Origin of the sequence: Pseudoalteromonas sp. NFXS39 (assembly GCF_040148775.1) — a bacterium.
Lineage (GTDB): Bacteria > Pseudomonadota > Gammaproteobacteria > Enterobacterales > Alteromonadaceae > Pseudoalteromonas > Pseudoalteromonas apostichopi.
On the sequence record NZ_JAGDEC010000007.1, the window covers coordinates 230,686 to 275,051 of the forward strand.

Here is a 44,366-nt window from a genome sequence, read left to right on the forward strand (position 1 = left end):
ATGATTTACGGTTTACCTTTGCAAACGCCTGAGAGCTTCAAAGAGACGATTGCACAGCTTATTGAACTAAACCCCGATCGCGTTTCGGTATTTAACTATGCTCACTTACCAGATAGGTTCGCAGCACAGCGCAAGATTAAAGACGCTGACTTACCATCTGCTGGCGATAAGCTCACTATGTTCAAAAATACACTTGAGCAGATGTTAGCGGCGGGTTATCAGTTTATCGGTATGGACCACTTTGCCCGTAAAGACAATGAACTGGCAATTGCGCAAAACGCAGGTCAATTACATCGTAATTTCCAAGGTTACACAACGCATGGACAGTGTGACTTATTAGGTTTAGGCGTGTCGTCTATTTCGCAAATTGGCAATGCTATTTTACAAAACGAAAAAGAGTTAAAGCACTATTACAAAGCTGTGCAAGAAGGGTTTGGCAGTGCAGTATGTAAAGGTGTCGCTCTAACTGATGACGATACTTTACGTGCCGCAGTAATCAAACAATTGATCTGCCAGTTTGAGCTTGATATTCCAGCAATCGAAGAACAATTTAATATCAACTTCGCTAGCTACTTCTGTGAGGCACTAAAAGCACTCGACCCACTGCTTGCTGATGGCTTGGTGACTGTTAGCCAAGATAAGATCACAGTAACAGCCCGCGGTAATTTATTTATTCGTATTATTTGTATGTGCTTTGATGCGCACCTACAACAACAAATCAAGCAAACTCGTTTCTCACGAGTTATCTAGCCCAACAAAAAGCAGAGCCTAGGCTCTGCTTTTTATTTTGCTTAAATCACAACTTCTGCTTAATTGAATACTACGTTTTCGCTGCCTGGCGCGGCTTTAAACTCTTCAATTATGCGGGCGCAATCTGCTTTAATCTCATCGCTATGCTGCTCTTCAGCACGCCAGCGAACGGTGTCCATTTTGAAAACCTCTTTTTTAGAGTATTTCTTTCGAGCATCGTGCGTTGGCATATCTTTTACGACTTCGTACATTTTAAAGATGCCGGGGTAACGCTCACTTAACTCAAACTCTTCTGCAAAGCTGTATTGAGAGATCAGCACCCAAATGCGTAAGCAGCCTTCAGAGAACTCACATTGCTCTTCATTCATTGCACGGGCAATTAAATGAATGCTATCGGCTAACTTTGCATTACGTTTTGCTTTTGATGCTGCAAGCTTTTGCTCATGTTCAGCTTGCTTCTTGGCGATAAGCTTATTTTGCTCTTTTAGTTTATAAAGAAGTTGTCCTGCATAAAACGCAAGCCCTGCGATAATTGCCGCACCAATTACTATGGCAATAATCAAGGTTGTGCTCATCGCTCATCCTCATCTTCGTCATCAAACCATTCGTTGGCTAAGTCATCTGATAAGTACTTATCGAAGTCAGACTCACCTTCATCGAATGAATCATCTTCAAAGTCATCTTCGTACTCGTCTTCATCTTCAATACCTAATAGCTCGCATAAAGCCTGATGACGAGCAATACGACTATTAAAGTACTTAGCATCTTTACCAGTTAATAACTCGCCACGCTCATGACGTTCAACCAACTTCAGTAGACGCTCGTCATTTTCTAGCGCTTCTAACTCTTGCTCTGGCGTTAATTCAGGCTCAGCCACTTTTTTAAGCTCAACCATTGGTTTCAAGTTGCGTTTCATTTCAACTTTCGGCTCGGCCTTAGGGGCAACTAAAGAAATAGGCTTTTTACTACCAACACGCTTATCTTTCGGTTGATTGTTCGCTGCTGCGTTTTCTGCGCTTAGTGCATCAGGTGCATTTCGAGACCCTGGTTTAGCGCCTTTGGTCTTTTTAACTCGCTGCTCTTTTAACGCGCGCATTTCTTTAAGCTTTTCTTTGCTTAAACGTACAGGACCATTTGATGGAATTTTACGCGACTTTTTCTTTCTACTCATATCTTGATCATCTCACTTAAGAGGTTGTGTACAACGCCTTTGTGGCATTGTAATGCTGGCATAACCAGAAGAATTCGATGTGCGGATGTGGTTGGTCAACTTGACGAACTGCGCACTTTTTATACTTTTAGTACAAACGGTGGCTATTGTAACAGGACAAATAAAAAGGCGGTAGAGAAAACATCTCTACCGCCTACTAATCTGAGCGCCAATTATCTGGACACTTCTCCCTTCGACTTTTTAGTCTTTATTATTTTTATTATTATTGTTTATCCATTTTGTTATTTTTTTAACCTTCCGTGTAGCATTCCATTTTGTTTTTATTATTAAACTTCCATGAGCTTTTATTATTCTCGGTCAATCCTGACGCTTTTTTGTTATTTCCTTTAGGACACCTAACCAGTGTCAACCCCTAAAGACTTGCCGCAATCACTTTCCTTATTACATTGTCCATGTTGTTTTTGATGTCTCAGCGACAGTGGTTAATTTACTCATTAATAATTTTGTTACAACTAATTTATATAATTTTTCTTACAGATAAGATATTGCAACAAGTGCAATCCATTCAATAACAAAGAGTTATGCTAAAAATAGAAATAAAAATAGGATTTAGCTTACAGCTCACTATGGACAATGTCTCACACGAGAGTAGGAGATTTCGACATGTGTTAAATACAAAAAAAGCAGCTTGCGCTGCTTTTTTCACACTAATCACATATTAATACGGAGTATTTCTATCCGCAATCAGACTTTAGTGTAAGCCACCTAAGTATTTTGAAAGTACTTCGATGTCTTTATCTGTTAGCTTTTTAGCGATATCTTGCATCATACCGTTTAAGTCGTTATTACGCGTACCATCACGGAACTTTTCAAGTTGTGACTTGATGTATTCTGGATGTTGGAACGAAACTTTCGGAAATTTTGCTAGTGATGTACCGTTGCCACGTGGACCGTGACACGCAGCACATGCTGGAATACCGCGCTCAGCATCACCGGCTTTATAAAGCTGTTGACCCACTTCCACTACATCTTTAGGTGTTGTACCTTCAGACATATTTAAAGAAGAGAAGTAAGCAGCTAGGTCTTTCATGTCTTGATCGCTAAGCGGCATAGCCATACCACTCATTACTGGATCCATACGACCTTCTTTGCCTCCAGATGTCATACCTAATTTAAACTCTTGTAATTGTTTATAGATATAATCTGCGTGTTGGCCTGCAATTTTAGGGTAGATATTAACCGGTGCATTACCGTCTGGGCCGTGACAAGCCGCACACGTTGCCGATTTCTCTTTACCTGCGTTTACATCGCCATCAAATGCTGTTGCGTTGCTTGCTGACAACGTACCAAGCAATATAGTTAAAGATAGTGCTATTTTTTTCATGGTGAATTCTCTGTTTCCGACCCTGTATCATCTACAATATGGATGTTGTGATTTCTATATTCTACACGATAATAAATTCTCTGGCACGTTTTCTGCCCACATTAAGCTCATAATTTATAGGGATTTGACTTAGATTAAGTTTCTACTTAGTAATTTTCCTAATTTAAAGCCAATTTAGCACGCTTAAATACGCTTTTGAATGCTGCTTTAATAGTATAAAATACGTGCCTTAAGTGGAAATTAGCCACTGCTTGTTATTTTTTATAAAAGACTAGGAGAGCCTGTGCTCAAATCTCGTATCAAATACAACACTGCGTCCTTTGTTACCAGCGCACCTGATATCTCACGCTTACCTGCTGATACGGGGATTGAAGTCGCGTTTGCTGGTCGCTCTAATGCTGGTAAATCAAGTGCTCTAAACACTTTGACTGATCAAAAGTTAGCTCGAACTTCTAAAACACCAGGTCGTACTCAGCTGATCAATACCTTTGAACTTGATGCCGATAAACGCCTTATCGACTTACCGGGTTACGGTTTCGCTAAAGTACCTATCGAAATGAAGAAAAAATGGCAAAAGTCGCTAGGTGAATACTTACAAAAGCGTCAAAGCTTAAAAGGTATCGTTGTTTTAATGGATATTCGCCACCCGTTAAAAGATTTAGACCGTGACTTAATCGACTGGGCCGTTGGTAGTGAAATTCCAGTGCTGGCACTATTAACGAAAGCCGACAAACTCAAACAAGGCGCACGTAAAGCGCAAGTTTTACAAGTTCGCCGTGAGTTAAGTAGCTTAGATGGTGATATTACAGTTCATGCCTTCTCTTCATTAAAAGGCACAGGCTTACCTGAAGTTGCTAAAAAGCTCGATGAGTGGTTTTTAGGACCAATTGAAGTTGAAGCACCTGAGTCTGACGAACAACCAGAAGCTTAATCGCTTAGGCCAAGTAATAACGCTTGGCTAATGATTCTAAGTAATAGCCCTGCTCGTCTGAGCAGGCTATTTCGGCCCACTGATAATAAACATTTCTCGATACCCGCGCAGCCAAGCCATGTGCTAATTGAAGATAAGGCACGCTGACACCTTCAAATTCACGTAATACCAATGGTTGCTTTGCTGATACGAGCCATGCACGCTGCAAATTATCGACACAACAAAGCGCAGGACCTTGCTCTGTGTCTTCAAAACGCCAATCAATAATAACAAAAGGCACATCATCGACTGTAATGGCCATTTTCTCGACCGGCGTTTTTAAAAAATAAGTATCAACTTCTTTGCAAAGAACTGAGGCAAAGAGCTTAATCATTGCCTCGCGTTTTATTTCACTGCCGGCATAAAACCACCGCCCTTGCGCATCAATCGTCATTGGCAATTGCCCACAATTTTGTGGCTGCCATTGATCAAAGGGTTTATCGGGAGCCTGAAGAGCGGCTTCTAATTCGGCAAGTGATTGCATTATTTATCTTTATCAAGCGTCAAAGAGAATGTCACAGGTATAGCTGTTGCAATAGATGGTAGACCTGCAAGCTTTTGCAGTTCGCTAATACCTTCTGTTACTTTGAAATCACTCGCATTAATAATAACGGGTGTAAAAGATGATACGGTTACATCGCCTTTCGGTGACATATTAGCAAGCACATCAATTGTTAGGTCTTTTTTATTACCATGAAAGTCTAACTCAGCCTTTAAACCTTTAAGTACATGTTGGCCAGGCTCAAGTTTTAACAATGTTTTGCTTAAATCAGCAGTTAACACAGCATTAGGAAATTTAGCCGTTTCAAATAATAGCTTAGTCATGCGCTCATTGCGGATAGGGATCAGTGTTTCAACCGATGCCAGGTCGATCATCAACTTAAATTGACCTTGCTCATCTAGTGTTCCAGATACTTTTTTGAAATGATGCGCTTCTGCAACTGAGTTCTTTTTGATAGACACAAAGCTCACGTTGCTTTGCTCATTATTAACTTGCCAGTTTGCGCTGGCTAAAGGGGCAACTAAAATACTCGATAATGAAAAGGCAGCAATTGCCATAGATTTAAACATAACGCATTCCTTCGAAAAGTAAATAAGAATCACTTTGATGGTATCACTTGCGTTGATTTGTGCAATGAATTGTATGATAAGAGAAAGAAAAAGCGACTCACTCAACAAGGAGTGAGTCGTTATAGCAAACTGGGGAGAAGCTATCAATACGTTGCATCCTTTCAGATGCATCATCAACAGGATGTCCTACAGGATGAGGACGGCGCGGACTTTAGCAAATACCAGATTAAAAATAAATTGCACAACCGCAGAAACAACACAAATTGATAAAGATATAACGAAACACTAAAACCATCTTTTCTTGTTTACCTTAAATTAACATTACAGCGAGCCGTAATTTAGGGTAAAGTGAATTTAAAGCACGCTAAAATCAGACTTTTTTAAGGCTTGTTAGTGATAAAAATTGCAGTAGAAGAGTAAAAGGTATGAAGAAAATCCCCCTATTTTTATTTGTTACCTTACTTTTTTTCATGAATCCTTGCTGTCATGCAAAAAAAACAACGACACAATATCCTGTTGTTTTAGTTCACGGGCTAATGGGTTTTGATAATTTACTCGGCCTCGATTATTTTTATAATGTTGCAACCAGTCTCAACCAAGATGGTACCTTGGTGTTCACACCAGCGGTCTCTGCTATAAATAGCTCTGAGATACGAGGCGAACAATTACTCACTCAAGTCGAAACAATTTTAGCACTGACTGGCGCCAAAAAAGTAAACTTGATTGGCCACAGTCAAGGAGCGCAAACTGTGCGCTACGTTGCATCAACTAGACCTGATCTTATTGCCTCCGTAACCAGTATCGGAGGGGCAAATTATGGTAGTGAAATTATTGATCTTATTAATCAAAAACTGCCAGCAAACTCTCAAGCACAACATGCAGCCCAGTTAATATTTGATGCGCTTGGTGGTGTTATTTCACTACTATCAGGTAACAGTGAATTACCACAAAACACACTTGGTGCATTAAATAGCTTAAGTACTCAGGGTGCGAACACATTTAATCAAAAATACCCTGAAGGCTTACCGGTAAATAAATGCGAGCAAGGTCAGATAGTTGCCGAAAATGGTGTGTACTATTTTTCGTGGAGTGGTACAGCAGCACTCACTAATATACTGGATCTAACTGATTTGCCCATGCTACTTGGCTCATTACTCATTTTAGGAAAAGATGATGGCCTTATATCACGCTGTAGTAGTCATTTAGGCCAGGTAATTAAAGATAATTATGAAATGAACCACTTAGATGAGATTAATCAGTTTATTGGTTTACACAATTTTCGTGAAGTTGACCCTATTGAGCTTTATCGCCAACACGTAAAGAGATTGCGGGAGTTGGGGTTATAGTTAAAGAGTAATGATTTATTTTTGGCTAAATCGGGTCGCACGAAGCGATGCTCTATATACAGAAGCGATCAGCTTTCAGCGGTCAGACGCGCGAAACAAGTTTCACGCCGACTTGTAGCAGCGGCTTTATGCCGCGACCCTTACATTGGAAGCTAGATTCGAGATAAAAGGCGATATAACGGTCAAGCAAATCGCTAACTTTTAGTCTGAAAGCTGACGGCTGATAGCTGACAGCTCTCATTTATTACGACTATTAGTGAGCTTGCTGCCAGTTGTCACCACTGTCGGCTTCAACAATCAATGGCACATCGAGAGTAGCAGCTTCTGACATTAACTTACAAATTTCAGCTTTATACTCATCAACACACTCTTCTTTAATTTCAAAAACTAATTCATCGTGCACTTGCATTAGAAGCTTCACTGAACCTTCAGCTTGTGCATTCACCCATTGATGAACTTTAAGCATCGCTTTTTTGATAATATCTGCGGCCGTACCTTGCATGGGTGCATTGATAGCAGCACGTTCTGCAGCTTTACGACGAGCACCGTTACGTGCATTGATTTCTGGTAAATGTAAGCGACGACCAAAAATCGTCTCTACATAACCTTTCTCTGCTGCTTTTTCACGAGTTGTTTCCATGTACTCAAGTACGCCTGGGAAACGCTCAAAATATTTATCAATATAATGTTGTGCTTCATGGCGTGGCACATCTAATTGACGTGATAAACCAAATGCCGACATGCCATAAATTAAGCCAAAGTTAACCGCTTTTGCTTTACGGCGCATATCGCTGGTAACCTCTTCAAGACTTACCCCGAAAACTTCTGCTGCTGTTGCACTATGAACATCTAAGCCATTTGCAAATGCAGTGAGTAGGCCTTTATCTTGTGATAAATGCGCCATGATACGTAATTCAATTTGGCTGTAGTCGGCCGCCACAATTTTATGGCTAGGAGCAGCAATAAAGGCTTCACGAATACGACGTCCCTCTTCTGAACGAATTGGAATATTCTGTAAGTTAGGATCAGTTGAGCTTAAACGCCCTGTTGCTGTTACTGCTTGATGATACGAAGTATGCACTCGCTTAGTGCGCTCATTAACCATTAGCGGTAGTTTATCTGTGTACGTTGATTTCAGTTTTGACAAACCACGATGCTCAATAATCACCTTAGGTAATGGGTAATCATGAGCTAATTCTTGCAGCACTTCTTCTGCAGTTGAAGGTGCACCCTTTGGTGTTTTCTTGATAACAGGAAGCTCTAACTTTTCAAACAAAATCGCTTGTAGCTGCTTAGGCGAGCCTAAGTTAAATTTTTCACCTGCAATATCATAGGCTTCTTGCTCAAGTTCTAATAAGCGTTCACCCAAACGTTGGCTATGAGCTGCCAGCATGTTGCTATCAATTGCAACACCTGTACGTTCAATATCAGAAAGCACAGAAACGAGAGGTAATTCTATGTCTTCAAATACCGACTTTAGCTGATTATCTGCATCAATTTTTGGCCATAAAACTTGGTGAAGACGAAGTGTTATATCTGCATCTTCAGCGGCATACGGTGCCGCTTTTTCAAGCTCAATTTGGTTAAATGTTAACTGCTTTTTACCTTTGCCAGCGATATCTTCGAAGCTAATATTTTTGTGGCCTAAGTATTTAAGTGCCAGTGAGTCCATATCATGACGGCTACCTACACTATTAAATACATACGACTCCAGCATAGTGTCATACTTAATGCCTTTTAGCTCGTAGCCAGCATTCGCTAACACACTTTTATCGTATTTTAAGTTTTGTCCAACTTTCGCTTTGTTTTCGTCAGCTAAGATTGGGCCAATTTTTGCCATTACAGTTTCTAAACTTAATTGATCTGGCGCATCTGGATAATCATGTGCTACCGGTAAATACGCTGCTTCTCCTGCTTTAACCGCAAAGCTCATACCGACCAATTGCGCTTGCATATAATCGAGGCTGGTTGTTTCAGTATCAAAAGCAAAAAGTTCGGCATCATTTAACTGCGTCACTAAGGTATCAAGCTGTTCTTCAGTTAAAATTGTTTCATAATGCGCATCAGCAACTTTTGGTAATTCGTTAGCTTCTGTTGGTACATCTAAATGAGTGTCAGCATCTTTAGGGTTATCAAGTAGTTCAGCTAACCAGCGGCGGAACTCACACTCACCATAGAGTGCGATAAGTTCGTCACGATTAGGTTCTTGCAGCTTAAAGCTTTCTAGATCCGACTCAACGTCAACATCACACTTAATTGTTGCTAATTCATAGCTAAGTGGCAGATGATCAAGTGCTGCAGCAAGCTTTTCACCAATTTTGCCTTTAATTTCACCAGCATGATCAATTACACCTTGCAATGATCCATATTTTTGCAGCCATTTCACCGCTGTTTTTGGACCACAGCCATCAACACCTGGAATGTTATCTACTTTGTCGCCCATCAAGGCAAGATAATCAATGATCAGCTCAGGGCCAACACCAAACTTCTCAACCACAGTGTCTGGATCTGAAATGCTATCAGTCATCGTATTAATAAGCGTGACATGCTCATTAACAAGCTGCGCCATATCTTTATCGCCGGTAGAGATCAGTACATGACGTTGCTGCTCTGAAGCAATACGCGCAAACGTACCAATGACATCATCAGCCTCAACACCTTCAATACTAATAAGCGGAAAACCCATTGCTTTAATAATGTTATGCAATGGTGCGATCTGAGTGCGTAAGTCATCCGGCATTGGTGGGCGATTAGCTTTATATTCGCTATACATGTCATTTCTGAAGGTTTTACCTTTGGCATCAAATACCACCACCATGTGTGATGGATCATATTGCTTGATCAAACTCTTAAGCATATTAACTACGCCATAGATTGCGCCTGTCGCTTCACCTTTTGAGTTAGTAAGGTGTGGTGGCGAATGATATGCACGGAATAAATAAGAAGAACCATCAACAAGAATAAGTGGATTTTCAGGGATCTGAGCCATGGTGAAATTGGATCCTAATTGAATAACATTAAATTGTTTGTAAGCATGCCATAAGGCCATCAAGAAAACGACTGTGAATTATTAACCAATAGAGGTTTATTAAAGAGCAAGCTGTGGATAACTTTGTAGATAACAGACAGAGTTAATTCTCCCAAAATGAAAAAACATTTAGGAAATTTTAGTAAGTTCATGTTTTGATTTAAAAAAGATATTACGACGTTCTTTTTTTATTATTTTAGTCCGATGTGGAAAACGGTTTTAGTAGCGATAACCTTTTGCTTATTCGATACCGAATTAACATCCCTTTTCATAACCGGGGGAGTATTCTAGCATAATGGATCAAAGATCATAGCGATCCTTTATACTTTTTTTTTCGTTAGTAATTTATAAAAAGGCATAAACAGCTATTCATAACGCTTTGCGAGTTATCGAGCTACAAAAATTTTTTATTTTGTCGGCTGACTCGTATCCTTGTTAAACTAAAGCTAATCGCATTAAGGAGAGTTCAAAAATGAAAAAAGTGGCAGTTATTTTAGCAGGTTGCGGCGTTTACGACGGCGCAGAGATCAATGAGTCAGTATTAACTTTATTACATATAGCCAAAGCAGGCGCGAGCTATGAGTGCTTCGCACCTGATATTGAACAAATGCATACCATTAATCACCTAACAGGTGAAGAAATGGCACCTAACCGTAATGTGTTAGTTGAAGCTGCTCGCATTGCACGTGGTGAAATTAAAGCCCTTACAGAGCTAAATGTAAATGAATTCGACGCTTTGATTGTACCAGGTGGTTTTGGTGCCGCGAAAAACTTATCAGATTTTGCAGTCAAGGGCGTAGATGCCCAAGTTCAAAGTGATGTACTTACAACTGCGAAAGCCTTTGTCGAGGCCAATAAAGCGGCTGGGTATATTTGCATTGCCCCTGCGATGCTTCCACTTATATATGGCAAGGGTGTCAAAACCACCATTGGTAACGACGCTGATACAGCAGCAGCTATCGAGCAGCTTGGCGGTGCACATCAGAACTGTGCAGTTAATGAGATCGTTGTTGATCAGCAGCATAAAGTGGTCACAACCCCTGCTTATATGTTGGCACAAAGCATTTTAGATGCTGACGCAGGTATCGAAAAATTAGTAAAAAAAGTATTAGAACTCGCTTAATAATCGGGCAAATAGCCAGCATCTAATGCAGGCTTTTCTTGCGCTAACGCAAAAAATGAAGGTTTTTCTATAGAAAAAGCCTTTTAGATCATTTTATAAATTGTGGCTTAGCGTTATAATCGTTCTAATTTCCGTCAGATATCGTGATTGATCACGTTCAAATCGAAGTGAGCAAGGCAAAATGAAAAAACTATCAGCTGCATTATTACTGCTAGCAACAACGGCATATGCACAAGCGTATGACAACTCTTTGACTGAAGATGCAATTAAAAAGCGTCTAGCGCCAATTGGTTCTGTATATCTAGAAGGTGATAAAGCTGCGGCCGCTGCTGAGCCTACAGGTCCTCGTTCTGGTGAGCAAGTTTACCAAGCAGCTTGTTTTGCTTGTCATGGTACTGGCGCACTAGGTGCTCCTAAATCAGCTGATGATTGGGCTCCTCGTATCGCTAAAGGTAAAGATACACTTTTAGATCACGCGCTTAACGGTTTCAACGCAATGCCTCCTAAAGGTACGTGTATGGATTGTTCTGAAGATGAAATCAGCGCTGCTATCGATTTCATGACTAGCAAGTAATAGTTTTAAAACTAATACTAAGGGCTTAATTTTATTAGGCCCTTTTTTTATGTCTATTTTAAAGCGCTAAGCTAGCTCTGTAGCCAATTCAGACCCATAATAAATTACCATTTTGTTAACATCTGTTACTTGACGATCTAATAAAAAAGTGGAACTATATAGGACGAAATTTAAACAACAATAAGATCTGGTTCTAAATCATTGGAAGATTCAGCAACACACATTGATAAGCTAGCCCGTAAGAATGCTCGCTTAAAATCGCTTTTACAAAAGTATAAGCAATCACATCACTTGCAAAATGCTCTTTTACAATTATCAGAGCAAGCAAGTACTGTTGCCGAATTAACCCTGCTCTATCCCGCTATTCATAATATTTTACAAGACTATATTCCGAGTAAAAACTTCTTCGTTGTATTGCATAACCCGGTTTACGATACTCTTGAGTTGTCTTATTTCGCTGATGAAAAAGATGGTCTTTCTGTACCATTAAAGTATGAGCAGTACTTCAAAGAAGGCTTAACGGGTTACGTATTCAAGCAAGGTAAAACCAGCTACTTTACCAAACAACAGACTGAGCAAGCTGTTGAACAAGGCTTACTTAAATGTTTTGGTACACCTGCAGAGCACTGGGTGGGCGTACCCGTCTACCGTGAAAAAGTCATTATTGGCGTAATGGTTACGCAAAGCTACGACATAAACCAATGCTATTCAGAGCAACAAATTGAATTGCTAGAAGCTATGTCACTGTACTTAGCAACAGCAATTGAACGAGTGAAAAAGCGTGAACTACTAGAGTCTGAAGTTAAAATTCGAACCCGTGCATTAACTCAAAGTAACCAAGCACTTAACGACGAAATTCAACAGCGCAAAAATGCTCTCGAACGCCAACAACTGCTATTCAAAATATCAGAGCTGGCAACGCAAAGTAAAAACCTTGACGATGTATATCAGCATGTTCATAGCATTATCAAAAATATTACCTATGCAGATAACTTATACATCGCATTGTATGACCAACAATCTCATTGGTTGAGTTTTCCTTATTGCGTCGATGAGTTTAACGATAATGGCAAACCACGACCATTTGCTAAAGGCTACAGTGAACTGGTTCTCAGCACTGAAAAGTGCCAAGTCATTGACAGTGAAAGAGCAAAAGAGCTCATCAAACTTGGCGTTGTAGAGAGGCCTGTTAATGTTCCATCAGAGCGCACAGCGACTAGTTGGTTAGGCGCTCCGCTCAAAACTTCGCAAGGTGTTATAGGTCTCATTGTTTGCCAAGCTTATAATAATAAACATGAGTTTAGTCAGGATGATTGTGAGCTAATTACATTTGTATCACATCAAATTGCTAACGTTATCCAAACTCATCTAGCCAACCAAGAGTTAAAGCTCAGTCACCAAAAATTGGAACATCGAGTCACTGAAAAAACTAAAGAGCTTCGCCAAGCTAATATGCACCTGCAAATGCAAATTGAAGAGCGAAAAAAAATAGAACAACAGTTGTATCACGATGCACACCACGACTCATTAACTAGTTTACCTAATCGCAGTTTGTTCTTAACTCAGCTTGAAAAAACATTGCAGCATTACCAGCGCTACCCAGAGCAGCAATTTGCGGTGCTATTTATTGACCTTGATAAATTTAAAGATATAAACGATCACCTTGGTCATCAGGCAGGTGACCAATTTTTAATTGGTGTTGCAGAGTCTTTCTCGCATTGTATTCGTGAGCATGATCTACTCGCACGCTTAGGTGGTGATGAATTTGTGGTATTGCTAACTCACTTAACTGAACAACAGCAAGCCCAAGATGTTGCAAAACGTATCATCGAAATTATGAAAAAACCTTTCTGTATGAAAGGTCAATGTATTCAAAGTGGTGCCAGTATTGGTATCACCTACTCAAAACCAAGCTACAAACACACTGATGAAATTATTCGCGATGCGGATGCCGCGATGTATTACGCCAAAAATGCAGGCCGAAATCGCTTTGAGTGTTTTCATCCACTGCTTAATGCCAGTAATGTACAGCATGATGTAGAGAATATGCATCACCTAGATGATTTGCCTATGCACTTTAGATGTGCAGAAATCATTACCTTGGATGAAAAAACTCACGCTGAGTCTTTACTAGAAGCATTTGGTGAGCACCCTGTGCTTGGCAGCACTAGCTTTGAAGTCCTCAAAAAATTTGCGACCGATCGTGTTCAGCACTTCGAAGTTGAGCTTAATCTACTAAAACAAGCCTTTTCCCTAGCAAGTAACAGCCAACTCGAAAAAGTACTGTTTTCTTGTTCTGGATTAGTTTTAGAGCGTATTAACTTTCAGGCACTGTGTAAGTTATTAAACGCACACGATTCAAATAGAATGTGTTTATTGTTCAACGAACAAGAAATTCGTTACGCTTCAGCGATACAAATTGAAAACTTAAAAAGCTTGGTCGCACAAGGGTTTTCGATTGGTTTAAATGAATTTGCTAAAGATCGCTGTGAGTTAAACTTATTAACTGAGTTCCAGTTCGATTACTTATTGTTGAGTTCAACATTCAGTAAGCGTGTTCTACAGCAAGAGAATTATCATTTGCAACTACAAGGTGTTTTAGCTATTACTAAGTTGCAAAATATTCAAGTAATAGCTAAAGGTCCGTCGATTTTTAACTACCGCACTTTGCTAGATAAGCACGGATTATCGTTGTTTATTGGTAAACAGCATGCGCTGGCTCCCTTCGAGCACGAAGCACCTAGCGCACAATTCATTACTTCTTAAGCATCGCTCTTAGATTAGCCACTCGTGCCTGGCCTTTCTCCATACGCTCAGCTTGTGAGGAAGGTGGCTTCTTCGCTTCAAAGGCTAAGTCATCTTGTGGTAACTCCTGCACAAAGCGACTTAGCTCTGTGTCTGAGGTTTCACCAAACTGACGACGTATTTTAGCATAGGTCATTACTAGCTCTTGCTGGGCGCGTGTAATTCCTACATAGGCAAGACGACGCTCTTCTTCAACGTTATCTTCATCAATACTTACTTGGTGCGGTAATAAGCCCTCTTCCATGCCAACCATGAACACATACGGATACTCTAAGCCTTTTGAAGCATGTAATGTTAGTAATTGCACGGCATCAGATTCGTCCTCTTCTTCGTTACGCTCAAGCATATCGCGCAAGGTCAGTTTACTAACCACCTCAGCAAGGTTCAGCGGTGGGTTATCTGCATCACCTGTCAGCATATCGGTGATCCAACGATATAGCTCTGAGACGTTTTTCATGCGCATTTCAGCAGCTTTTGCACTCGGTGATGACTCATACAGATAAGCTTCGTAATTAATTTGCCTAACTAGTTCTTTTACTGCTTCAAGGGTATCACCCCGAACTGCATTATCAGATAGCTCAACTACCCAACGGGCAAAGCCAGCTAAGGCATTAAAGCCACGCCCTTTTAATCGGTGCGCAAGCTCAGGCTCAAAGCATGCAGCAAATAAGCTGATATGCTTTTCATTAGCAAGGGTACCTAGCTTTTCCAGTGTGACAGTACCAATCTCACGACGTGGCGTATTAACAATACGTAAAAATGCGTTGTCGTCGTCTTGATTCACCAATAAGCGCAAGTACGCCATGATATCTTTGATTTCTGAGCGAGAGAAAAACGACATACCGCCGCTGATTTTATAAGGAATACGGTTACTCATGAGTGCTTTTTCAAACACTCGCGCTTGGTGGTTACCACGGTATAAAATCGCATAATCTTTATAACTAGTGCGCTTCATGAATTTATGAGAAATGATCTCTGCAACCACTCGCTCAGATTCATGCTCTTCATCTCGGCAACCAATTACTTTAATGGGCTCACCATAACCAAGTTCACTGAATAGCTTTTTATCAAACTCATGCGGGTTATTAGCAATCAGAATATTTGCAGCTTTAAGAATTCGTCCAGCACTTCGGTAGTTTTGTTCTAGCTTAATTAAACGTAAGCCCGGAAAATCTTTACTCAATAGCACCAGATTTTGTGGCTTTGCACCACGCCATGAGTAGATAGATTGATCATCATCGCCTACCACGGTAAACCGGGCTCGTTCACCCACTAATAGCTTAACTAGCTGATACTGACTAGTATTCGTATCTTGATACTCATCCACCAGCAAGTAACGAAAACGCTGTTGCCAGCGCTCACGTGCCGTGACATTTTGACTAAGCAATAAAGTTGGGATCATGATCAGATCATCAAAATCAAGGGCATTATAGGCGCGCAGTTGATTTTGATAACGAGCATATAATTGAGCAAATAACGCTTTTTGCGGCTCACGGGCTTCGCGAACAGCACGCTCAGGTAGAATCAATTCGTTCTTCCAACTACCTATTTGCATCTTCAGCAGGTTAAGTAAATCTTTGTCCTTTTTAAGCTCTTCTTCGGTCAGCTCAGCTATTAACTGGTTGGTATCTTGGTCATCAAACAACGAAAAACCAGGTTTAAAACCTAAAGTAGTTAACTCTTTTTTGATAATCTCAAGCCCAAGCGTATGAAACGTTGAAACCCATAAGCCTTTCGACTCTTGCTTGCCCAGTGTTTGCGTTACACGCTCACGCATTTCTTTTGCAGCTTTATTGGTAAATGTAACTGCGGCAATATTACGTGCTTGGTACTCACACTTTTGCACCAAGTAAGCAATTTTATTAGTAATAACACGCGTTTTACCTGAACCCGCACCGGCTAATACCAGACACGGTCCACTGATATATTTTACCGCTTCATCTTGTTTTGGGTTGAGTTTCATAAGCCCCTAAAGAAATTATCCAAAGATAGGACAGGCAATTTTACCGTAATCACTACACTACGCCTAGCCAATAAGGTAAGATTGTTTTTTTACGTGACTCAAGGGACGAAGATGATTAACCCAGCAAAACTTGAAGAAATCGCTAAGCAAATCACTGATAACATGCCACAAGGCGTGAAAAACCTTGCCGAAACAGTCGAAGGCAAGACTAAGCAAGCTATTCAAAACAAACTTGCTGAGATGGACTTTGTAAGCCGTGATGAGTTTGATATTCAAAGCCAAGTACTTATTCGTACTCGTGAGAAACTCACTGAGCTTGAAGAGAAAGTTGCTTTACTTGAGCAGCAACTTGCTAGCAAACAAGACGAACAATAAAAAAGGAGAGCTAATTAGCTCTCCTTTTTTCTACCATATTCGGTATTAACTTTTTTCGGCAACGCGTTCGAAAACACGCTTAACCGCAATTCCGTATGTATCACTGGCTTCTTCAGCACAAGTTACTACCGACTCTAAATCATTAAGGTGGCCATTGGCTAAACCATAAACCCAACCATGGATTGTTAAATCTTGACCTTTTGCCCAGGCATCTTGGACGATATTAGTACGGCAAACATTACGTACTTGTTCAATAACGTTGAGTTCTATCAGGCTATTTAAACGCTCTTGTTCTGGTAATGAGTTGAGTTGTTCAATGTGTTTTTCTTTTACATCACCTACATGACGAAGCCAGTTATCAATTAAACCAAAACTCGCTCCGTTCAATACCGCCTGTACACCACCACAACCATAGTGGCCAACGACCATTATGTGCTTCACTTTAAGTACTTCAACGGCATATTGCATCACCGAAAGACAGTTATGATCAGTATGAACAACGACATTTGCTACGTTTCGATGAACAAATAACTCTCCAGGTAGCAAGTCTACTATTTCATTTGCAGGTACACGTGAATCAGAACAACCGATCCACAGGTACTCTGGATTTTGCTGCATTGATAGAATTTTAAAAAACTCAGGATCACTTTCACTCGTACGCGCAGCCCAACGTCTATTATTTTCGAATAAATTTTTTAACTTTCTCATTGCGCCTCTTTACGGTATTTAATAATTAGCTTGGATCAAGATATTCCTTGGTGTCAGCTGCTTTTCACAAAACGTACTAACTGTTACTTGATAACCTTGTTGTTGCAAATATAAAGCACGATCGAGCACGAGCCAAACTTCAATTGCCCTTCTGAATACATGTCGGACGAGTTCAACTCGCTCAGTAACCCTTTTGCGTTTTTTACCTATAGTTAAAAACTTATTGTAATCAATACCTTCAGGCAGTGATAATGATTTTTTCTCAGCAGCCCATAAACAAAATGAACCAAAAGAATCAGAAAAAATAGCTTTGTTCACTGATGGCACACTTACATAGTGCATTTCACCAGTGAGTGATTTACGTAATGCATCAAATCCAAGTCGCCATTCAACTTCTGTTTTTCTTACCTTATCAACTCGGCTTGGTGCGGTCACAGTTTCTTGCAGCGCTAGTTTTAAATCGCGATGAGTAAGCGCAAGCTGGCTTTGTTTTGCAGGCTCGCTCATTGCTTGATAGGCGTTATCTGTGAATAAATGATAACAACATGGTGAAAAGCTGATTTGCTGGGTTTTCGCTTTGCTCGCTTGCTGCATAAATGTTTGATGCAAACGACCACAGGCATGTAAAGCAACTGCATGCTGCTGGCGCTCAAAAAAACCATCGGTGTCGTCGGTTAATACATCAGCTTGTGAAAATTGCATTGCCAATTGCTGTTGCTTAGCACTGTGCTGACCTTGATCACACAAGTGTTGTTGTAGCTCAATGCTATGTACACTTGGCGCTCCATTAAATGCCAACATACGACCTAAATGCCCCTTACCTGCGCACCATTCTAAAACGGGCTGGTTAAATGACTGCTGACTAACAGCTGCAACAAAGTCTTGTAATTGCTCAAATTTACGGCCTTTAATGCCATTACTTATCCAAAACGGAAACTCATTACGAGCCAAATTGATAGCAGGTAACTCACACAACTCAGCCAGCTGTTCAATGTTTTCAATTTCATCAGCAAAATAACGATATAAAGCTTGCTGATCGGCATCTAGTTCACTCACTTGTTGGTCATCCAGCGCCCATAATAAGTGGGCTAATTCAGGCCAAGGAAGATCATCAAAATCAAATGCGGTACATTGCCAGTATTGGCGGGTTGAAAATAGCAGTGCATCTAAGGCAGCAAAGTGCTCGGCAAGTGTCATAACTACTTAGCGACAAGAAATAAAAAGCAGTATAACAGTTTTTATCTTATTTAACGTCGGTTACTGCTGATCAAGCGAATGTACAATGGCACACATGCAATACTTAAAATGATTGCAAGGATCAGCATCCAAGATAGCTCAAACCCTTCTGTTTGCTGTTGATCATACATAAAGCCTTCAAAAGCCTGATCAAACTCATCCTGATCTAAGCCATATAAATCTGCAATCAAGCGCCACTTTGCCATCGACATATTACCTAGATTAATTCCTGGAGGTTGGATGTAGCTTTTTAAAACATGCGCTTCATAGGCCAGCTCTTGTACGCTTTTCTGGGTAGCATAGTGCTGCTTGGTTACATCGATGCTTTCTTCTAAGTGTAATAAGGCATAACGCCAACCTTTTAAGCTGGCACGATAAAAGCGCTCAACAACCTCTGGCTTTTTCGCTAAAAATTGCTCAGAGGTATATAAAATATCGCCATACACATTCAAACCAAACTTTTGCGGGCAAATGAGTCGGTGACCTACTCCTTGCAATGTCATCGTGTAAGGCTCATTAGTGACATAAACTTGTACCGCATCTATATCACCGGCAAGCCACTCTTTAACGCCTCCTTCATGGCTAGCTGCCATCAAGCTTTCTAGGCTCAATCCTGCACGCTGTAACATCACCAGTAACTCAGCATTTTCTATTGAACCGATTTTACTTAGCTTTTTACCAGCAAAGTCTCTAGGCTGAAAAATATCTGAGTTATTTTTTACCATCCAGCAATAAGGCGAAAACTGCAATATTGCCCCAAGGGCAACAACCGGTGCGCCTTGCTGGCGCTTTTGTAATATGCCTGAGTGAGTAATAGCAAAGTCAGCTTTGCCGCTTAACACTTTAGGGAAGGTATCTGGGTGGTTTGGATCGGCAGGTATAATAGAGACATCAAGGCCCGCTTCCTTATAAAAGCCTTTTTCTGCAGCCATATAATAGCCTGCAAATTGATACTGGTGAGTCCATTTTAATTGTAAGCTAACTTTATCAGCGCACAGTGCGCTCATAGAGAGCATTAAACAGATTAACCCTAGTAGGCTTTTTATACCTTGCACGCATCATCCTTGCTCTAGAACCGTGCATTAACTATAGGAAAAATAGAGGAAAAATCAAGACTGCTAGTGAACAGTCTTGATTATATTAAGCTACTGATTTGCCGCTTTAACTTCACTAAGTTCTTGACCTTGGCTAGTTAAGAACTGGGTGAAACATGGGTTGTTCGTTTCATCTTGAACGTTGTATCCCAAACGGTTCAAATGCTCATTGAATACCTCATAATCACTCGGTTCAATAGCAAAGGCCGCCAGCACATTACCAATCGATCCACCATGGTTGCGGTAATGGAATAAAGTAATATTCCAGTTACTACCAAGGGTATCTAAGAATCGTGCCAGTGCGCCTGGGTATTCAGGAAACTCAAAGCGTAATAAACGCTCATGAAGTTGAGCTGGCGCTTTACCACCAACCATATAACGAATATGCAATTTAGCCAGCTCGTTATCTGATAGGTCACAAAACGTATAGCCGTTTTCTGTCAGTGTCGCTTTTAGCTCATCAAGCTCTTGTTGGCCTTGTCTTAAAGCAATACCTACAAAGATTTGTGCTTCGCCAGGGCCTGCATAGCGATAATTAAATTCGGTGATAGCTCTGCCACCTAACGAGTTACAAAACTGCTTAAAGCTGCCCTTCTCTTCTTTGATAGTCACGGCAAGCAATGCTTCGTTCTTTTCGCCAAGAGCTGTTCGTTCAGCAACATAACGTAAGCGGTCGAAGTTTAAATTTGCACCCGATAAAATCGCGGCTACATTTAAACCTTTCATTCCATTTTGTTGACACCATTTTTTCAAGCCAGCTGTTGATAATGCCCCTGAAGGTTCAGCTATAGCGCGAGTCGAAACAAAGATATCTTGCATTGCTGCGCAGATTTCATCGCCCGTTACAGTCACCACTTCATCACAAAACTTTTGTGCTAAACGAAACGTTTCTGTGCCGATGACTTTGACTGCTACACCATCTGCAAAGCTACCAACACGGTCAAGCTCAACCGGCTTACCTGCTTCAAGGGCTGCTTTTAAGCAGGCACTCTCATCGGCTTCAACACCGATGACTTTAATATCAGGACGTAACGACTTAATGTACACTGCCATGCCTGCAAGTAAACCACCTCCGCCTACAGGAATAAAGACTGCATCAAGATCATTGAGTTGCTGCATTAATTCACGAGCAACGGTACCTTGACCAACAATCACATCTGCATCATCAAACGGTGGTACAAACACCCCATTGCGCTGCTCTGTGAGCTCTAGAGCATGAGCCTTTGCAGCATCAAAATGATGGCCGTGTAATACCACTTCACCACCTAAAGAACGCACTGCATTCACTTTAATTTCTGGTGTTGTAACAGGCATAACAATAGTTGCTTTATGCCCTAAAAATGAAGCACTTAGAGCTACGCCTTGCGCATGATTACCAGCCGATGCTGTAATCACATCAGAACCTTTTGGCAATTTGCTCAATTTATGAAATGCACCGCGTAGTTTAAATGAATAAACAGGTTGTTGGTCTTCACGCTTTAACCACACATGATTGCCTAGCCGAGCACTAAGATCAGCCATTTCGCTAACCTCAGTGACTTTTGCAAGCGGCTCCATGTTCGCTTGAATGATAGCGCGAAAATAATCGAGCTCTTGAGAAACCATAATTAACTAAGCTCCTCAAGTTTAGCTAAATCACGCACAGCTCCTTTGTCTGCACTGGTGGCTAGTAAGGCATAGGCTTTAAGTGCAGATGAAACATAACGGTCACGATCTAGAGGTTTGTAAGCATCTTTCCCGCGTGCAAGTTGCTTTTGCTTACGAGCTTCAAGCTCTTCATCAGAAACAGCTAATGTGATTTCGCGAGTTGCGATATCAATTACTATCTTATCGCCATTTTCAACATAGGCAATTGCACCACCGCTTGCCGCTTCTGGGGAAACGTGACCAATTGATAAACCCGATGTACCACCTGAGAAACGACCATCAGTGATCAGCGCACACTTTTCACCTAAGCCAACTGATTTTAAATAACTGGTTGGGTACAGCATTTCTTGCATGCCTGGGCCGCCTTTTGGCCCTTCGTAGCGAATCACAACAACATCACCCGCTTTTACTTCACCGTTAAGAATGCCTTCAACCGAGTCATCCTGTGATTCGTAAACGACTGCTGGGCCTTCAAAATGCAGCATTTCTTCAACCACACCAGCACTTTTAACAATACAGCCATCAAGGGCTAAGTTACCCGATAGCACCGCTAAGCCACCATCTTGACGAAACGCATTTTCAACGCTGCGGATACAACCATTTTCACGGTCATTATCCAGTTCAGGCCAGCGGCATTCTTGGCTCATTGCTTTTGTTGTGCGGATACCAGCAGGGCCTGCTTTATAAAATTTTTGCGCTACTTCATTACTTGGATCAGTCGCATCCCATTTAGTTACCATTTCAGCCATTGTATGACCCGCCACATGATCAACAGATAAATCGACAAGGCCTGCTTTACCTAACTCACGGATAATAGCCATCATGCCACCAGCGCGATGTACATCTTCAATATGGTATTTGTTTGTCGCTGGTGCCACTTTACATAAGAATGGTGTTTTGCGAGAAAGCTCATCGATATGCGACATATCAAAATCAACACCCGCTTCTTGCGCTGCTGCTAGTAAGTGTAAAACCGTATTTGATGATCCACCCATAGCAATATCAACCACCATTGCATTCATGAAAGCGGTACGATTGGCAATAGCGCGTGGTAACACTGCTGCATTATCTTTTTGATAATACTCACGACATAAATCAACAATGCGTGCACCTGCTTCAACATACAGTTGTTTACGGTCTTTGTGGGTCGCAAGTGTAGTACCGTTACCCGGTAGTGCCAGACCAATCGCTTCTAATAAACAGTTCATTGAGTTAGCAGTAAACATACCCGAACATGAACCACAGGTAGGGCATGCCGAGCGCTCAACTTTTTCAGAGTCTTCATCGCTTACTGAAGTATCAGCACCCTTAACCATGGCATCAACTAAATCAAGTTTGATGTCGATATCAGCAAGGCGTGTTTTACCCGCCTCCATTGGACCACCTGATACAAAAATGACAGGAATGTTTAAACGAAGTGCTGCCAGCATCATTCCAGGAGTGATCTTGTCGCAGTTAGAAATACAGATCATGGCATCAGCGCAGTGGGCATTTACCATGTACTCAACTGAGTCAGCAATTAAATCACGCGATGGGAGTGAATACAGCATTCCGCCGTGACCCATCGCGATACCATCATCGATTGCAATAGTATTAAATTCTTTTGGTACACCACCCGCTTCGGTAATGGTTTCGGCCATCAGCTCACTGAGCTGGTTAAGGTGAACATGACCCGGTACAAACTGAGTGTACGAGTTTACAACAGCGATAATAGGCTTACCGAAATCTTTATCTGTCATTCCTGTTGCACGCCATAAAGCACGCGCTCCTGCACGTTTTCGACCCTCTGTTGTTGTTGCACTTCTTAATTTAGCCATAATTACCTCAGTTTTTGCAGTGGCATGCCACTGACTTCCTCATTCCTAATTTATTACTCACTAAAGCATCAGTTTGATTGCTCTAGTTACCTGTTGATTTATTACTAGATTGCTTGTTGTTGAAATTGGTTTTCAACATTGACGTGTTTTACATCGACCAATTTACCCAACTGTGATGTTAGTAGATAAATCGGCTTATCGCTGTCTACTGTCATGGTGACGTGAAACGCTTCATCAGCCATTTCTAAATTCATTGTTGTTAGGTCAAAGCCGCGATGACGCGCAACGCGTAAAAAGCGCTCTACAGCGACACTTTGATTCTTTAGTGCAATCGTTAGGGTGTGTTTCATTTTACTGTCTCCGTCATCATTTCATCGTTGGCTGCACCAGGCGGTACAAGCGGCCATACATTTTCTTTATCATCGATACAGGCATGGAGAATGTATGGACCTTTACTAGTTACTAACGCATCAACCGCAGCATCAACTTCATCTGCTTTAGTGATAGTTTGACCTGGAATACCAAACACTGCTGCTAACTGCACAAAATCAGGATTATCTGAAAGGTTTGTTTCAGAATAACGACCTTCAAAAAATAGCTGCTGCCATTGACGTACCATGCCTAAACGTTGGTTATCTAATATTAAAATTTTAACTGGCAGATTGTTACGACGAATCGTTGCCAGTTCTTGAATGTTCATCATGATTGAACCATCACCCGACACTGTGATCACAAAATCATTTGGGCGAGCAACTTGTACACCGATGGCTGCTGGTAGACCAAAGCCCATGGTACCCGCTCCACCACTACTTAAATGATTGCTTGGGTGACTAAATTTCATGTGCTGCGCAACCCACATTTGATGCTGACCCACATCACAACACACCACACCAGTTGATGGCATTTTTTGGCTTAGCTGGTTCAATAAATAAGGCGCGAATACTTTTTCACCCGGGTAGTCATAGCGCCATGCATGCTCTTTCATCATGCTTGCAATGTGCGTTAGCCACTCATCTGGAGTTACAAAACACTCTAGTTGCGGTAATGAAGTTTTTAAGTCTGCCACTAATGACGCTTTTACAGGCTTACGTTTACCAATCTCTGCGGCATCAATATCAAGGTGAATAACCTTTGCTTTTGCCGCAAACTTGCTTAAGTTTCCAGTGACACGGTCGTCAAAGCGGGCACCAATACAGACCAAAACATCACACTCTTGCACCGCTAAGTTAGCCGCTTTACCACCATGCATACCTAGCATTCCTAGGTCATATTCATAATCAGGTAATACACTACCTAACGCTTTTAACGTTGATACTGCAGGCATATGTGTTTTTTCTAAAAACTGCATTAATTCATCTTGTGCACTGGCAGCTTGTACACCACCACCGATATACGCTACAGGGCGCTGCGCTTCACTTAAGATTTGATTGGCAATAGCAACTTGGTTTGAGTCTAATTTTGGTAAGTGATCTTCGGCAGCTAACCAAGGATGAAATGGTACTTGCGCCATTTGGATGTCTTTCGGAATATCCACTAACACAGGACCAGGACGGCCGCTTTGCGCTAAGTGGATGGCTTCTTGTAATATTTCGGCTAAATCTTCAGCTCTTTCAACCATGTAACTATGCTTGGTGCAAGATAACGACATGCCTAACACATCCACTTCCTGAAAGGCGTCGGAGCCTATCGCTGCGGTTGGTACTTGACCTGTGATAGCAAGTAATGGCACTGAATCCATCATCGCATCGGCAAGGGCTGTGATTAAGTTGGTCGCCCCAGGGCCGGAAGTAGCAAAACACACGCCTAACTTACCTGTGCTTCGCGCAAAACCCACAGCGGCAAAGCCTGCCCCTTGTTCATGACGGGTCAAATAATGTTTGACTGGCGCACCGTACAAAGCGTCGTAAATAGGCATAATGGCACCACCCGGGTAACCAAAAACATCCTTAACGCCATGTTTAGCTAATAAATCGATTGTTAACTCTGCGCCTGTCATCGTAAATCCTCATTCCTCAGTGACATTGTGTATTTGCTGCGACTCAAACCTTAAAACGAAAAAGCCCCCCGAACTGTTAAGTGCGGGGGGCTTTTAAATGCTTTACTTTTCTTTAAGCACTAACTAGCCCCCGCGGTGATAATAATCACCACGACGTTAATTAGAATTAGAGAAAGTTTGTTTGTAAGCATTTATCTGTAACCAAAATTTGTTCATTTGTAGCGGATATCTAGCCATCCCGCTGCCTTTTTCTATTAGTACCGCGCTAGGGCCTGTAAGTCAACATAAAAATCAATTCAAAAAACAGTCTAAAAAGCAAAATTAAAGAAATAAATATCCAACAAATGAAAATATCGAGATTTATATTTCACTATTTTTTATTTATCGAAATTTCATACCTCGTTATTCACTATTCTATGATTGATTAATTTTTATCAAAAACATGCAATTTTCTTTGCTTTAAGCTGATTTATTTTAACGCCTCTGAAAAATTAGTTTAGTATTGAAAATAACCACGTTATGAAAAGGAAAGTTATGAAGTTCGTCCAGCGTATAAATGCCCTGTTTTTTATGCTGCTACTGCTTGGTTTCAGCCAACATGTACTCGCAGAGCCGGGATTATGGAAAGTAGAGAAAAACGGAGTTACTTCTTATTTATTTGGTACTGTCCATGTTGGTGATAAAAGCATGAAAGGATTACCAAGCAAGGTAACTAAAGCACTCGATAACTCAGATAAAGTCATCGTTGAAGTCGATATCAGCGTGATTTCCCCCATGGAAATGCAGCGCCGGTCATTGCCATTTATGATGCTGAAAAATGGTAAAACCTTACAGTCAGAGTTATCGCCAGAAAACTACACTAAATTACAAAAATACTTTGCTGATAAATCAATTGATATTGCGATGTTTAAAAACCTAGCACCGTGGGCGGTAATGGTCACCATGATGCAAATGGAGTTCCAAAGTGTTGGTTTTTCAGATCAGTACGGCATCGACAAGCAAGTACTTGCTTATGCTAAACAGCATGACATATCAGTTGGTGAGCTAGAAACCCTAGAACACCAAATGGAAATGTTTGAACACTTAGCAATTATGAATGACAAAATGATCGAAGAAACATTCGACCAACTTGCTGATGTAGATACCTACTTTTTTGGTCTTATTAAGGCTTGGAAATCTGGCGATATGAAAACACTTACGCAGTTTTACAACGAAAGTTTTGATGACTCTCAATATGGTCAGCTAAGTGAGCAAGTTATGTTGATAGACCGTAACAACAATTGGGTTAATCAACTATCTGCTCGCATCGGTAAAGAAAAGCTGTTTATTGCTGTCGGGGCTTTACACCTACCTGAGCAACACGGATTGTTAAAACAACTAACAGATAAAGGTTTTACCATTACCCGTATCTAAGTTAAGTAATCCGAATATAAAAAGCGCTTTATGGCGCTTTTTTTGTGAAATCAGACATCTCTAAATAGTTTTCGATACCTGCAATTTTATCACTCGCGTGGTGATTAACATAAACCACGGTACTGGTACCTGCAGCGCAGATCTTTTCTATCAGTAATAAAACTCGCTGCCTATTTGCTTCATCGAGACCTAAGCAAGGTTCATCAAGAATCAATAAATTAGGGTGCTTAACCATAGCTCGTGCAATTAACAGCAAGCGTTGATCACCAAAAGACAACTGACTAAATGAGCTGCTTTGTTTATCACTTAAACCTAATAAAGCCAACCACTTTTTAGCAATGGTTAGCTGTTTATCAGTGGCTTTTTGATAAAGACCAATGCTGTCATAAAAGCCCGAAACTACCGTATTGAGCGCCGAGATACTGACCCGATAATCCATATGCAGCGCGTTAGAAATATAACCAATGTGCTGTTTAATTTGCCAAATACTCTCACCACTTCCGCGCTGATAGCCAAACACCTTAATATCATTGTTATAACACTGTGGGTTATCACCAGTGATAAGGTTCAGCAAACAGGTTTTACCTGAACCATTTTTGCCTGTTAACTGCCAATGCTCGCCTTGGTTTATTTGCCAGTTTAGTTTTTCAAAAACGACCTCACCGCCATAGCCCACTGCTGCGTTATTGAGTCTTACCAGCATAGAGTCATCGAGCGGAGGCGCTTGATGGTCAATATCAGCCTCAGGTATCTGTAACTGAGTATGAGTGAGATGTAATAACTTTAGTAAGTCATCGCGCTGCTCAGGGGAGGGGTTTGCTAATTGCTGAATCACATGGCCCTCTTTAACATAGGCGTAGTGATCAACAAAATCTGGTATTTCAGTTAACCGATTGAGCACAAAAATGAGGGTCGTTGTTTTACTAAACTTAGCTAGTAACTGATTGAGCTCAGTCATGGCCGTGACATCTAAACCATCAAAAGGCTCATCAAGTACAAGTAAATCTGGTCGACCTATTAATGCTCGAATCAGCATAAGTTTGCGGGTTTCACCGGTTGATAAATCGCGAAATGCTTTGCTAACTTTGTCACTAAAATCAAATAGGCTAATTAACTGCTGAAGCAACTCGCTATCAAGCTGATGTTCGTCCCGACCAGCAATTATAAGCTCATAAACCGTACTAAAAGTAGTTACGCCATCAATAATATCATCTAGATCTTTTGTAATCTCAGTTGCGAGGAGTTGCTTTTGACTGTCAGGGGAAACTAACGCAATTCGCTCAAAGCGATTCTCATAGTGGCCTTGCTCTATTTTCGCAAAACCTGCAATGGCAGCAGCCACGGCCGATTTTCCCGCGCCATTAGCGCCTAGTAAAACCCATTGCTGCAATGGCGATACATTGATATTGAGATCATCTAAATAATAAACGTCATTACCCTGCCCCTTTAGGCTGGCTTTAACATTAACCAACTGTACTTGTTGCACTTTGAATCCTCATTCTAAGTTACCGTTAGGTTGACGTTACCGCATTCGATAAAAAAATAAAATTCGTTTAAACCTTTTTTGAACACAGCTGCGACTAAGGTATAAAAGGTCATCAACAGGAAACAGACTATGAAAAAATTACTTTGTGTAGCAGCAATAGGCCTAGCACTGACAACGTCATACGCTATGGCAAAAGATTCACGCGAACTAAGTCACAACTTCGCAATTAATGGCGCAAGCCAGCTTGATATTGATTTTCCGGTAGGCAGCTTAGAAGTTGAAAGCTATGACGGCAGCGAAGTCGTAGTTACGGTACGCATTGAACCAAAGAATGACAATAGCTGGTTCAGCTCTGATGTTGATTTATCAGATATTGAATTAAGCCATTCGCAAAGTGCTAGCTCACTTAACTTAAAATTAGATAACGATGACATTCAACAAGACTGGCATGTAAAAATGCCTAAATCGATGGCAATTGATGTCGAACTAGGTGTTGGCGATATCGAAATTAACGATGCGAGTAATTCGGTTGATATTGAACTAGGTGTGGGCGCGGTAAGAATTGATAGTGCGCTTGATGACTACAAACACATAGAGCTTGATACCGGTGTGGGCGACACCAAAATTCGCGGCTTAAAAAATGACGGTAATACCAGCCGAAAAGTTGTTAGCTCGCACTCAAGCTATCGTGGCAACGGCCAATACGATATTGAAGTAGAAGTGGGTGTTGGCGACATCAAGGTAACACACTAATTTAATACTTAGGTTATCCCTGTGAGCTCTCAGTAAATAAAATGCTGAGAGCTTTTTGCACCGAATCTAGGGTGATAGGTTTGTATACGTGCAGGTTTGCCCCAAGCTCATACACTCGTTGCAAATCATCATTTGATGTATTGGCAGTTACCACCAAAATAGGCACCTGCTGGCCCTGCTCATTGCGAATAATATCAATTGCTTTAAAGCCATCCATAACCGGCATATTCAAATCCATAAAGATTAAATCATAGTGCTTATCTGACGTTTTATCTGTGGCGATTAAACCATTTTCAGCCACATCAAAACTGTAATTTAAATGACTTACTATACGTCCTAAAATAGTGGCATTAAGTGGGTTATCTTCGACGATTAAACAATGTAAAGATTGCGGAAGTGACTCAGGCATTGCAGGTGTGGTTGCACACTCTAGCTCTAAATTCATCACCACCTTCGCACCTTGTGGCTCGGCATTAAGAAATTGGATCTCTCCCTTTAATGCTTTGACAATGTGCATAACCCGTAGCACCCCAGTTTTTAACCCTTGGAAATGTTGTTCAAAGTCATTTTCGTAACTAAGTAAGTCTGTCGGCGGTTTTTCAAAGCCTTTACCGTTATCTTGTATTTCCATTACAAAGTGCCGCTCACCCTGACACGCTGCTGTTACGGCAATACGGCCTTGGCTTGGAGTAAATTTAACGGCATTATTAATAATTTCAGCAACGATTTGAGTCAGCCTAGCATGGTCAGTGATTACCTCTTTATTGAGTGACTCAGCTAAATTCACGCTCAAGGTAATACCTTTATCATTACAGGCATATCCAAACGGTGAGATAGCTTGCTTTAATGTTGATAACAAATTGCTGCTAGTAAAGCTTAACTGCCATTCTCCCGAGGTAAGCTGATGTAAGTCATTTAACTCATCTAGCATTGCCACCAACCTGTTAACGCAATAAAGCGCCTGCTGTTTAGTTAGCTGCTGACTGTCGCTAATATCAAGGGCTTCGATTGATGCAGTTAATCCTTGCAATGGTGTTCTAAACTCGTGACTGGTGCGGGCAATAAAACGCTCTTTATTTTTATTTACACGCTCAGCAAACTCTTTTTGCTCCTTGTACTTAGCAATGTTGTTAGTGATCAGTCTCTCCATAGGTTTAAAAATGAAAAATAGCTCAGCGACTAATAACGCTATGGTTGTGAGCCAAAACAACAACTCTAAAACCGCCAAAAATGTCACTTTTTGAACTGATTTTTGCTCAAGTAATTTAACCGCTTGGTCCAGTTTAGTTAGCAGCGCCTCAAGCTGGTTGCTAACAAATGTTGGGCGATCCACATAGCCAAAACCATCGGTATTGTTGAGTAATAGCTGCGCTTTACTAACATAACGCTTCACGTGCTCATCTAATGCAGTAGGCTGCGAGAAGTAATGAGCCTCAAGCGCCTCATTCAAATGAATATAGTGACCTTGCTCATCTTGCTGAATTAAAAATTGATGCCCTGCAATGAACTGCTCAACGGATTGTTGCAATAGCCTTCGGTGTTGCTGTTGAAAATGTTCGGATTCAAGATTGGTAAGTGCATTGCCATACAAGGCTATTTTTTGTGACAGCATGCGTTGCTTACCGGCAATATTAATGACTTTGGCATCACCCTTTTGGATATACAAAAGGCTCTGTATCAAGATAGCTGATACAGAGATCAATATAGCAATCGCCAATAATCCCCAGCGATATCGTTTTCTAATATCTATGATTAGCTGCAACGTGCTTTACTCATTATTTTTTTTAAAATAATTGTAGTTCATAGAATACAAGAAAGCCCACTTGAAGTGGGCTTTAAAGATGACACTCAACAGAAATTTATCTATTTTCCAATCGATTATAATCAAACAAACCAAACTCGACGCCACGATATTCTTTTGCTACACGGTGTAAAATATCACTATATTGCCAAAACTGCGGATGCGTACGGCGAATTGCAAACTCGCTTTTCAGATCTCTGTAGGCTGCTTCATCTGTTGCTTTTGCAAGCCCAGCTGCAAATGCAGCAATCTGCTGTTCGTTGTGTAGATACCAAATTGCTTCTGGGTAATCACCTATAAATCCAGGCACAATCGTCACTGTATCTTCATCATAAGCACGCTGACCCTCTTCGTTCAGTAAGCTTGAAATATTGTAATGAGCATTATGGTGGATCAGGGTGTATGCCTTATGTTTATCATCGCTACCTTTGACTAACACAAATGAAATTTGCGGCAGCAAGTTAACGGCTTTAACCGGAAGATCGTTAATTTTAGCCAATGGTTCAGGCACTTTGGTATAGTCATAGCGAGGGCTCAAAATGGGCTTCAGTTTATCTTTAAGCATATTGAACAACTCAGATTGAGTGTCCTTGGTTTTGTATTTAATGCCTGTAGGTTGACTAAATGACAATTCATCTTCAAAGAAGCTCGTTAAGCTAGGTGGTGATTTACGATACCACTGGGCTTTAATTTCTTTACGCTTAGCTTCTGGTAACAAGGCAAGGTAGTTTGCTTCACCCTCTAAACGTAAAAAGTCCATATACAAGCGAGTTAACAACTGATGACCAATGTTGCCATACACATCAAAGCCCGCCACCAGCAGGTAGTGAATACGTTCAAATAATGCGTAATCAAGTATCCAAGCGGTCTTTGGTTGCTGGCCAATCCAGCCCTTAACAACCGTTGCGCTATCAAAATGACGAAACACCGTAAGTGCTGCATTTTGGTTATGACCATCACCTTGCCAAAGTAAATCTGTTGTTAGGTGCTGACCGTTCTCAAACATTTTATTTGCCAGTGCAACTTTAGCAGACAAATATTTGTTTTGGCGTTTTGAATACTTCACCCAACTAGAAATCGGCAAGGCATTACTTTCTTCTTCAGCTGGTAATGCTAAGGCATCTTCATGTTGTAACAACAATTCACCCACTTTTGGTGTCGCCGCCATTTCAGGTTTCGCAAAGCCAACCCAGAACTGATCGTTAATCACGTTTAACGCAATTTGACCACGACAAACAGGCCCTTTAATAAAGCCCATAATAATCAGCTCAGCTTCATCAAGCATAAATTGATAGCGTGAGTTTACTGGGATTGCAGCAAACGCTTTAAATGGGTTTGATGCGACTTCTGGTTTATAGCTTGGTAGTTTATTTACTTGGTAATCAGCCTCAATAAATTGCGAGTTTATGCGCGCTAGCTTTTCGTCATTTAATGCTAAAGGTAAATGTGTTTTCGCTAAGATAGTCGAACGGTCATGCATCAATCGGTAGTAAACTCGCTCAACCTTAGGATCTTCATAAGGGCGACGTGTACTAATATATTTAATCTCTTCACCCGGCGGAGTCGAAGAACGTACTAGCTTAAAATAACTGTGTTTATCGCCATGCTCAGGGAAGTAAATATGTGCTAAATACCAGTGCTCATAGATATAGCGAGCCGCTAGTTGATGCTTTAAACCATCTTGGTTTAAGAAAGCTTCCCAGCGTTCGACTTGTTTTAGCACTCCTTCTTCAGGAGGCTCAATATGAGCAAGGTAACCGCCCTTTTTAAGCCATTTAGCAAGGTGCTGAAATTCTTCGCTTGAGATACCAGGCAAACCATAAGGCATACCACTGTGAGGATTATCCTTAGCAAATGAGTCAAACTCGTTCATCGTGGTACATGTTTGTTCACGATCGAGTGAAAAATCAAACTCATCGCCTAAAATAGCTTGCTTAGGCAGTGGGCTGCTTTGCTTAAGCACTAAAGCATTGTAAAGCACACTTCCAGCAAGATTAGCTTCTTCTGTTTGTGCACGCTCATTTAGTACTGGGGTAAAACCTTTTTCACGCCACTGAGCGGTACTTGTCGCATCAAATAGTAAGCGGCTTGGCTCTTGCGCTAATAACCGAGTACCATCATAGACAAGCTCTTTACTTAAACCTCGGTCAATTCCTTCAACTGAAGATAATTTAAGCTGACAAGGTGCGTCATAACAGCCGTGACAAACAACACAACGAGTATCGAGAACAGGTTTTACATCGTTTAAAAACTCTGCCCCCTCTAAAGTTGATGCGGCAACAACACGCTCTCTTGGCTGCTCTTCACCAAACAGTTCATCGTAATGAGCTGCACCTAGATAAGCACAGCCACTTAATAAAATGAGGCCAAATACGGTCGTGAGGAGTTTTCTCATCCTTCCTCCTCGATATCTTCAACGTCATCACCTAAATCAAAGGTCGGCATCATATCAACTTGAGGCGACACAAAGGTTTGGTCATTGTCGCAGCTAAGCATAGCGCTTAATAGTGGCCCACGAACTAAAGTCAGTTGCGCATCGTGCTCGCCATCATTCAATGCTTGATAGTCATCATTTAACACTTCAAGACGGTATTCATTAATAGCAATTGCGACACTGCTATCAACAGCTGGGTTTTGGCAAAGCTGTGCGAGTAACTCTTCGCTTAGCGTTACATGCAATAGTAAATCTGGAGACTCGATGTCACGGCTATGAAGATTTTCATCGAAATAAAAAAGAGGAAGGGTTAAATCGCTATTTTGCTCTAATTCCATGTGCTGCTCTCTACATCAAAATGACTTTTAATTGTACGAGTATAGCAAACTATAAGTTCAATAATTAGCGAAACTTATCAGCCGTTAGCAGCTTTTTAGCTGCTAACTAGCCTAGTTATAAAAACCTAGAAAAAAGAATTACCAAGGTAGCGTTTCGCCGTTTGAATGCCAAAACCCACCTGTGTTGCTAAGATTTAATTCATCAATCCGTTTGATGAGCCGCTCTGCAGCAGTTTCAGGGCTGATATCTCCTGCAAAATTAACCATTTGCGTTTGTACAAAGCCCGGATGGAATAACCCTACGGCAATTTTTTTATCTTTTAACTCATGGGCTAAACTAACACTAGCTGCATTAAGCGCGGCTTTTGACATACGATAGCCGATGTAACCGCCCGAGCCATTATCAGCAATTGAACCCATGCGCGATGTGATCATCGCCACTTTTGCATCAATACCTAAGTTTTGCTGTAACGCATGAGTAATACGAATAGGCGCGATACTGTTCACACTTATTTGCTTTTCGATGGCAGCAAAGTCCATGTCAGCTAAAGTTTCGTTATGAAAAATACCGGCGTTATTAATCAAAATATCAATTTTGTCGCCGTGTAAGTAATTGGCAAGTGTTGCAACATCACCGGCGTTAGATACATCAATGTCGCTAATAACTTTCACATCGAGTGCTTGGAGCTCTTCGCTTGGCGTGCGAACCACTGCAGTAACACGGTAACCTTGGGCTGAATACTGTTTACAAAAATTAAGGCCAATACCTTTATTGGCCCCTGTAACCACCACATGCTTAGTCATCAATCTGCTCCTTAGTTGGGTTTTCTATATCCAAACCACCTCAAGGTGCGAGTTTCAACATCTTGAGGTGGCTTGGGTATATATACCTTGGGACAGATTAACAAAAACCAAGATGTTAAGTTAATTCATCAATGGTTGATTTAAGAATTGAAAAAACAGCCCCTTGTGGATCGGTAATAACACTAAAGCGCCCAACATCTGGGATGTCTGTCGCTGGCACACAAATAACCCCATTAAGCTGCGTTGCTTTGGCAACCGCCTGATCGCAATCTGCTACGGCAAAATACGGCATCCAATGGGGTGGAATGTCATCTGGCCATTCATTGGTCATTTCAAGCATGCCTGCTATCGGTTGCTCATCAATGGTGAATAAGATGTAGTCCATGCCCTCCATGGGTTTCACCTCAAACTGCCATCCAAATAACTGACAATAAAAGTCGCGACTTTTTTGCATGTCTTTCGACACAAGTTCAAACCAGTAAGGCAGGTTAAGCTCTTGCACTCGTTTAGCCCCGATATGCTCACCAGCTTGCCACAAGGCAAATGTTGCACCGCCTGGCTCTTGTAGCATCACCATGCGACCTGCTTTCATTACATCATGCGGCCCTGCCAAAACAGTTGCACCTAATGATTTTGCCTGCTCTGTGCTTTGATCAACATCATCAACAGCAATGTACAATAACCAATGGGTTGGCATCTCGCTCATACTTGCTGGCAGTTGATACATAGCGGCAATATCATCACCTTGCTTTTGCAGCATGGTGTAAAACATATCTTCGCCTATTGGTTGGTCGTCAAAATCCCAATCAAATAATTGCGTATAAAATTGCTTCGCAGCTAGCCAGTCTTTCGCGCATAACTCTGCCCAGCAGAAAGTACCTGCGGGGTGTTTTGTATTTATTTTTGTCATGGCTGTTCCTCCTTGGTTAAACTTAAGCAACAATCGCAAAATTTACCAATCAAACCAGACAATAGTTGCAACACTTCGTTGAAGCACATAATTTTATCTTAGCTGAAATGGGCAATGAGTAGCGCTAGCAACGCTGAGTTACAGATACAAAAATGCCGCTAAAAAAGCGGCATTGCGATATTTAATTAGTGATGATGCCCATGCTCACCTTTGAGCTGATTACCTTGCGCATCATAAAATCCGCTTGCACCATGCTCAACAAACCCTAAGTTGATCATTTTAGCTAAAAACGGGTCGCTTTCATTATCACCGATATCTGCGTAATCGGTCGTTTGATAGTTATCCCATTTCGCAAATTCTACCTGTACTTTTTGCTGATTGTGATGGCTGGCTGTTAAAACAATTTCACGGCTATAACTGGGTGTTGAAATACGAATTGCTTTGAGTAACTTTTGATTGGCAAGCCAGCTTAACTCTATTTTGCTATCACCCTGCTGTTGTGTGTAATAATCCGTTAGCTCACAGCCTTCTCCTGCGCTTTTTTGGTGCGTCATAGAGGCTAGGAATTTATCGCTTACTAGCTGATATTTGCTACTCCAATCTTGTTCACCTTGCACTTCCGATGGTTGATATTCAATACCACGCTGCGCATGCTGAAAATAACGAATTGGGCGAATTTGTTGATTGCGCAACTGCTGCCATAGCTCAATAAACTGTGGATTCTGCTTAGCCACCTGATGAGGCGTACGCCAAAGGGTAAAGGTGTTTTCAGTATGCTGCTTATTAGCAACTATATCTGTTGTGACTTTATAGTCTGCTTGCGTAAAACAGGTGTTCATATCGCATTGCCCTGCAACAGCAAGTGGGCTAAGTAATGAGGCAAGTAAGATGGCTGCTTTCACGGGATTCTCTTTTTATCTTGGTTTACTTTATAACTAATTGAGTAAGGGAGGCTTAGAGCCTCCCAAGCACTCATTATTGTGCTAATTTAGCATCGGCTTGTTTAACAAGGTCAGCGGCATAATCCATAACATGGAAAATAAGGCTTTGCTCATTAGTACCTGTTACTAAATGTGCACCTGGGCCTACTGCATACACACCAACATCTTCTGCTGCGTGTGTTTCTGAGCCTAGTGGTACAACAGCTTCTTGATGGAAGCCTGGTGTTGTTGTGTCAACATCAGTTAAATCAACACGCCCTGTTACTGGCGCAAAGTTATAACCTGCATCAGCATCAGTCTCATCGCCTAAATCTCGGAAGCCGCCACCATTGGTATAACCAACCGTTGTGTATGGCATATTGTCTGCTGCAAGTGATGGCTCATCACTACCCACTGGTACTACTTTACCTAAAATTGGGTTACCACGTTTTGGATAGCCTGCAATGGTAAATACGTGGCTGTGGTCAGCAGTTACGATGATTAGTGTGTCTTCAATGCTAGTCTTATCAAGGGCAACTTGTACAGCTTTTGACAACTCAACAGTGTCGCTCAATGCGTTATAGGCATTACCTGCGTGGTGGGCATGATCAATACGTCCTGCTTCAACTGTTAACATAAAGCCATTTGCATTGTTATCTAAAATATCAATTGCCTTTGCGGTCATTTCAGAAAGTGACGGCTCACCCGCTACGTCATTCGAGCGGTCTGCTTCGTATTGCATGTGTGATTCATTGAATAAACCAAATACACGCTCAGTTGTATCTGCATCGATTGCATCAAAACCAGCTTGGTCCATCACATATTGACCTGCAGGGTATTTGGCTTTCCACTCCGCAGTTAAGTCACGACCATCTGTACGGTCACCTTCTACTGAGCTCACAGCATCAGCAGAATTAAAAGCTGCGTCTTTCGGTAAGAAATGACGACGACCGCCGCCCATGACAACTTCTAAACCATCAACATCTAGCCCTTCGTAGCGTGCTTCTAGGTTCGCTTCAAAGTTAATTAATTGCGATGCAATATCTTCACAGCCAGCGGTGACTGCGGCTTCAGGCATATCTGATACGTCTTCCCAGTTACGGTCAGCCGATTTAGCATATGTTGCTGCAGGCGTTGCGTGAGTGATCCGCGCTGTAGAAACAATACCTGTCGACTTACCTGCAATCTCAGCAAGCTCAGTGGCTGTTACTAGCTCATTACCTGCAACCGTTGCACAGTTACCGCGCTCGATGTCTTCATCAACACCGATAACGCCAGCATCCGTTTTTACGCCCGATGCCATTGCTGTCATCGTACCCGCTGAATCAGGTGTTTGCGCATCTACGTTATAAGTTTTAGCAAAACCTGAGAATGGTAGTGTTTCAAAGCTAAGCTGATGCTCTTCACCTAGCTTACCTTCTAGCTGACCCGCCATGATACGTGCAGCAGTGACCGTTGAAATACCCATGCCGTCACCCACGAATAGGATCACGTTTTTCGCTTTACCTGACTCTTTTACAACTGCAGCAATGTTTTCTTCGCTGTTAGCGACTTTAACTTGTGCTGACTTAAACCACTCATTATCAGTCAACGGCGCTAATTGAGATGCTGTTAACGACGTTGCCGGTGCATTACATACAACGCTTGTATCCGTTACTTCTGCTGAGTCTAGCTCACCATTATCATTGCTATCTGCACCTGTTAGGGTTGCTGTACCACCGTTTACGCACTGCTCAGAACCAACAGCTAATGTATTTTCAACGGTTAATGTTTTTGGTGAGTTGTCATTGTCATCAGAACAACCCGCTAATGCCACTACTACAGCAAGAGAAATTAAATTTAGTTTTTTCATCGTCGTCGCCATTATTCTTCAATTAGTTCTAGAGCTTGGTTAATGATGTGGAAAATTACGTTTTGCTCCACAACGCCTTGTGCTAGTTGCGCACCTGGACCTTTTGCATGAAGTGAAATATCTTCACCCGCATGAGTTTCAGAACCTAATGGCACAGTGGCTTCTTGGTGATAACCAGGTGTCGTTGTATCAACCCCCGTTAAATCAACACGACCAGCCAATGCTGCTTCGTTATAAGATACATCTGCATCTGTCTCATCGCCTAAATCACGGAAACCTAAACCATTTGCATAACCCACTGTAGTGTAAGGCATACCATCAGCAGCAAGGCTTGGCTCTTCGCTACCTATTGCAACTACTTGGCCTAAGATAGGGTTACCGCGCTTTGGATAACCTGCGATAGTAAATACATGACTGTGGTCAGCGGTAACAAGGATAAGAGTTTCTTCTGGATTGGTGTTTTCTACAGCTGTTTGCACAGCTTTGGCAAATTCAACAGTATCGTTTAGCGCGTTGTAAGCATTACCCGCATGGTGAGCATGATCAATACGCCCAGATTCAACGGTTAAGAAAAAGCCTTTTTCATTGCTCTTTAAGATATCAATCGCTTTACCCGTCATTTCAGATAATGACGGCTCACCCGCTACATCGTTAGCGCGGTCAGCTTCATATTGCATGTGTGACTCATTGAACAATGCGAATACACGTTTTGTATCGGCATTAAGCGTATCAAAGCCTGCTTGGTCCATCACGTACTTGCCATCAGGGTACATTTCTTGCCATTCCGCCGTTAGATCACGCTCATCCGTACGGTCACCTTCCACTTCACTGACTGCATCAGCTGAGTTGAATGCTGCGTCTTTCGGTAAAAAGTGACGACGACCACCGCCCATCACCACCTCAAGACCATCAACGTCGGTTCCTACGAAGCGTGCTTCAAGGTTCTTCTCGAAATTAACGAGTTGCGATGCAATGTCTTCACAGCCAGCTTCTACGGCATCAGCTGGCATGTCTGATACATCTTCCCAGTTACGATCGGCTGATTTTGCATACGTTGCTGCAGGTGTTGCGTGTGTAATGCGCGCTGTTGAAATAACGCCTGTTGCTAGACCTTTGATTTCCGCAAGCTCTGTAGCAGTAATTAATTCGTTACCCGCAACTGTTGCACACTTGCCACGCTCGATGTTTTCGTTTACACCAATTACACCAACATCAGTTTTAACGCCTGAAATAATTGCTGTCATTGTGCCTGCTGAGTCAGGTGTTTGCGCATCAACGTTATACGTTTTGATTTGCGCAGAGTAAGGAAACTCCTCAAAGCTTAATAAGCCTTCTTCGCCCGACTTACCTTCCATTTGACCCGCCATGATACGCGATGCAGTAAGCGTTGAAATACCCATACCATCACCAACAAATAGAATGACATTTTTAGCTTTAAACGTTTGCTCAACCTGGGCCGCCGCTTCTTTTTCTGTTAATTTTATTTCAGCAGCACTATACCAATCATTTTGTTTTTGACTGTCTGGTAACACACCTGCATTGGCCGTGGCTGACAATGCCAACGTTAAACCAATTGCAGTAGCAATTTTATTAATTTTCATCGTTACGTTCCGTTAGTACATTATTTTAAGAATTTGAGTGCTAACTAAGCTGCACTTGGATAATTAGCGCAGTAATACTAAGAACGCATTGTTACTAAAAAAGTGACTTTTCATGACGAAATGGTGAAACAGAACAAGCAGTGCAAGAAGGCAAGTATTTAGTTTTAGGGGAAATAATAGGGCTAGTGGTTTGAGACTGATTCAAATTTCCTTTTAAAGAACTTCTATGTAATCAACATGAATAAAAAAGCCTTTGAGCCTATTACTCAAAGGCCTATAGTTGCATTGTTATTTAATTAACTTACTTTTTGCGGCGTCTTAGCAAGCTAAACGGCGCTAGAAGTAAAGTTAGCCAAAATAAACTACCGCCACTGCTTGAAGATGATTTTTCAACTTCAGGTTTGCTACCTTCACCGTTGACAGTCACAGTAACGGTTGTTGAAACTTGTTCTGAACCATCAGATACAGCATAGCTAAATGTTTCTGTCGCTGAGCTGCCAGCATATAAATCAGCAAACTTTCCAGCTGGGTCATATGTGAATGTACCATCCCCATTATCAGTAACAGTTCCTTTAACATCTTCCGCATCTAATGAGACTACAGATAGAACATCGCCATCTTCATCACTATCATTCCCTAAAGCATCTATGAGTACTGTTGATGATTTAGATGTTGAAACCTCGTCAGCTTCGGCTGTAGGTATAGTATTGATACCCGTAATAATCACAGAAACCTGAGCCATAGACTCTGAACCCACTTCATCAGCTATCGTATAAGTCAATGCATCTGTTACTTGTTCACCCTTTGTCAATGAATCAAATTGACCATTTGTAGAATATGTCCAAGTACCATCATTATTATCTGTTAATTCACCTGTTAGAGTATCCAAATAATCAATTAATGTTATTGAATGACCATCAGCATCACTATCATTTTGTAATGGTGAAATATTTACAGTTCCATTTTCGTCAACATAAACAATATCTGCTTCAGCTGTTGGAGGCGTGTTGATAGATACAGATATGGTTACCTGCCCCTCAACAAATGCGCCATTATTATCAGTCACAATATACTTAAATGAATCAGAAATAACTGTCCCGGGAACTTCATCGTCAAACGCTGTTGATGCATCGTATGTAATCTGACCATCAACTAAACTTACAACGCCCAAGGTCCCATTATTTTGTATGCTATCAATTGATAGAGTATCACCGTCTAAATCTGTATCATTTTCTAAAACATTGATAACTGTTGTTTGACCTGACCAAATTGATGCAACATCTTCAGCTGCTAAAGGTGCGTTATTTGGAGGCGTGTCAGTATTTAATGGAGCACCCGCACTAATTTGGTATCCCCCAGTAGTTGCGGTCGTATCTTCATGCTGTACTACGGCGTAAAGAGTTGACTCTAAGTCCGTAGTAGCAACTTTATAGAACACATAACCTGTTTTAGAAGGGTTTGTATCCAACGTAATATCTTGATCAATTACAGTTATGCCATCTGACTTATATAATGTAAGGCTAGGTTTCATCCCTAAGCTTAAGTCAGATACACGAACAACAAACTCACTTGTCGTATCAATGTTTTCGATTTGATAAAAGTCTAGGTCCCCCTGAGAGTCAACCATCCCCTCAATTCCAGCATTACTTGGAGTAAGATCATCACTCAGATAATAACTGTCATTACTATCGCTGTATGGTACATCACTGACTACTAGTGAAGTTTTAGCTATACGAACAAAATTCTCATCGATACTTGGCAATGTCTCAGCTTCTGGTACTGAGCCATCAATCGTTGGCGTTAATAACCCTGTTGTGGTGTACACAGCCTTGCTGTCATTATTGTCTACATGCACTTCAACTTGATAAATACCATTTTGATTATAAGGTGCAATTACTGAGTAAATTCCATCCCCTGAAACAGCATCTCCACCAATGCCATTATCAAACAGTTCAAGTTCGCTTTTAACTTGGTTTGGATCTGTAATAGTTGCCTTAACATTAGCGCCTGTAATTAGTTTATCTTTTGTGATTGCTGTAGTCAGGATCATAGGAGCTGGGTAAGTAACTGCGTTTCCATCAACTCCTTCAACATTGACAGAGTATGTACCTGATAAGCTTGGTTCAGCACTCACATTTACCGCAGCAGTAAGGCTACTACTTTGATTTAGGTTCGTTAACTGTAACTGCCATTGCCCTGCACCATGTGCAGATAGTTTCTGATTAGAAATATTAGCACTACATGATTGAGTGCTAGCAGTATCTATACAGTTGAAATCTATATCGGTAACGAGTGTGCCAGCACCATCAAATAGCGCTAACTCAAGATCTGCAAGATCTGCATTGTGATTTACAAAAACATTTATGTTATCTAGCCCAGAATCAACATAAATTGGCTGACTGGCGCTTTGAGAACTATCAATTGAGTATGTTGTAGATGCAAGATTCTGATTATCTGTCGCAATCGCATTAGCTTGCAAGAAAGCATCAACAATTTCAGCCAATGATGTTGGTGAAGAAAAGTACTTACCACCAGTAGCATTAGCTAAAGTGAGAAGTGGGCCAGTTGGTGATGCACTACCATAGCCAAAACTGAAAATTGGCATATTAGCTTGTTGATAATTACTGATAACCGACGCCTGTGACAAGCGAGAATCATTGTCATTACCGTCGGCTAGGACAAAAACAACACCTGGGGCACCGCTTGCTTGAGTTTGTTGGTATTGTTCTAAGTTATCAAGCGCTAATTGTGAACCATCGTAAAGGGCTGTTGACCCTCCAGCTCTGATTGAATCAATTGCTGCTTTTAGTTCAGTTTTTACTGAAACATCTGGGCTTTCAATTTTAGTTACAGGAAAATCTTGTATCACACTATAGTAGCTAGAGAAGCTAACTAACCCCATTGATGTAGTACCTTCAGCTGTAGCATCAACAAGAATTTTAGCTGCTTGTTTGGCATTATTGATTGCCGAGCCGCCCATACTACCTGAACGGTCAATAACCACTTGCATATCAATATCACCTTCAACCCAAACTACATCAAGTTGATCTCGGCATGATGCTTGAGCTGAAGGTAGTTCAACCTTTACTGGTGTTACATCATCTGGAGCATTGTTAGCCAGGGTAAGAAAGCGAGTACGCTCTGGTTGAGCCGTTTTTCTTCCTAACTTAGGATCATCTTTGGCATCTTGTAATAGCACTTCCCATGCACTTTTTCCGTATACTCGACCTTGAGCTGTTCTATCAACATTACCAATATTTGTTGCAGTAGAGTGATTAAGCCAAAGCATATCACCTTGTAGAGCTTTCCACTGATTACTCATAATAGAGTTAGTAGCTAAATCAGTTTTTATAGGGCTATTTGCATCTGCGCTTTCAGCTACGCCTTGATACTCGTCAAAAAGGCCATAAGCATAGTGCCCCCATTCATGGGCAAGTGTATAACCAGCACCTTTAGGATCTTGAAGCATATCATGGTCTTTGCCAGCACCTGCACCGTTCGGGAAAACATCACCAAACCAAATATGCATGCCATTCGCACCAAAACCTGACGCATTAGCTCTAGGCCATTCTCTTGACCCCCAAATAATATCTGATTTAGAGCGATGTTTATTTTCTCTAAATACACTCACTGTGCCAAGCTTATGCTCACCATTTGTTTGCTCACAAATAGCATCTGCGAAGTTTTTAAAAATTTCTTCATAGGCATTCTGCTCTGTACCTTCTGGATTATTGTATAACGACACTGTTATATCAAAAATTGCAGTTGACGAATCAGTACTGACAGCAGAAAGGCTTTGCATCCTGTTAGCTGCAAATACTTTCTTTTGCTGATTCTGATCGACGGTACTGACTCTAGATAACCAACTATTGGCAGCAATTGTTGATGTTGAGGCAATTGCAGCGGCAACGCATAAAGCAGTTTGCGTAAGTTTATTTTTATACACTATTAATTCCTTTTTATAAATAACTTAAAATTCACCTACTGTTTTAAAGCTACTATTCGATTTAATAACTAAAAAATTGGGCGATAACTCCTTACTTAAATGTGATCTATATTTTAAAAATTTTCGACCACTACAGAAGGAAGTGCCTGTTACAGGAAAGGAATTAACATTAATTAGATTGATATATACATAGTTATTCATACCGATTGTTGGCAAATAATTAACACAACAATCCCCACCGAGGTTTGAATTTTATGTATGTCTTCAGTGTTTCAAAGCTTTTTAAGATAGAAAGAGAAATCCTACTGATACTTATGAGCAATTTAGATCAAACCATCAAAGTACAAGCTATAAAGATACTGAGCATCTAAAGGGGATTTAAAAATATACAGCAAATAGCAAAGCTATTTTTTGACAAGTAGCATTTAAGCTAGTCATTAGCCATCCCTGATAAAACCATTCCATTTACATGACGGCAGTAATTCTAACAAAACCCATTAACAAAATACTACTATAAGATTGATTTTCGGCTTCCTTTTTAGAAACAATAGATTAAGCAAAATTTACCCAACCCTCATAAGATTTAATTGATATTTAAACAATTAAATCTAATTACACATAAAGAACCTAAAATGCCCAAAACAGAAACCGCATTAACAATAAAAACTTAGTGATATATTCACATTAAAATGACGTTATTAGTGAATAAAACGATAAAACAATAACGTAATGATGTTTTTTATACAGTGGTTAGCGAGGATAAAGTTCAAAGGGTCTAGATCAAGCCATTAGGAGGAATGGTTTATGGTAATGGGGCCATAAAAGAAAAGGTTTGCATGGATTGTGTTGGGTTTCGCTTCGCTCAAACCAACCTGCCCTAAGAATTGTGATTTGACGTCTGAAAGCATACAGCTGATAGCTTTTTCACCCATAAAAAAACCCGAGACTAAGCTCGGGTTTTTCTTAATGCTTGATGCATTACTATAGTTGATTACTCAACGATAGTTGCAACAACACCAGCACCAACTGTACGGCCACCTTCACGGATAG

At 41.1% G+C, this 44,366-nt stretch carries 33 protein-coding genes (1 of these 33 running past the window's edge); 9 read left to right on the top strand and 24 right to left on the bottom strand.

Annotated features, from left to right (window positions below; all coding sequences use genetic code 11):
• Nucleotides 1-750 carry the 3' portion of an oxygen-independent coproporphyrinogen III oxidase gene (gene hemN / locus J3455_RS14820; RefSeq protein ID WP_349561982.1) on the top strand. The gene continues 624 nt to the left of window position 1, outside the view, so the window shows 750 of its 1,374 coding nt (coding positions 625-1,374); its start codon lies beyond the left edge, outside the window; it ends in the stop codon at nt 748-750.
• Nucleotides 751-809: 59 nt separating this feature from the next.
• Here hemN and J3455_RS14825 read toward each other — a convergent pair whose 3' ends face one another.
• The 3 genes from J3455_RS14825 to J3455_RS14835 form a co-directional block, all read right to left on the bottom strand.
• Nucleotides 810-1,325 carry a DUF2489 domain-containing protein gene (locus J3455_RS14825; protein WP_130049869.1) on the bottom strand — a complete coding sequence of 172 codons (516 nt, stop codon included), beginning with the start codon at nt 1,323-1,325 and terminating at the stop codon, nt 810-812.
• The gene (gene yihI / locus J3455_RS14830; protein WP_167659002.1) at nt 1,322-1,921 is read right to left on the bottom strand and encodes a Der GTPase-activating protein YihI; all 600 of its coding nucleotides are present in this window, start codon (nt 1,919-1,921) and stop codon (nt 1,322-1,324) included. Before yihI ends, J3455_RS14825 begins: the two co-directional genes overlap by 4 nt.
• A gap of 751 nt (nt 1,922-2,672) precedes the next feature.
• Nucleotides 2,673-3,305: a c-type cytochrome gene (locus J3455_RS14835; RefSeq protein ID WP_054561153.1), complete on the bottom strand. Its 633-nt coding sequence runs from the start codon at nt 3,303-3,305 to the stop codon at nt 2,673-2,675.
• A gap of 283 nt (nt 3,306-3,588) precedes the next feature.
• On the opposite strand from J3455_RS14835, the gene yihA reads away from it, so the two are divergent.
• Nucleotides 3,589-4,236, top strand: a complete 648-nt coding sequence (yihA, locus tag J3455_RS14840; protein WP_130049872.1) for a ribosome biogenesis GTP-binding protein YihA/YsxC — start codon at nt 3,589-3,591, stop codon at nt 4,234-4,236.
• 4 nt (nt 4,237-4,240) lie between these two features.
• On the opposite strand, the gene J3455_RS14845 is transcribed toward yihA, so the two are convergent.
• Complete coding sequence (locus J3455_RS14845) at nt 4,241-4,759, bottom strand: DUF1285 domain-containing protein (RefSeq protein ID WP_349561983.1); 519 nt, start codon at nt 4,757-4,759, stop codon at nt 4,241-4,243.
• On the bottom strand, nt 4,759-5,346 hold the full coding sequence (locus J3455_RS14850; protein ID WP_130049874.1) for a YceI family protein: 588 nt from the start codon (nt 5,344-5,346) through the stop codon (nt 4,759-4,761). The genes J3455_RS14845 and J3455_RS14850 overlap by 1 nt, the downstream gene beginning before the upstream one ends.
• A gap of 425 nt (nt 5,347-5,771) precedes the next feature.
• Here J3455_RS14850 and J3455_RS14855 point away from each other — a divergent pair, with 425 nt between their 5' ends.
• On the top strand, nt 5,772-6,692 hold the full coding sequence (locus J3455_RS14855; protein ID WP_349561984.1) for a lipase family alpha/beta hydrolase: 921 nt from the start codon (nt 5,772-5,774) through the stop codon (nt 6,690-6,692).
• A 253-nt stretch (nt 6,693-6,945) separates the two neighbouring features.
• Here the strand turns inward: J3455_RS14855 and polA are convergent, their stop codons facing one another.
• Nucleotides 6,946-9,681 (bottom strand): DNA polymerase I, encoded by a 2,736-nt coding sequence (polA, locus tag J3455_RS14860; protein WP_130049876.1) that lies wholly within the window; start codon nt 9,679-9,681, stop codon nt 6,946-6,948.
• Nucleotides 9,682-10,192: 511 nt separating this feature from the next.
• On the opposite strand from polA, the gene elbB reads away from it, so the two are divergent.
• The 3 genes from elbB (at nt 10,193) to J3455_RS14875 (ending at nt 14,183) form a co-directional block, all read left to right on the top strand.
• Nucleotides 10,193-10,843 carry an isoprenoid biosynthesis glyoxalase ElbB gene (elbB, locus tag J3455_RS14865; RefSeq protein WP_130049877.1) on the top strand — a complete coding sequence of 217 codons (651 nt, stop codon included), beginning with the start codon at nt 10,193-10,195 and terminating at the stop codon, nt 10,841-10,843.
• A gap of 181 nt (nt 10,844-11,024) precedes the next feature.
• Nucleotides 11,025-11,417, top strand: coding sequence for a c-type cytochrome (locus J3455_RS14870; RefSeq protein WP_130049878.1), 393 nt, complete (start codon nt 11,025-11,027; stop codon nt 11,415-11,417).
• A 201-nt stretch (nt 11,418-11,618) separates the two neighbouring features.
• On the top strand, nt 11,619-14,183 hold the full coding sequence (locus tag J3455_RS14875; RefSeq protein WP_349561985.1) for a bifunctional diguanylate cyclase/phosphodiesterase: 2,565 nt from the start codon (nt 11,619-11,621) through the stop codon (nt 14,181-14,183).
• On the opposite strand, the gene rep is transcribed toward J3455_RS14875, so the two are convergent.
• Complete coding sequence (gene rep / locus J3455_RS14880; protein ID WP_349561986.1) at nt 14,173-16,185, bottom strand: DNA helicase Rep; 2,013 nt, start codon at nt 16,183-16,185, stop codon at nt 14,173-14,175. The genes J3455_RS14875 and rep overlap by 11 nt on opposite strands.
• Nucleotides 16,186-16,296: 111 nt before the next feature.
• Between rep and ubiK the strand changes: the two genes are divergently transcribed.
• Nucleotides 16,297-16,560 carry a ubiquinone biosynthesis accessory factor UbiK gene (gene ubiK, locus J3455_RS14885; protein WP_054561163.1) on the top strand — a complete coding sequence of 88 codons (264 nt, stop codon included), beginning with the start codon at nt 16,297-16,299 and terminating at the stop codon, nt 16,558-16,560.
• A 45-nt stretch (nt 16,561-16,605) separates the two neighbouring features.
• Here ubiK and can read toward each other — a convergent pair whose 3' ends face one another.
• From can to ilvG, 7 genes are all read right to left on the bottom strand, one after another.
• Complete coding sequence (gene can / locus J3455_RS14890) at nt 16,606-17,268, bottom strand: carbonate dehydratase (protein ID WP_130049881.1); 663 nt, start codon at nt 17,266-17,268, stop codon at nt 16,606-16,608.
• 18 nt (nt 17,269-17,286) lie between these two features.
• On the bottom strand, nt 17,287-18,465 hold the full coding sequence (locus tag J3455_RS14895; RefSeq protein ID WP_130049882.1) for a methyltransferase: 1,179 nt from the start codon (nt 18,463-18,465) through the stop codon (nt 17,287-17,289).
• 50 nt (nt 18,466-18,515) lie between these two features.
• Nucleotides 18,516-19,520, bottom strand: a complete 1,005-nt coding sequence (locus J3455_RS14900; protein WP_178927451.1) for an ABC transporter substrate-binding protein — start codon at nt 19,518-19,520, stop codon at nt 18,516-18,518.
• 129 nt (nt 19,521-19,649) lie between these two features.
• Complete coding sequence (ilvA, locus tag J3455_RS14905) at nt 19,650-21,203, bottom strand: threonine ammonia-lyase, biosynthetic (protein ID WP_297330453.1); 1,554 nt, start codon at nt 21,201-21,203, stop codon at nt 19,650-19,652.
• A gap of 2 nt (nt 21,204-21,205) precedes the next feature.
• Nucleotides 21,206-23,062, bottom strand: a complete 1,857-nt coding sequence (ilvD, locus tag J3455_RS14910) for a dihydroxy-acid dehydratase (protein WP_167658996.1) — start codon at nt 23,060-23,062, stop codon at nt 21,206-21,208.
• A gap of 104 nt (nt 23,063-23,166) precedes the next feature.
• Complete coding sequence (gene ilvM / locus J3455_RS14915; protein WP_349561987.1) at nt 23,167-23,412, bottom strand: acetolactate synthase 2 small subunit; 246 nt, start codon at nt 23,410-23,412, stop codon at nt 23,167-23,169.
• Nucleotides 23,409-25,058: an acetolactate synthase 2 catalytic subunit gene (ilvG, locus tag J3455_RS14920; protein WP_349561988.1), complete on the bottom strand. Its 1,650-nt coding sequence runs from the start codon at nt 25,056-25,058 to the stop codon at nt 23,409-23,411. Before ilvG ends, ilvM begins: the two co-directional genes overlap by 4 nt.
• A gap of 534 nt (nt 25,059-25,592) precedes the next feature.
• Between ilvG and J3455_RS14925 the strand changes: the two genes are divergently transcribed.
• Nucleotides 25,593-26,471 carry a TraB/GumN family protein gene (locus J3455_RS14925; RefSeq protein WP_130049886.1) on the top strand — a complete coding sequence of 293 codons (879 nt, stop codon included), beginning with the start codon at nt 25,593-25,595 and terminating at the stop codon, nt 26,469-26,471.
• Nucleotides 26,472-26,499: 28 nt separating this feature from the next.
• Here J3455_RS14925 and J3455_RS14930 read toward each other — a convergent pair whose 3' ends face one another.
• Entirely contained in the window at nt 26,500-27,957 is a 1,458-nt protein-coding gene (locus tag J3455_RS14930) for an ATP-binding cassette domain-containing protein (protein WP_349561989.1), read from the bottom strand.
• Between the two features lie 129 nt (nt 27,958-28,086).
• Here J3455_RS14930 and J3455_RS14935 point away from each other — a divergent pair, with 129 nt between their 5' ends.
• A complete protein-coding gene (locus J3455_RS14935) occupies nt 28,087-28,710 on the top strand; it encodes a toast rack family protein (protein WP_130049888.1) in 624 nt (207 codons plus the stop codon).
• Between the two features lie 13 nt (nt 28,711-28,723).
• Here J3455_RS14935 and J3455_RS14940 read toward each other — a convergent pair whose 3' ends face one another.
• From J3455_RS14940 to J3455_RS14980, 9 genes are all read right to left on the bottom strand, one after another.
• The gene (locus tag J3455_RS14940) at nt 28,724-30,472 is read right to left on the bottom strand and encodes a response regulator (protein WP_349561990.1); all 1,749 of its coding nucleotides are present in this window, start codon (nt 30,470-30,472) and stop codon (nt 28,724-28,726) included.
• Between the two features lie 97 nt (nt 30,473-30,569).
• A complete protein-coding gene (locus J3455_RS14945; protein WP_349561991.1) occupies nt 30,570-32,906 on the bottom strand; it encodes a fatty acid cis/trans isomerase in 2,337 nt (778 codons plus the stop codon).
• Nucleotides 32,903-33,283, bottom strand: coding sequence for a hypothetical protein (locus tag J3455_RS14950; protein ID WP_130049891.1), 381 nt, complete (start codon nt 33,281-33,283; stop codon nt 32,903-32,905). Before J3455_RS14950 ends, J3455_RS14945 begins: the two co-directional genes overlap by 4 nt.
• Before the next feature lie 138 nt (nt 33,284-33,421).
• On the bottom strand, nt 33,422-34,087 hold the full coding sequence (locus J3455_RS14955) for an SDR family oxidoreductase (RefSeq protein ID WP_167658989.1): 666 nt from the start codon (nt 34,085-34,087) through the stop codon (nt 33,422-33,424).
• A 115-nt stretch (nt 34,088-34,202) separates the two neighbouring features.
• Nucleotides 34,203-34,997, bottom strand: coding sequence for a VOC family protein (locus J3455_RS14960; RefSeq protein WP_130049893.1), 795 nt, complete (start codon nt 34,995-34,997; stop codon nt 34,203-34,205).
• Nucleotides 34,998-35,182: 185 nt separating this feature from the next.
• Nucleotides 35,183-35,899 carry a hypothetical protein gene (locus J3455_RS14965; RefSeq protein ID WP_349561992.1) on the bottom strand — a complete coding sequence of 239 codons (717 nt, stop codon included), beginning with the start codon at nt 35,897-35,899 and terminating at the stop codon, nt 35,183-35,185.
• 73 nt (nt 35,900-35,972) lie between these two features.
• Entirely contained in the window at nt 35,973-37,769 is a 1,797-nt protein-coding gene (locus tag J3455_RS14970; protein ID WP_349561993.1) for an alkaline phosphatase, read from the bottom strand.
• 11 nt (nt 37,770-37,780) lie between these two features.
• Nucleotides 37,781-39,370: an alkaline phosphatase gene (locus tag J3455_RS14975; protein WP_130049896.1), complete on the bottom strand. Its 1,590-nt coding sequence runs from the start codon at nt 39,368-39,370 to the stop codon at nt 37,781-37,783.
• Nucleotides 39,371-39,671: 301 nt separating this feature from the next.
• A complete protein-coding gene (locus J3455_RS14980; RefSeq protein WP_286256788.1) occupies nt 39,672-43,316 on the bottom strand; it encodes a cadherin-like domain-containing protein in 3,645 nt (1,214 codons plus the stop codon).
• Between the last annotated feature and the right edge of the window lie 1,050 nt (nt 43,317-44,366).

What these genes read in the sequence shown, in the direction of transcription:
- J3455_RS14825 (WP_130049869.1), bottom strand. Translation starts at nt 1,325, where the DNA reads ATGAGCACAACCTTGATTATTGCCATAGTAATTGGTGCGGCAATTATC.
- yihI (WP_167659002.1), bottom strand. Translation starts at nt 1,921, where the DNA reads ATGAGTAGAAAGAAAAAGTCGCGTAAAATTCCATCAAATGGTCCTGTA.
- J3455_RS14835 (WP_054561153.1), bottom strand. Translation starts at nt 3,305, where the DNA reads ATGAAAAAAATAGCACTATCTTTAACTATATTGCTTGGTACGTTGTCA.
- J3455_RS14845 (WP_349561983.1), bottom strand. Translation starts at nt 4,759, where the DNA reads ATGCAATCACTTGCCGAATTAGAAGCCGCTCTTCAGGCTCCCGATAAA.
- J3455_RS14850 (WP_130049874.1), bottom strand. Translation starts at nt 5,346, where the DNA reads ATGTTTAAATCTATGGCAATTGCTGCCTTTTCATTATCGAGTATTTTA.
- J3455_RS14855 (WP_349561984.1), top strand. Translation starts at nt 5,772, where the DNA reads ATGAAGAAAATCCCCCTATTTTTATTTGTTACCTTACTTTTTTTCATG.
- polA (WP_130049876.1), bottom strand. Translation starts at nt 9,681, where the DNA reads ATGGCTCAGATCCCTGAAAATCCACTTATTCTTGTTGATGGTTCTTCT.
- elbB (WP_130049877.1), top strand. Translation starts at nt 10,193, where the DNA reads ATGAAAAAAGTGGCAGTTATTTTAGCAGGTTGCGGCGTTTACGACGGC.
- J3455_RS14870 (WP_130049878.1), top strand. Translation starts at nt 11,025, where the DNA reads ATGAAAAAACTATCAGCTGCATTATTACTGCTAGCAACAACGGCATAT.
- rep (WP_349561986.1), bottom strand. Translation starts at nt 16,185, where the DNA reads ATGAAACTCAACCCAAAACAAGATGAAGCGGTAAAATATATCAGTGGA.
- ubiK (WP_054561163.1), top strand. Translation starts at nt 16,297, where the DNA reads ATGATTAACCCAGCAAAACTTGAAGAAATCGCTAAGCAAATCACTGAT.
- can (WP_130049881.1), bottom strand. Translation starts at nt 17,268, where the DNA reads ATGAGAAAGTTAAAAAATTTATTCGAAAATAATAGACGTTGGGCTGCG.
- J3455_RS14895 (WP_130049882.1), bottom strand. Translation starts at nt 18,465, where the DNA reads ATGACACTTGCCGAGCACTTTGCTGCCTTAGATGCACTGCTATTTTCA.
- J3455_RS14900 (WP_178927451.1), bottom strand. Translation starts at nt 19,520, where the DNA reads ATGCTCTCTATGAGCGCACTGTGCGCTGATAAAGTTAGCTTACAATTA.
- ilvA (WP_297330453.1), bottom strand. Translation starts at nt 21,203, where the DNA reads ATGGTTTCTCAAGAGCTCGATTATTTTCGCGCTATCATTCAAGCGAAC.
- ilvD (WP_167658996.1), bottom strand. Translation starts at nt 23,062, where the DNA reads ATGGCTAAATTAAGAAGTGCAACAACAACAGAGGGTCGAAAACGTGCA.
- ilvM (WP_349561987.1), bottom strand. Translation starts at nt 23,412, where the DNA reads ATGAAACACACCCTAACGATTGCACTAAAGAATCAAAGTGTCGCTGTA.
- ilvG (WP_349561988.1), bottom strand. Translation starts at nt 25,058, where the DNA reads ATGACAGGCGCAGAGTTAACAATCGATTTATTAGCTAAACATGGCGTT.
- J3455_RS14925 (WP_130049886.1), top strand. Translation starts at nt 25,593, where the DNA reads ATGAAGTTCGTCCAGCGTATAAATGCCCTGTTTTTTATGCTGCTACTG.
- J3455_RS14935 (WP_130049888.1), top strand. Translation starts at nt 28,087, where the DNA reads ATGAAAAAATTACTTTGTGTAGCAGCAATAGGCCTAGCACTGACAACG.
- J3455_RS14945 (WP_349561991.1), bottom strand. Translation starts at nt 32,906, where the DNA reads ATGAGAAAACTCCTCACGACCGTATTTGGCCTCATTTTATTAAGTGGC.
- J3455_RS14950 (WP_130049891.1), bottom strand. Translation starts at nt 33,283, where the DNA reads ATGGAATTAGAGCAAAATAGCGATTTAACCCTTCCTCTTTTTTATTTC.
- J3455_RS14955 (WP_167658989.1), bottom strand. Translation starts at nt 34,087, where the DNA reads ATGACTAAGCATGTGGTGGTTACAGGGGCCAATAAAGGTATTGGCCTT.
- J3455_RS14960 (WP_130049893.1), bottom strand. Translation starts at nt 34,997, where the DNA reads ATGACAAAAATAAATACAAAACACCCCGCAGGTACTTTCTGCTGGGCA.
- J3455_RS14970 (WP_349561993.1), bottom strand. Translation starts at nt 37,769, where the DNA reads ATGAAAAAACTAAATTTAATTTCTCTTGCTGTAGTAGTGGCATTAGCG.
- J3455_RS14975 (WP_130049896.1), bottom strand. Translation starts at nt 39,370, where the DNA reads ATGAAAATTAATAAAATTGCTACTGCAATTGGTTTAACGTTGGCATTG.